Here is a 57,671-nt window from a genome sequence, read left to right on the forward strand (position 1 = left end):
ACTATTCACAAATCTTATATCAGTTTTTAACGTTTACACAAAACTTGAAACGGTCTCAAATGAGGAGCCACAGCAGCGGCTCCTCATTTTGGCTTTTAAAAGTATATTTTTATGACAGCTTCCAGATTTCCTCATTATACTGCGCAATGGTGCGGTCGGAGGAGAAGAATCCGGCTTTGCTGATGTTGATGAGCATTTTCTTAGCCCACTCGGTGCGGTCAGTGTAGGCTTCATAAGCCTTTTCGCGGGTCTTGACGTAATCTTCAAAGTCCGGGAAGGTCATGAACCAGTCTTTGTTTAACAGTTCTTTGTAGAGACGGTCCAGATTTTCTTTCTGGCCGATCTTCATCATTTCTTTTCCGATAATGAAATCTACAGCAGCCTTTAAGTCTTTATCCTTAGCGTACCAGTCTTTGGACTTGTAGTCACCGCGCTCATAGCGGGCAATGACGGTCTCGGATGATTCGCCGAAGGTGAAGATGTTGTCCTTGCCCACCAGCTCGGCAATCTCCACATTGGCGCCGTCCATGGTTCCCAGGGTCAGGGCGCCGTTTAACATGAACTTCATGTTGCCGGTTCCGGATGCTTCCTTGGAAGCCAGGGAGATCTGCTCGGAGATATCGCAGGCCGGAATCAGCTTTTCAGCCAGGGTCACATTGTAGTTTTCCACCATGAAAACTTTCAGGTGTGGACTTACCTTCGGGTCTTTGTTGATAAGTTCCTGCAAACATAAAATTAAGTGGATAATATCTTTCGCAATTACGTAAGCCGGGGCAGCTTTTGCGCCGAACAGCACGGTAACCGGCTTTTTCGGAAGCTTGCCTGCCTTGATCTCCAGATACTTATGGATGACATAGAGGGCATTCATCTGCTGGCGTTTGTATTCATGCAGACGTTTTACCTGAATGTCAAAAATGGAATCCGGGTTCAGTTCCAGTCCTTGGGTGTTCTTCAGATAGGAAACAAGCTGAGCCTTCTTTTCTGCTTTCACATCCAGAAGCTTTGTAAGTACGGACGGGTCAGACACGAACTGTCCCAGTTTTTCCAGTTCCATGGCATCTTTCTTCCACCCATTTCCGATGAGGGAGGTGATGAGGGCGGAAAGCTCTGGGTTGCATTCCATGAGCCAGCGGCGGAATGTGATGCCGTTGGTCTTGTTGTTGAAGCGCTCCGGGTACAGTTTGTAGAAGTTGTTGAGCTCGGTGTTCTTTAAAATCTCGGTGTGCAGGTAAGCCACGCCGTTGACGCTGTAGCCGTAGTGGATGTCCATATGGGCCATATGAACCAGACCGTTCTGGATGATGTAGGTGGTCTCGTCTTTTACAGTGGCGCGGATGCGGTTGTCCAGCTCGCGGATGATCGGCATTAACTGCGGAACCGCTTTTTCCAGGAAGGCAATCGGCCATTTTTCCAGTGCCTCAGCCAGAATGGTGTGGTTGGTGTAGGCGCATACTTTTGAAACAATGGAGATGGCTTCATCCATGATAATGCCGTGCTGGCCTAACAGGCGGATTAGCTCTGGAATGACCATGGACGGATGGGTGTCGTTGATCTGAACGGCAGCATAGTCAGCCAGGTCATGGAGATTGGAACCGCGGGCGATGCACTCGTCAAGAATGAGCTGTGCGGCATTGCTGACCATGAAATACTGCTGGTACACGCGCAGCAGGCGGCCCTTGTCATCGGAATCATCCGGATAGAGGAAGAGCGTCAGGTTTTTCTCGATTTCGGTTTTGTCGAAATCAATACCATCCTTTACGATGCTCTCATCCACAGTTTCCAGATCGAAGAGGCGCAGGCGGGTAGAGTGGTTGTTATAACCGGTCACATCCAGGTCATAGAGACGGGAAGTAACCGTGAAGCCGCCGAACGGAACCTGATAGCTGGTTTCGGTTTTGGTAAGCCAGCTCTCGTTTTCCATCCACGGGTTCGGGGTCTCCTGCTGCAGATGCTTCTTGTCAAAGACCTGTCTGAACAGGCCATAGTGGTAGTTTAAGCCAACACCGTCTCCGTTTAATCCAAGAGTAGCAATGGAATCCACAAAGCAGGCAGCCAGACGTCCCAGACCGCCGTTGCCGAGGGATGGCTCCGGTTCCAGCTCCTCGATTTCGGCAAGGCTCTTGCCGGCAGCGGCCAGCTCTTTTTTAACTTCATCATAAAGACCTAAGTTGATGAGATTGTTGGAGAGCAGCTTGCCGATCAGAAACTCAGCGGAGATGTAGTAGAGCTTGCGCTTGCTGGTGGCAGCAGTTATTTTGGAAGCAGCTTCCTTCTCCTTTGCCAGCTTTTTCACCTGCTCTAACAGGCAGATATAGATTTCCTCGTTGGTGCAGGAAGCCAGTGGCTTTTTATATTTTTCTTTCACAGCTTTCGTCAGATCCATAATAGTAAAACTCCCTTCCTGAAGTATCATAAATCAAAAATTCGTTTATATTATAACAAAGTCAGGCATGGTTGTGCAACTAAAAATCTCCAGGCTTTATAGAGTCGGGCAGCATGGACTGATATGTTCGATGTCCGATTACATGCTGATAATCGTCCTGGATCAGCGCACAGCGTTCCGGGCTTTCATACAGCTTCTTCGCAGCCACAAACAGGATCCGCGCCGCGTAGTGCATGCCCTTGTGGGCCAGCGGGCTTTTTCCCTGGGCTACGATCTGCCAGGTATGAAGGGCACAGCCGGCCGCTTCGGTTGTTACGCCGATGAGTCCGGTCGGAACCTGCCAGCTTACATCGCCTACATCCGTACTGCCGAGGTTGATGCTTTGGTCAGCAGGAAGAATGGCGGTGTCAATGGAAGGGGAAGCCTGATCCGCAGCAAACCTTGCCGCATACTCGTAATCATCATCTGCATATTCCGGCTTCTCTGCCTCTTGCATGGCCTCCATCATAAGCGCCTCCATAGCCGGAACCGACAACAGCTCTGCATAGGCGCTGACGGTCCGGCAGGAAACCCTGGTTCCCGTCATGAGTGCAGCGCCCTTTGCCACATCAGAGACCCGGTCGTAAAGTTCGGCTACATAAGTGCTTTCCGGTGCGCGCAGGGCGTAGAGCAGGGTGGCGGCAGCCGGAACAATGTTCGGCGCATCGCCGCCATCATTCAGATAAGCGTAGTGCATGCGGGCATCACTTTTGACATGCTCCCGCAGGTAGTTGACGCCCACATTCATAAGTTCACAGGCATCTAATGCAGAACGTCCAAGCTCCGGGTGGGCGGCAGCATGGGCGCTTTTTCCGGTAAAGTCAAAGATCACGCGGATATTGGCGAGCGCCTTTTTGATCAGGCCGGTTTTGGACCCCGGATGCCAGGCCAGAGCAAAGTCCAGATTGTCAAAGCAGCCGGAGCGGGTCAGGAAAGCTTTTCCGGCGCCGCCCTCCTCAGCCGGACAGCCAAAGTAGATCACGGTTCCCTCCGAATGGGTCTGCAAGAGCCAGTCGCGAATGAGGCAGGCCGCTTCCATGGCGCCGGTTCCAAGAAGGTTGTGTCCGCAGCCATGTCCTGCCGCACCGGGAAGGTCTGTCTGTTTTTCGGGAGAATCTGCGATCTGGTTCATGCAGGGCAGCGCGTCATATTCCCCTAAAAGTCCGATGACCGGGTGACCGGAGCCAAAGCTTGCAGAAAAGGCGGTGGCAATGCCGCCGAGATTCCGTGTTACGGTAAAACCTTCTTGTTCCAGAAAATCAGCCTGCAGGGCGCTGGAATGAAACTCCTGGTAACGGGGCTCTGCAAATTCCCAGATCTGGTCGCTGATGGATGTAAATTGCTGTTCAAAATCTTGTCTGTTCATTATAAAAAGTCCTCCTGAGAGTACGATTGACTGAAATATGACATTATCATATCATATCTCAGACTTTTCTTCATTACGTTTTGATGGGGAAATTGCGTCCTGTGGAATGTAATATGATTTCAGCCACATGACGTTTACAAAAGAGTGAAATATTGTTAATATAATTTATTAACAGGAAATTTTTGAAAAAGGAGAGCGTGAATGATGGGGATTGAGAATGTATATGGGGCACTTCTTAACGGTCTTCAGTCAGAAAATCAGAAGCTGCTGCTGACAAAGCTAAAGAAAGACGGAACCTTAGAAAAGCATATTTATGAGCCGGGAACGGAAACCGAGTCAGTGGAAGCTCTGGCACAGCAGGCTGCTTTTGAGAAGAAGGTATGCATTACGGGGTTTGACGATAAGCAGAAAACAGAAAAGTGGATCGCGGAGCCGTTCTGTAAGGAAAACCGCATGCTGATCTTCGGCGGTGGTCATGTTTCACTGGCACTGGCAGAGTTTGCGGCCCGCACCGGTTTTGCGGTAACGGTGACTGATGACCGGCCATCCTTTGCAAACAAGCTTCGTTTCCCGACGGCGAAAGAAGTGCTCTGCATGGATTTTGATTCTGCAATCGAAAAGCTGCATGTCAATTCCTCTGATTTTGTGGTGCTCTTAACCAGGGGCCATCGTCACGATGGTGTCTGTCTGCGGGCCCTGGCAAAGCAGGGGGAGACGGCATATCTCGGCATGATCGGTTCCAGAAAGCGCGTCCGAGAACTGAAGGATACACTGGAGGAGGAAGGCATCAGCCGTAAGTGGCTTGACTGGATCCACACCCCGGTGGGACTTGATATCGGAGCAATAACCCCGGAGGAGATTGCGGTCGCAATCCTTGCAGAAGCAATTCAGGTGAAACGCAAACCGGAAGATGAGGCCAGAAGAGTTTCCCAGTCCGACATCGACATGGAAGTCATTCACAATCTGGCAGAGCCGGAAGAAAAATTTGCGGATCAGAAAAAGGCGGTTATTACCATTCTGAGCACAAAAGGTTCCACACCGAGAAAGGCCGGAGCCAAGATGATCGTCTACGAGACCGGGCTGATCCAGGGAACCATCGGAGGGGGGTGCGCAGAGGCAAACCTCATGCAGCATGCTCGGGAAGTGATCCGTGATGGCGGATATCAGATCCGTCATGTGGATATGACCGGAAGAGTGGCAGAGGAAGAGGGCATGGTCTGCGGCGGCGTGATGCAGGTGCTGATTGAACGGGGCTGAGTGTGCATTCTGATAAGTAACGAAACGCATGAAAAAAAGTTAGGGAAACTGTCAATAAAACAGATTAGGGGATTGCATTTCCCGGAAAAACAGATTACAATAGAATCATCTGAAAAGCCGGTTTGCCGGAAGGCAGGCCGGTTTTAAAAGTCCACCGTTATTTTCACAAAAAAATAACGAACAAAACGGATGAATGAAACAAAAAACGGAATGATAACGAAGATTCACAGGAAGATTGGGAGGCAGCACACATGAAACTGATCAAAACCGTCGATGCGGAGGGCGCAGTCCTCTGTCACGACATTACACAGATCATTCGCGGAGTCACCAAAGACGCAGTGTTCCGCAAGGGTCACATTGTTACAAAGGAAGATATTCCGGTGCTTTTAAGCGTTGGAAAGGATACCCTCTATGTCTGGGAGAAGGAAGAGGGCATGATGCATGAGGATGAGGCAGCCGAAGTGCTCTGCGAGATCTGCAGGGGTGAGCACATGGACCGTTCTTTGCCGAAGGAAGGTAAGATCGAGCTGACCGCGGCCTGCGATGGCCTGTTAAAGATTGACGCAAAGGCACTAAAGGAGGTCAATTCCTTCGACCAGATGATGATCGCCACCCGCCACGGCAATTTTGCCGTAAAAAAGGGAGACAAGCTGGCAGGCACCCGCATTATCCCTCTGGTCATTGAGGAAGAGAAGATGAAAGCGGTGAGGGAGCGGACCATGGAGCTGACCGGCGGAAAGCCAATTCTGGAATTAAAGCCGTTTCAGCGTAAGCAGGTCGGTATTGTGACAACCGGAAATGAAGTGTTCCACGGACGTATCAAAGATACCTTCACCCCGGTCATTGTGGACAAGCTGTCTGAGTTTGACACAGAGGTCATTGACCATGTCACCTGGGATGATGATGACAAAAAGGTAACGGCCAGCATTCTGGATATGATCGGAAAGGGAGCAGATGTTGTCATCTGCACCGGAGGCATGAGTGTAGATCCGGATGACAAGACTCCGCTGGCCATCAAAAATACCGGAGCACGCATTGTTTCCTACGGTGCCCCGGTGCTTCCGGGCGCCATGTTTCTGCTGGCTTATTACGACCGCATAGAACATGGAAGGAACCGGAGAACCGTCATCATGGGACTTCCGGGCTGTGTGATGTATGCAAAGCGCACCATTTTTGATCTGGTACTTCCACGTGTCATGGCAGACGATGAGGTGACACCGGACGAGCTGGCAGCCCTCGGCATGGGCGGCCTGTGCTTAAACTGCCCGGTCTGCACCTTCCCGAACTGCGGATTTGGAAAGGGGTACTGATATGGAATTTACCCATTTTGACGAACAGGGCAATGCCCGCATGGTCGATGTGACTGCCAAGGGCGAAACGGTACGTGAGGCGGTAGCAAAGGGCCGTATCCGCGTGAGCGAGGAATGCTTTGGAAAGATCAAAGAAGGTACTATGGCCAAGGGGGATGTGCTTGGTGTGGCCCGGATCGCTGGGATCATGGGAGCCAAGCGTACTTCAGAGCTGATTCCGCTGTGCCACATCTTAAATCTGACCAAGCTGAACGTGGATTTTAACCTGCATCCGGAAAACTGTGAGATCGAGGCAGTCTGCACGGCCAAGACCACCGGAAAGACCGGAGTGGAGATGGAAGCGCTGACCGGCGTGTCTGTGACGCTTCTGACCATCTACGATATGTGTAAGGCGGTAGATAAGGCTATGGAAATCGGCGACATTCATCTGGCAGAGAAAACCGGAGGAAAGAGCGGACATTTTGTGAATCCGCGTGAGCAGGGCGGTGAGCAGGTGTGAAGGATGCCCAGGGAAGAGAAATTAAGTATCTGCGTGTGTCCGTGACGGACCGCTGCAACCTGCGCTGCAAATACTGTATGCCAAACGGCATTGAGTGCGTGGAGCATAAGGATATATTGAGCTTTGAGGAGATCCGGCAGATCGCGGCGTGCGGGGCCAGGCTCGGTATCACCAAGATCCGGCTGACCGGCGGAGAACCGCTTGCCAGAAAAGGCTGTCCGGAGCTGATCCACATGTTAAAAGAGATTCCGGGCATTGAAAAAATCGCCATGACGACCAACGGAACGCTGGTGAGAGCCATTCTCCCGGAACTGGTAGAGGCAGGACTGGATGAGATCAATATCAGCCTGGATACGCTGGATCCCGGAAGGTTTGCGGCCATCACCGGTCAGGATCTTCTGCCGGAGGTCCTGCTGGCCATTGACGCGGCTCTTGCGGCAGGCTTGAAAGTAAAGGTTAACGCAGTTTCCATGCCGGATACCGACTGGAAACGTCTGATCATGCTGGCAAAGGATAAGCCTGTGGATGTCCGGTTTATTGAGCTGATGCCCATTGGAGAAGGGCGGCACTCGGAGGGACGCAGCAACGAGGAGCTTTTGGAAGAGATACGCAGTGAATTTCCTCAGCTTCAGGCCGATGGCAGCGTACACGGGGCCGGTCCGGCGGTGTATTACAGGATTCCGGGATATCAGGGAAGCATCGGACTCATCAGTGCCATGCACGGAAAGTTCTGCAGCTCCTGCAACCGGGTACGACTGACTTCAACAGGATTTTTGAAGACCTGTCTTTGCTATGAGGATGGAACAGACTTGAGAGAAATTCTGCGTGGTGAATGCGTGCGGCAGGAAGCGGTCAGCAAAAATCAGAATCTTCTCGATGCCATGGCCCGCACCATATACGGCAAACCGGCAGAGCACTGCTTTGAGCAGCCGGATCAGATTACAGAAGCGCATGGCATGAGTGCAATTGGAGGGTGAGAAACATGGATTTTAATGAAACAGGCGTAGTGAAGGCTATCTGCATCAGTCCGGCCCGGGGAACGGAAAAACATACCATCCCGGAAGGACATTTTATTCCGGACTTCGGAATTGAGGGTGATGCTCACGCGGGAACGTGGCACCGGCAGGTGAGTCTTCTTTCCTATAATAAGGTTGAGGAGTTTAATAAGCGCGGAGCAAACGTGGGCGACGGTGCCTTTGGTGAAAATCTGGTCGTAGACGGAATCGATTTCCGGGCGTTGCCGGTGGGAACCAGACTGTATGCTGGGACCGTGGAGCTTCGCATGACCCAGATCGGCAAGGAATGCCACAGTCACTGCGCAATTTATCATCGTGTTGGGGAGTGTATCATGCCGCGGGAAGGTGTGTTTGCCGAGGTTATAAAGGAAGGTATCATCCGTCCGGGCGATGTGATGCGTGTGGAAGCACCGGATGAGAACCGTCCGTTTACGGCGGCAGTCATTGTTTTAAGCGATAAAGGCTCCAGAGGGGAGCGGGAGGACGCAAGCGGTCCAGCAGCCGAGGAGCTGTTAAAAGAAGCAGGATATGATGTGCTGGAACGCTTTGTGATCCCGGATGAGCCGGCGGTGTTAAAGCATCACCTGATCCGTCTGGCCGACAGCCGGCAGGTAGATCTGGTTGTCACCAGTGGCGGTACCGGATTTTCCATGCGGGATCAGACACCGGAGGCAACGCTGGCAGTGGCAGACCGGAATGCGCCTGGCATTGCCGAGTACATCCGCATGAAGTCCATGCAGATCACAGACCGGGCCATGTTAAGCCGCGGCGCGTCTGTGATCCGCAAAAAGACCCTGATCGTGAATCTTCCGGGAAGTCCGAAGGCCGTGAAGGAGAGCCTTGGCTTTATTCTGGGAGCGCTGGATCATGGGTTAAAGATTTTGCGTGGCACCGCGTCTGAGTGCGCGAGAAAATAGAAAACAAAAGGGAGAGAAAAGATGAAGAAACCGTTCGCAGTTGTAATGGCAGCTATGATGGTTGCAGGTATGATGGCAGGATGCTCCTCCAAACCGCAGGAGACCACCGCAGCAGCAACCGAGACTGAGACAATCGCAGCGGAAACCACTGCAGCAGAGACAGAGGCAGAGAGCAAAGCAGAGGCAAAGGCAGACCTTGGCGAGCAGAGTATTCTGGTTGCGGCGGCAGCAAGCTTAAAGAACGCATATGAGGATGAACTGATCCCGATGTTCGAGGAGCAGTATCCGGGCGTAACCGTTGAGGGAACCTACGACAGCTCAGGAAAGCTGCAGACCCAGATCGAGGAAGGCCTGGAGGCAGACGTATTTATGTCTGCAGCGACCAAGCAGATGAAGGCTCTGGATGATGAAGGCATGATTGCTTCCGATACCATTGTAAACCTGTTAGAGAACAAGATCGTTCTGATCGTTCCGACCGGCAGCGACAGCAAAATTGATTCCTTCGAGAAGATCGGTGATGCAGCATCGATCGCACTGGGTGATCCGGAGAGTGTTCCGGCCGGCCAGTACGCAAAAGAAGCTTTGACTAATTTAAACGTATGGGACAGCATTCAGGATAAGGTAAGCTTTGGTACCAACGTAACGGAGGTATTAAACCAGGTTGCAGCAGCAAGTGCTGACGCAGGTATCGTTTACGCAACCGATGCAGCAAGCAAGGCTGATCAGGTTACTGTTGTTGCAGAGGCACCGGAGGAAAGCCTGGAAAAGAAAGTCATCTATCCGGTAGCCGTGGTAAAGGCGACTGCTCACGAGGATGCTGCAAAGGCATTCGTTGACTTCTTACAGACTCCGGAAGCAATCGCGGTATTTGAGTCTTACGGCTTTGTAGCAGCCGAGTAAAAAGAAAGGAGCAACAAGATGGACTGGTCCCCAATTCTGATTTCCATGAAGACAGCCAGTGTCTCCATCGTGCTTACCTTCTTTCTCGGGATCCTGGCAGCCTGGTGGGTGGTCAGCATGAAAAACGAGCGGATGAAGATTCTCCTGGACGGCGTGCTGACGCTGCCGCTGGTGCTTCCGCCTACGGTGGCGGGCTTTTTTCTCTTATATCTGTTTGGGGTGAAACGGCCCATCGGCATCTTCTTTTTACAATATTTTGGCGTGAAGATCGCTTTTTCCTGGACGGCCACGGTGCTGGCCGCGGTGGTGATGTCCTTTCCGCTCATGTACCGCTCTGCAAGGGGAGCGTTTGAGCAGGTGGATCCGAACCTCATGGCAGCGGCCCGCACCCTTGGCATGAGTGAATGGAGCATCTTTCATAAGGTGCTGATCGCCAATGCCATGCCGGGTATCGTCAGCGGCGGTGTCCTGGCCTTTGCGAGAGGCCTGGGAGAATTTGGCGCAACGGCCATGATCGCAGGCAATATCGCAGGAAAGACCAGAACCCTGCCGATGGCGGTATATTCCGAGGTGGCAGCAGGAGATATGGACGCGGCATACCGCTATGTTGCTATCATCGTTGTCATTGCCTTTCTTTCCGTAATCCTGATGAACCGGGCAGCACTGCGCGAGAAGAAAAGGAGATTATCATGAGTGAGGAGTTTTTATCGGCAGATATCCGGAAAAAGCTGCGTGAATTCGAGCTTCAGGTTCGGTTTACCTGCTCGGCATGCCGAGGACGTGCCAGTGACGCGTCCGCCGGCTCCGGGACAGGCTGTCTTGGCATTCTCGGTCCTTCCGGCTGCGGCAAGAGCATGACCTTAAAATCCATTGCCGGCATTGTGGAGCCGGACAGCGGCTCCATCATCCTGGATGGACGGGAACTCTTCAACAGCAGCCGGAAGGTAAACCTGAAGCCGCAGAAACGCCGCGTCGGTTATCTGTTCCAGAACTATGCGCTGTTTCCGAATATGACCGTGGAGGAAAACATCCTTACCGGATTAAAGGCGGGAAAACGCTACGGGGAAGCACAGCAGAAAAAGCGGGTTTCTGAGATGATGGAGCGGTTTCGTTTAAACGGACTGGAAAAACGCTATCCCGCACAGCTTTCCGGCGGACAGCAGCAGAGAGTGGCCCTGGCAAGGATCCTGGCTTATGAGCCGGAGGCACTGCTTTTGGATGAGCCGTTTTCCGCTATGGACACACACTTAAGAGAACGTCTGCGTCTGGAATTGGCCAGCGTGCTTTCGGAATACCAGGGAGCTTCCGTCATGGTCACCCATGACCGGGACGAGGCCTACCAGCTTTGCGATACGCTGCTGCTCTTAAGCAGGGGACAGGTGATCGCGGCCGGAAAGACGAAGGAGCTCTTTCAAGATCCGGGCAGCGTTGAGGCCGCAAGGCTGACCGGCTGCAAAAACATTTCCCGCATTGAAAAAATAGACGATCACCGGGTATGCGCATTAGACTGGGATAATCTGGAACTGAGCACGGAGAAAACCGTGACAGAGGATGTAACTTCCATTGGAATCCGTGCCCATGATTTTGAGCCGGTAAAAGATCCGGAAGGGATCAACCACATTCCGGTTGGACATGCGAAAATTTCCGAGATGCCGTTTGAGTGGTATGTTACCCTGCAGAACGGTCTGTGGTGGAAAATAGGAAAGACCATCCACACCCACAGTGCAGACGGTCTGATTCCGGAATACGTGAGAGTAGCCCCGGAAGCAATCCTGCTTCTTAAGGGTTAACCAAATAATCACCGAAATATTTTTCAAAGAGCTGGGCAGTTGCTGCTTTCAGCTCTTTTTCCATACCCTGATACCGGGTGAGCAGCTCCTTCGCCTCCGGTGTCAGATGGGAGAAACCGCCGGAGGCGCCGCCGGATTTGGATTCGATCAGGGAATAGCCAAGATAGTTCTCGGCCTTTTTGATGATTTTCCAGCCCTTGCTGTAGGACATCTCCATTTCCTTACAGGCGGTCTGCATAGAATTACTCTGGTCTACCAGGATAAGAAATTCTGCAACACCGGGACCGAAAAAGGTGTCGTTCTTGGCTAGGCGGAAACGTACAGACGGGCGGAGCGGAAGGTCTGCCGGGGGGATAGAGGAATCAATGGCTGGTTTTTGTCTGCGGCTCATGAAATGTTTCCTTTCTCAGCTGAAAATGCAAAACAGCTGAGTCCTTTCTGAATTAGATTGTCATGAAAAATTCTGCTCTTTGTCTAGTATAGCACGGCATACTGCAGATGGGTAGGAATTTTCGGAACTTCTTCTCGACAAAACGTAGGAAAACTGCTACAGTGGAAATGCAACAACAGGAGGTTTGACAGATATGCTAGAAACCAGTAAGATTGAACTGCATGGGGATATTTCCATCCCGTTTCTGAAAAAGAGCCGTTTTACCGGGAGCTTCAAAGGCATGCGCTATGTGCTCATCAAACATGAAAAAGAACTGGAGCCCGCCACAGAGGAGACCCCGGCGAAGACGGAAAACGTGCTCCGGGCCATCATCTGGCCGGAACCCTTTAACTTTGAGGTGACGCCGGATGAGAAGAAGCACCACAGAGATTTCCCATTTACCACAGACGGGATCTGGGAGGCGGTGGACTGGCTGAACGCGGAGCACGAGGCGGGACATTACTAATTATTTTTTTGGGGAGTTGTATTATGAATATTTCACAGATTACCGGAGTTTACTTTAGTCCTACCGGAGGTACAAAGCGGGTGACGGAGTGGATCACGGAGCGGATCGCGGATAACAGGGAGGCAGAATGGCTGGATCTCACCGATGCCGTGTCCTCCAGGCCGGATTATACATTTACAGAGCATGAGCTGGTGGTAGTCGGCGTGCCGGTATACGGCGGCCGGGTGCCGGAGACGGCAAGAGAGCGCCTGCAAAAGCTTCACGGCAAGCGCACGCCGGTGGTGCTGATCGTCACCTACGGAAACCGTGCCTACGAGGACGCATTGCTGGAGCTTTCGGACATCTTAAAGGAACAGGGATTCATCCCGGCGGCAGCGGCAGCCGTAGTCACAGAGCATAACATTGCCCATATATACGGAGCCGGACGCCCGGATGAGAAGGATAAAAAAGAGATGACTGCGTTTGCGGAGGCAGTCAGAGAAAAGCTGAAGAGCACAGCCGGAAGCTCAAAGCTTTTGGAGCTTTCTATCCGGGGCAACCGTCCGTACCGCCCATATGGCACATTGCCATTAAAAATCAGTGTCTCTTCAGCCTGCGAGGGCTGTGGAACCTGCATCCGCAAGTGTCCGGTCCAGGCTATTTCCCGTACAGATGCGAAGGTGACCGATGAAAGTGCCTGCATCACCTGCATGCGCTGCATTGCAGTCTGCCCGAAGCACGCGAGAAAGCTTGGAACCCTGGTGACTCTCGCTATCCGCCAGAAATTAAAGAAAGTCTGCACGGACAGAAAGGATGCAGAGTTTGTACTATGAAACTGGAAAATGACTTAAACACCGATGACATACGGGGGCTGGTCCTTCGTCTGGCACTGCCATCCATGCTGGCTCAGTTCGTCAGTGTATTTTACAGTATTGTAGACCGTATGTACATAGGAAACATCCCAAAGATCGGAGAAGTGGCTCTGGCCGGTGTCGGTATCTGCGGTCCCATTGTAACCCTGGTTTCGTCCTTCGCTATTTTGGTGGGGGTAGGCGGTGCGCCGCTTATGAGTATTCGCCTGGGACAGAAGAATGAAAAGGGAGCAGAACAGATCCTTGCAAACTGCTTTCTCATGCTGACGGTCATGGCCCTGGTCCTCACGGTCTTTGTACTGGGCATGCGGGAAAAGCTGCTCTGGTGGTTTGGTGCCGGAGAGACGACCTTTCCCTATGCACTGTCCTATATGACCATCTATCTGTGCGGAACCTTTTTTGCGCTGATGACGACGGGCATGAACCAGTTTATCATCTGCCAGGGCTTTGCAAAGGTGGGTATGAAGGCCGTTATGATCGGGGCAGTGGCAAATATCGTGCTGGATCCCATTTTTATTTTCGGCCTGCATCTTGATGTGCGGGGCGCAGCTCTGGCCACGGTACTGTCGCAGATGTGTTCCTGCTTTTATGTGCTGAGCTTCTTATTTGGAAAGAAGGTGCCGATCCGCATTACCTTTTATGAGTATGATCCCAGGCTGATGCTGCAGGTAGCCAGGGTGGGCTTCTCTCCCTTTGTCATCATTGCTCTGGATAATGTGCTGATCATTTCCCAGAATATGGTGATCCAGAGGCTTGGCGGCCCGGGGCAGGGCGATACCATTCTGACCTGTGCGGCTATTGTCCAGAGCTTTATGCTGATCATCACGATGCCGCTCGGAGGCATTACTTCGGGGACCCAGACGATCCTGGGTTACAATTACGGAGCAAAAAGGCCGGACCGCATCTGGAAGGCCGAGAGGTGGATCGTCACATGTGCACTTTTGTTCAATACGGTCATGTTTCTGGCAGCCCAGTGTATCCCGGAGATTTTTGTGCGGATCTTTACCCGCAACGAGGAATATGTAGCCTTAAGTGTCTGGGCTATCCGGATGTCCACGCTGGGCGTGATACCGCTGGCAGTACAGTACACGATAGTGGACGGATTTACCGGAATGGGCATTGCGAAGGTGGCCATTACCCTGTCGCTGTTCCGTAAATCCATTTATTTTTTGTCGGTGGTGCTGATCCCGCTCCTGACCGGCGTGACCAATGTGTTTTTTGCGGAAACCGTCTCTGACTTTGCCGGTCCGGTATTTTCCATCATCCTGTTCCTCCTGGTATTTAAGAAGGTTGTGGGAGATCCGAAGCAGATATCTGCGGCATAACATAAATAACAGCAATCCGATTCCACAGAGTATCGCATGTAGCCTGTTGCGGAATAAGATACTACTAAGGAAAGAGGGTGATCTCTCATGCGAGAGGAGCTGTTTCATATTATTTTCGGGATTCTGATCCCGTTTCTTGGTACTACCATCGGAGCGGGAAGTGTGTTTTTTGTAAAAAATGAGATCAAACCGGTGATCCAGAAGCTGCTGCTGGGCTTTGCCTCCGGCATTATGGTGGCTGCTTCGGTGTGGTCACTTCTGATCCCGGCCATGGAGATGTGTGAGCCTGCCGGAAAGCTGGCGTTTGTGCCTGCCGCAGCCGGCTTTTCCATCGGCATAGTGTTTCTCTGGGTGTTAGATAAGCTGATCCCGCATCTTCATATGGGAAGCGACACGCCCGAGGGCCCAAAGAGCAATTTAAAGAAAACGACGATGCTGGTGTTTGCGGTAACGCTGCACAACCTGCCGGAGGGCATGGCAGTGGGCGTAGTGTTCGTGGGTCTTCTGACCGGAAGCGCGCCCATCACCGCAGCTGGGGCCTTTGCCCTGACCATCGGTATTGCGATCCAGAATTTTCCTGAGGGAGCCATCATATCCCTGCCGCTGCACAGTGAAGGACAGTCCAAACGGAGAGCCTTTGTTATGGGAACGCTGTCCGGTGTGGTGGAGCCGGTCGGAGCCCTGGTCACGATTCTGTGCGCAAAGTTTCTGGTTCCCATTGTGCCGTATATGCTGGCCTTTGCGGCCGGGGCCATGATCTATGTGGTGGTGGAGGAACTGATCCCGGAATCGGCCCAGGGCGGGCATTCCGATATGGGAACCATGGGCTTTGCGGTTGGTTTTCTCATTATGATGATCCTGGATGTTACACTGGGATAATATTTAGGAGGTATAGAATGACACAGGAAGAGATTTTAAAGAATGCAAGGACCTGTCTTGGTCCGTACTGTAAGGGCTGCCCGGTCTGCAATGGCCGGGCCTGCAAAAATACCATGCCGGGTCCGGGCGCCAAGGGCGAGGGCGATACTGCCATCCGCAACTATGAAAAATGGCGCGAGATCCGGGTGCAGATGGATACGCTGTGCGAGAACCGCCCGGTGGATACCAGTCTGGAACTTTTCGGAAAACAGTTTGCCTATCCGTTCTTTGCGGGTCCGGTGGGGGCTGTGAACCTGCATTACGGGGACAAGTATGATGACGCGGCCTACAATGACATTCTGGTACGTGCCTGCGCGGACAATGGAATTGCGGCCTTCACCGGCGACGGTACAAACCCGCAGGTGATGCTGGCTGCTACGGCAGCTATTGAGAAGGCCCGGGGTCTGGGGGTACCGACGGTAAAGCCGTGGAACGCGGAAACGGTAGCAGAGAAAATGAAGCTGGTCAGAAAGTCTGGAGCCTTTGCGGCGGCTATGGATATTGATGCGGCAGGTCTTCCGTTTTTAAAGAACCTGACCCCGCCTGCAGGCAGCAAAAACGTGGAGGAGCTGGCAGAAATCATCCGTGCGGCAGGAGTTCCGTTTATTGTAAAGGGCGTGATGACCGTAAAGGGTGCGCAAAAGGCGAAGAAGGCCGGGGCAGCAGCCATTGTGGTATCCAACCACGGCGGCCGTGTCCTGGATCAGTGCCCGGCTACCGCAGAGGTGCTGCCTGAGATCGCAGAAGCTGTAGGCGGCGGCTCCATGAAGATCCTGGTGGACGGCGGTATCCGAAACGGCAGCGATGTCTTTAAGGCTCTGGCATTGGGCGCAGACGGTGTACTGATCTGCCGTCCGTTCGTGACTGCGGTTTACGGCGGCGCGGAGGAAGGCGTGGCAGAGCTCATTACCCGGATCGGCGGCCAGCTGAAGGATACCATGGCTATGTGCGGTGCACACAGCCTGTCCGAGATCACCCGTGATATGGTACGGAAATTCTAAAACTGTCCGCAGAATACGGACATATGACCGTTCTCTGGATGGAACAGCGATAAATTATAACCGAAAGGAATAGTACACATTCCTTTTATATAGTTGACAAATAGTATCAGGATTGTTATCATAAAGAGAACGTGACAGAAGGGAGAACACTTATGGATAGAATCGTGTTATCATTGTTAGTAGACAACACATCAGGTGTACTGAGCCGTGTTGCCGGCTTATTCAGCCGCCGTGGCTACAACATCGAGAGTCTGACCGTTGGTGTCACTGCAGATGAGCGGTATTCCAGAATGACCGTAGTTGCTTTTGGAGATCAGAACATTTTAGAGCAGATCGAAAAGCAGCTTCGAAAACTGGAGGATGTCCGCGACATCAAGGAATTAAAACCGAGCCACTCCGTTTACCGGGAGCTGATCATGGTAAAGGTACGGGCCAACGCGAATGAGCGTCAGGCAGTCAGTGCCATTTCCGACATTTTCCGTGCAACCATCGTGGATGTTGGCAAGGATTCCCTGACTGTCATGCTGACCGGCGACCAGTCAAAGCTTGACGCGCTGATCAATCTGCTGGAAGACTACGAAATCCTGGAACTTGCAAGAACCGGACTGACCGGCTTATCCCGCGGCTCCGATGACGTACGGTATCTTCCGTAAACAAATGAATCTAAAGATTCTTGAGGAGGAAAAGAAGATGGCAAAGATTTATTATCAGGAAGACTGTAACCTGTCCTTACTGGATGGAAAGACCATCGCTATCATTGGCTACGGCAGCCAGGGACATGCACATGCATTAAACTTAAAGGAGTCCGGATGTGACGTCATCATCGGTCTGTACGAGGGCAGCAAGTCCTGGGCAAAGGCTGAGGCACAGGGCTTTAAAGTATATACCGCAGCAGAGGCTGCAAAAAAAGCAGATATCATCATGATCCTGATCAACGATGAGTTGCAGGCTGATATGTACAAGAAAGATATCGAGCCGAACCTGGAAGAGGGCAACATGCTGATGTTTGCTCACGGCTTCAACATTCATTTCGGCTGCATCAAACCGCCGGCAAACGTAGATGTTACCATGATCGCTCCGAAGGCACCGGGCCACACTGTTCGTTCCGAGTACCAGGAGGGCAAGGGTACTCCGTGTCTGGTCGCTGTAGAGCAGGATTATACCGGTAAGGCTCTGGAGAAAGCTCTGGCATACGGCCTTGCTATCGGCGGCGCAAGAGCAGGTCTTCTGGAGACCACCTTCCGTACCGAGACTGAGACTGACCTCTTCGGTGAGCAGGCTGTTCTTTGCGGCGGCGTATGCGCTCTGATGCAGGCTGGCTTTGAGACCCTGGTTGAGGCTGGCTACGATCCGAGAAATGCTTACTTTGAGTGTATCCACGAGATGAAGCTGATCGTTGACCTGATCTACCAGTCTGGCTTCGCAGGAATGAGATACTCTATCTCCAACACTGCTGAGTACGGCGATTACGTAACTGGTCCGAAGATCGTTACCGCTGAGACCAAGAAGGCTATGAAGAAGATCCTTTCCGATATCCAGGATGGTACCTTCGCAAAAGAGTTCCTGCTTGATATGAGCCCGGCAGGCCGTCAGGTTCACTTCAAGGCTATGAGAAAGCTTGCTTCCGAGCATCCGTCCGAGAAAGTCGGTGAAGAGATCCGTAAGCTGTACAGCTGGAACGACGAGAGCGGCAAGCTCATCAACAACTAATCAATACGCGTTTTCTATGCGTGAAAAGGCAGAACTGCATGCAGTTCTGCCTTTTTGTATTACAGAGCCTTACTGTCCTGCTCCCTGCAGAACCGGATGAAGGTGTCCAGTGCTTTTGAGGTGCGGCTGCTCTGCCAAAGAAAGCCGACGTTCCGTTTGTGGATGGGGGTATCCAGCTTTAACTGGACCAGACGTCCGGAGTCCAGATCTTCTTTTACAAATTCTTTGATAACACAGCCAATGCCAAGTCCAATGCGGGCAAACTCGATGAGCAGGTCCATGGTGGTGACCTCCAGAAGATTGTTGGCTATGATCTCGTTACATGTCATGTAGTCATCGATGTAGTGGCGGGTAATGTTGTTTTTATCCAGAAGCATCAGGTTGCCGCTCTGGAATACGTCGGTTCCAGCTCCCTCGCGAAGCCTTAAATTTTCCAGATAACTCGGTGTTGCCACAAAAATATCCTCGATATCCATGACCGGGATAAAATTCATGTTCCTTGAGGATTTCTGCTCTACCACCAGTCCGATGTCGATGCGCTGCTGCTCCAGCATAGAGAGCGTCTGGGTAGTGGGCTGGCTTTCGATGGTGATCTTGATGTGAGGATACTGCTCAATAAATCCCTTCAGATATTTGACCATGATAAACCGGCACAGGGTGTTGCTGACGCCAATGCGGATGTGCCCCATATTGAATTCCCGGATGCGCTTTAATTCCTGTTCGCCCTTGGCCAGCTCCTCGAAGGCATCCCGTGTATGTTCGAAAAGTACCTGTCCCTCATCGGTAAGCTGCACACCGCGGGAGTTTCGGGTGAAAAGTACGGTGTTTAAGCTGTCCTCAAGCTTGCTGATGGATTTGCTGATGGCCGGCTGGCTGATGTAGAGCTCCTTTGCCGCACGGGAAATATTCCCGGCCTTGGCTACGGCGTAGAAGATACGGTATTGTGATAAATTCTGTTCCATGCAGTGTGTGAACCCCCAAATAGATTGAAAAAATTTTATAACCAAGTGTTATGATACATATGAGTATTATCTATTGTCATTATATCAATACAGATGCTATAATGCAATAAGTGAGAAAAAATGGCTGAATGCGGCAGGGCAGAAGGGCCGGTGCCGCGGACAAAAATCAATACGAACGATTAGGAGGACATTATGTCAGTCGGTAAAATATTCAAATTTCACAATGACCTGGATACGGATCAGATCATCGCATCCCAGTATCTGTTACTTCCTACCATCGATGAGATGAAGGATCATACATTTGAGTCTTTGGACCCGGATTTTCCGAAAAAAGTAAAACCGGGTGATTATGTAGTAGGCGGAGAAAACTTCGGCTGCGGATCTTCCAGAGAACAGGCGCCAAGTGTATTAAAAGCGCTTGGAATTCAGGCAGTCGTTGCCAAATCCTTTGCCCGCATTTTTTACCGCAATGCGATCAACATTGGTCTGCCGGTTATCGTCTGCAAGGAGCTCCCGGATGCGGTGAACACCGGAGATGAGATGGAGCTTTCTCTCACCGAGGGTGTTGCCAGGGCAAACGGAAGCACCTATTCCTGCACAAAGCTGCCGGCTTATATGCAGCAGATCTTAAGTCAGGGCGGACTCATCGCATCACTGAACAAGGAGGAAGCATAATCATGGGAATGACAATCGCTGAAAAAATCATAGCCCTTGCAGCCGGTGTGCCGGAGGTAAAGGCAGGAGATATCCATACCGTAACCTTAGACCGCATGATGAGCAATGACGGAACCACCCACCTGACCGTCGATATGTACAACAACAAATTAAAACATCCACATATTGCAGATGCGAAGAAGATGGTCTTTATCGTGGATCACAATGTTCCGGCGGACAGCCCGAAGACTGCTGCATCCCAGAAGAAGATGCGCGACTTCGCAAGAGAGAACAACATTGATTTCTGGGAGGGCAAGGGTGTATGCCACCAGATCATGATGGAGCATTATGTCTGCCCGGGTGAGCTGATCTTCGGAGCAGACAGCCACACCTGCACCTATGGTGCGCTGGGCGCGTTCGGTACCGGCGTCGGCTGTACCGATCTGCTCTACGGCATGGTAACCGGAACCTCCTGGGTGTTAGTTCCGGAGACCGTAAAATTCAACCTGACCGGCAAGCTGCCGGAGGGTGTATATCCGAGAGATTTAATGCTCACCATCATCGGTCAGATCGGTGCCAACGGCGTGAACTACCAGGTGATGGAGTTCACCGGAGACGGCGCAAAGACCTTAAGTGTCAATGACCGTATGGTGCTCTGCAACCTGGCTGTAGAGGCCGGAGCCAAGACCGCCATCTTTGAGGCCGATGAGATTGCTCTGGAATACTTAAAGGCAAGAGGACGTGAGCCGAAGGCTGTATTCCGGAGTGATGCGGATGCGGTTTACGCAAGAGAGTATACGTTTGACCTGTCGAAAATCCGGCCGGTAGCAGCACGCCCGGATTTTGTGGATGATGTAGTTCCGGCCAAAGAGGTCTGCGGTGTCCGCATCGATGAGGCATTCCTGGGCTCCTGCAACAATGGCCGTATTGACGACCTGCGTGTCGGAGCAGCCATTGTAAAAGGAAAGAAAATTTCCGACCATGTACGTTTCCTGGTGGTTCCGGCCAGCCGGGAGGTTTATTTACAGGCATTGGATGAGGGGCTGATCCAGATCTTTATGGAGAGCGGCGCCATTGTCATGAACCCGAACTGCAGTGTCTGCTGGGGCAGCTGCCAGGGCGTGATCGGTGAGAATGAGGTTCTGATCAGTACTGGCACCCGTAATTTCAAGGGACGTGCCGGACATCCGAGCTCCAAGGTTTACCTTGGTTCTGCGGCTACCGTAGCGGCTTCTGCCGTAAAGGGTGAGATCTGTACCGCTGATATGCTGTAAGAATTAATCACTACATAATATTATATCGAGAAAATAAGAGGATACCACTATGGCACAATATACCGGAAAGGTCTGGGTCCTGGGCGATGACATCGACACCGACATCATCATCCCGACGGAATACCTGGCCTTAAAGACCATTGAAGATATGAAACAGTACGGCTTCTCCCCGCTTCGCCCGGAGCTTGCGGGTCAGATCCAGCCGGGAGACATCATTGTAGCAGGAAAGAACTTCGGCTGCGGATCTTCCAGAGAGCAGGCGCCGGAGGTGATCAAGGCACTGGGTATTCCCTGCATCATTGCCAAGTCCTTTGCCCGCATTTTCTACCGCAACGCGTTAAATAACGGTCTGCTTCTGCTGGAACAGCCGGAGCTTCACGATGTAGTAAAAGAGGGTGACACGATCACCGTGACCGTGAACGAGGATGTGGACTACAACGGTAAAAAATACCCGATCGCTTCCCTGCCGGAGAACCTGATGGAGATCATTGAGGCCGGCGGCCTGGTCAAGGCCATGCGCAGGCGCAACGGACTGGATTAGGAGGATAGTATGGGACAGACAATTATTGAAAAAATTTTATCACACAATACCGGCAAAGCGGTAAAGCCGGGAGATATTGTGACCGTAAACGTGGACCGCGTCATGTTAGATGACATCATGATCCCCTTTATCGTGGACAAGTTCCACGAGATGGGCTTTGCTAAGGTATGGGATCCGGATAAGGTTGTTCTGATCTATGACCATCTGGTTCCGGCCAGCCAGCAGGACGACACCCGCCATTTCCGCGTGGGAGACGCATTTGTAGAGCAGTATGGCATCAAAAATATTCACAGAAGTGACGGCATCTGCCATCAGCTGATGACGGAGGCAGGCTATGTAAAGCCGGGGCATGTAGTGTTCGGAACGGACAGCCACACTACCACCTACGGCTGTGTGGGAGCATTCTCCACCGGCATCGGCTACACCGAGATGGCTTCCATTCTGGGCACCGGAACTCTCTGGGTCAAGGTGCCGGAGACGATCAAGGTTGTGATCGATGGCGAGCTTCCGTCCAATGTCATGTCCAAAGATGTGATCCTGCGCCTCATCGGTGATCTTGGCGCAGACGGCGCAACCTACCGTGCCCTGGAGTTTACCGGCTCTGCCGTAAAGAACATGAGTATTGCCAGCCGCACGACCATGGCAAACATGGCCATTGAGGCCGGAGCCAAGTGCGCGCTGTTTACTCCGGATGAGAAAACAGAGGAATACTGTGAGATTCAACTGGATGATTTCCAGAAGAGCCTGGCAGGTGATCCGGACGCTGTTTACTTAAAGGAGCTTCATTATAAGGCAGAGGACTTTGTGCCGGTTATGGCATGCCCGTCCCAGGTGGACAAGATCCGCAGCGTCAGCGAGCTGGAGGGCACCGTCATAGACCAGGTCTTCATCGGCTCCTGTACCAACGGCCGTCTGGAGGATCTGCAGGCAGCCGCTGAAATTTTAAAAGGAAAGAGCGTGGCTCCGTATGTGAAGCTCATTGTCACACCGGCCAGCCGTAAGGTGTACCAGGAGGCAGCGGCCTGCGGCGCGATCAGGACGCTTGTGGAAGCAGGCGCAATCGTAACGCATCCGGGCTGTGGACTCTGCTGCGGACGGACCGGAGGCATCTTAAGCGACGGTGAGCGCGTGGTTGCTACCAACAACCGCAACTTCCTGGGCCGCATGGGAACCTCAAAGGTGGAAATTTATCTGGCCTCCCCAAAAACTGCTGCAGCCTGCGCGGTTGCCGGCAAAATCGTAATTCCGGAGAAATAACTTATGAAACAGCAAAAACAGGACAAAACAAACGTGATGCGTCTTCTGGATGCGGCAGGTATTGCATACCGCGTTCAGGAGTACGAAGTGGATGAGAACGATCTATCCGGTATCCACGTAGCAAACCAGATCGGAGAAGATCCGGACAGCGTATTCAAAACCCTGGTCTTAAAAGGGGAAAAGCGGGGATTTCTGGTCTGCTGCATTCCGGTAGCGGAAGAACTGGATTTAAAGAAGGTTGCCAGAGCCGTCGGAGACAAGAAGGTGGAGATGCTTCCCATGAAGGAGCTGCTTCCGACCACCGGCTATATCCGGGGTGGCTGTTCTCCTATTGGTATGAAGAAAAAGTTTCCTACTTATATAGAAGAAACAGCAGTTTTATTTGATGAAATCGCCGTCAGTGCCGGCATTCGCGGCGCTCAGGTGATCTTAAATCCGGAAGATTTAAAAGCCTACACGGAGGCAGAATATGCCAGCCTTACCATCGAATAATTTAAAAATGATTTACATAAAAAAGAGCCGACGTTGTTCGACTCTTTTTTTATGACGGTATAATTAACAAAAATGTAATAATTACTTAACACTTCGAAAGAAATATGAAACAAAAAAACACCGGTTTATAAGCAGGATCTTTGTGCAAAGCTATAGAAAAGGGAAAATTCCTGAAAATTCCGGATGGCAGATATGACAAAAGTGTGAAAAACTTATTGACAGTTTTACTTGTCCCCCACTATAATATCGCCTGTCACAAAGAAATGAGTGATTTCAGGACTTAACTCCCACTTTGAGTCAAAAATATACCATTTTTAGGGAATCACTTGATTGAAAGGAGTAGAATATGTATCCATTTTGCTCATTTCTCCAGGCGGTGTGCCAGCTGGTAAAAAACATATTCACCCCGGTGGTGAACATGACCAAGCGCTTATACCGCAGTGCGGCTGTGATCATGGCCGGAACTGCCGTGGTAGCCGTAATGACTTTTTCCTCAGCCGGATTTGCGGCAGGCGGACACAATGCCCTGACTGCATACGCTGAGACCTCAGACGGAGAGACTCCGGAAACGGAAGCACCGGAGGAGGCCGTGGAAGAAGTATCTGGGGAAACGCAACTGTTAACGGAAGCAAAGGTACAACTGCGTCTTACAGATCCTGACAATTTGAAAAATGGCCAGCTCCTTGTGGGCAATACAATAGCAAGAACAGTACAGGAACAGAATGCTGTACGTCAGGAACAGAAGGCGGTCATTGAAGAGACCGCACAGGAAATCGAGCGTGTCGAGGAAGAACGCCGCAGACAGGCAGAGGAAGAGGCTGCCAGAAAAGCGGAAGAGGAGCGCCGTCATGCGGCCGCAGAAGCAGTCCGCGCATTCTCAGTCATCTCATTTTCCGACCAGGACTATGAGGTTTTAAAACGCATCGTGGAAGCAGAGGCAGGCGGATGCGACATGCAGGGAAGAATCCTGGTAGCCAATGTCATTTTAAACCGTGTGCGGGACGCAGAGTTCCCGTCTACCATCACGGATGTGGTTTATCAGCGTTCTCAGTTTTCCCCGGTCAGCGACGGGCGCTTAAACAGCTGCAGCGTATCGGAGAAGACGGTGGAAGCCGTGAACCGGGCCCTTTCCGGAGAGGATTATTCTCAGGGGGCGCTGTTCTTTATGAACCGTATCCGGTCCCGTTCCGGCAATGTAAGCTGGTTCGACCATCATCTGACCTACCTGTTCCAGCACGAAAAGCATGAGTTCTTTAAATAAGTAAACATAAACATGTAAATAGCGTTATACAGCATAAAAACGAAAAGGAAGTCCGGCTGGATTTCCTTTTTGTGCATAAGGGAAAATTTGAAAAAACACTGTATACATAATTCAAAACTTATGGGCTGCATGCGTATTTTGTTATGGAAATTTTAATTCCAAATATTGACTTTTTCTTCACACAATGAGATAATAAACGCGAATTTCGGTAAAAATGATATCGAGTAAAGTGAAAGAGAGGCTGAATGAAGATGGCAAATATCGATTTAAGTCAGTATGGTATTACCGGAACCACTGAGGTGGTTTACAATCCTTCTTATGAGATGTTATTTGAGGAAGAGACCAAAGAGACTCTGGAAGGATATGAGAAGGGACAGGTCAGCGAGCTTGGCGCTGTCAACGTTATGACTGGTATCTATACAGGTCGTTCACCTAAAGACAAATATATCGTTATGGACGAGAACTCCAAGGACACCGTTTGGTGGACCTCCGACGAGTACAAAAACGACAACCATCCGGCTAGCAAAGAGGCATGGGAAGCTGTTAAGGAAATCGCCAAGAAAGAGCTCTCCAACAAGAGACTGTTTGTAGTCGATGCATTCTGCGGCGCAAACAAAGATACCCGCATGGCTATCCGTTTCATCGTAGAGGTAGCATGGCAGGCACACTTTGTTACCAACATGTTCATTAAGCCAACCGCTGAAGAGCTGAAGGACTTCAAGCCGGACTTCGTTGTTTACAACGCATCCAAGGCAAAAGTGGAAAACTACAAAGAGCTGGGCTTAAACTCTGAGACCGCAGTTGTATTCAACATCACCAGCCGTGAGCAGGTTATCGTTAACACCTGGTACGGCGGCGAGATGAAGAAGGGTATGTTCTCCATGATGAACTACTACCTGCCGTTAAAGGGCATCGCTTCCATGCACTGCTCCGCTAATACTGACTTAAACGGTGAGAATACCGCTATCTTCTTCGGTCTGTCCGGTACCGGCAAGACCACTCTTTCTACCGACCCGAAGCGTCTCCTCATCGGTGATGACGAGCACGGCTGGGACGACAACGGCGTATTCAACTTCGAGGGTGGATGCTACGCAAAGGTTATCAACCTCGACAAGGATTCCGAGCCGGATATCTACAACGCGATCAAGAGAAACGCACTGCTTGAGAACGTAACCCTTGACGCAGAAGGCAAGATCGATTTTGCAGACAAGAGCGTAACCGAGAATACCCGTGTATCTTACCCGATCGACCATATCAAGAACATTGTGCGTCCGATCTCCGCAGCACCGGCAGCTAAGAACGTGATCTTCCTGTCCGCAGATGCATTCGGCGTACTTCCGCCAGTGTCCATTCTGACTCCGGAGCAGACCCAGTACTACTTCCTGTCTGGTTTCACTGCTAAGTTAGCAGGTACCGAGCGCGGTATTACTGAGCCGACCCCGACCTTCTCCGCTTGCTTCGGCCAGGCATTCCTGGAGCTGCATCCGACCAAGTACGCAGAAGAGCTCGTTAAGAAGATGGAGAAGAGCGGTGCGAAAGCATACCTTGTTAACACTGGCTGGAACGGTACCGGCAAGCGTATCTCCATCAAGGATACCCGCGGCATCATCGATGCGATCTTAAACGGTTCCATCAACGCTGCACCGACCAAACAGCTTCCGTACTTCAACTTCGAGATCCCGACCGAGCTTCCGGGCGTAGACACCGGCATCCTCGATCCGAGAGATACCTACGCAGATGCTGCTGAGTGGGAGACCAAGGCAAAAGACCTGGCACAGCGTTTCACCAAGAACTTCGCAAAATACGAAGGCAACGCAGCAGGCAAGGCTCTGGTTGCAGCTGGTCCGCAGATCTAATCACGACACAATTGCATATCGCAATTTATCTGGAAAAGCTGTCCCTGTGGCAGCTTTTCCTTTTTTCTGCTATACTGTTAGAACGACAGGAAAAGAAAAGGAGGAACTATGAAAAAATATATCTTTTTTGATCTGGATGGAACGCTCACCGATTCGGCAGAAGGAATCACCAATTCTGTGGAATATGCGCTGAATCACTATGGTATTTCCGTGCAGGATAAGAGCAGCCTGAATGTGTTTGTGGGTCCGCCCCTGGTGGACAGCTTTATGAAATACTATGGCTTCGATCATGAAAAGGCCAGAAAATCCGTGGGCATTTACCGTGAGTACTTTGAAACTAAGGGGATGTTTGAGAATGCCGTTTACGCGGGTATACCGGAGCTTCTCGGAAGCCTGAAAAAAGAAGGCTATAAGCTTTATGTGGCAACCTCAAAGCCGGAGCAGTATTCTGTGAAGATCATAGAGCATTTTGGGCTGGCAGAGTATTTTCAGATGATCGGCGGAGCTGATATGGGAGAGACCAGAATCCATAAGGGAGATGTGATCCGCTACGTCATGGAAAGCTGCGGACTTACCAATCCGGATGAGATCGTCATGATCGGAGACCGCGAAAACGACATGATCGGAGCAGCGCAGAACCACATGGAATCGGTTGGCGTCCTCTACGGCTACGGAAGCCGCGCTGAACTGGAAAACGCCGGGGCCTGCCATATTGCGAACGATGTGCCGGAGCTGGGCGAAGTGCTGCGAAAACTGTAAAATCAGACCATGAAAAAGAATGTGCCAAGGCACATTCTCGCGCCGAGGCGCGGTTGCTTCGGCAACCATCTGCCTTTGCGCCGAGTGCGCATCCTCGCGGAGCGTTTTTGTATGATAGGACGCAATTTCCTATCATACAAGAAAGGAGTATGACCGGATTTCTCAGGCCATACTCCTTTTAACATTCAGAAAATAAAGTTATTTGGACTTTCCGTATTTCTCTTCGCAGTACATGCAGCGGTAAGTCTCAGTCTTCTCATCTGCAAGATAGAAGATGTGCGGCAGCTCCTGCTCAATGGAGGTGATGCAGCGCGGATTCTTGCAGCGGATCACGTTGGTGATCTTTTTCGGAAGCTTCAGGGCTTTCTTCTCGGTGATCTTGTTGTCACGGATGACATTGACGGTGATGTTGTGGTCAATGTAGCCCAGTACATCCAGGTCAATGTTGTCGATCGGGCCCTCAACCTTGATGATGTCCTTGCGGCCCATCTTGTTGCTTCGCGCGTTCTTGATGATGGCTACCTGACAGTCGGTGAGACGGTCAAGACCAAGGTGATAGTAAATGTCAAGGCTTTTGCCAGCCTGAATATGATCCAGAACAACGCCTTCCTGTAATCCACTGATATTTAACATGGTTTTTCCACCTCCAGTAAAGTCATGATCAGAGCCATACGAACATATACACCGTACTGAGCCTGCTTGAAGTAAGCTGCTCTCGGGTCGTCATCCACCTCAGTAGAGATCTCATTTACACGCGGGAGCGGATGCAGCACGTACATATCGTCCTTAGCCAGTGCCATTTTTGCCTTGTCCAGAATGTAGCTGTCTTTTAAGCGGATGTAATCCTCCTCATTGAAGAAACGCTCTTTCTGAACACGGGTCATGTAGAGAATATCAAGCTCCGGGATTGCTTCATCCAGGTTGCTGACTTCCTTAAACTCAATGCCCTTTGCGCGGAGCACATCATCACGGATGTATTCCGGAACCTTTAACTCGTCCGGGGAAATGAGTACGAAACGGACATTCTGGTAGCGGACCATAGCGTTGATCAGGGAATGAACGGTACGTCCGAACTTTAAGTCTCCGCAAAGACCGATGGTTAAGTTGTCCAGACGGCCCTTTAAGGAACGAATGGTCATTAAATCGGTCAGGGTCTGGGTCGGATGCTGATGTCCGCCGTCACCTGCGTTGATGACCGGAATCTGGGAATGCATGGAAGCAACCAGTGCAGAACCCTCTTTCGGATGACGCATGGCAGCAATATCTGCGTAGCAGGAAATCATGCGGATGGTATCTGCAACACTCTCGCCTTTTGCTGCAGAGCTGGAATTGGCCGAAGAAAAACCAAGTACGCTGCCACCTAAGCTTAACATAGCGGATTCAAAGCTAAGACGGGTTCTTGTACTTGGTTCATAGAAAAGAGTAGCCAGTTTTTTGCCATCACAAACGTGAGCATATTTTTTGAGGTTGTGTTCGATATCGGATGCCAGTGTCAATAACTCGTTGGTCTCTTCAACGGAAAAATCCAACGGATTCAACAAATGTCTCATAACGTATCTCCTTTGCTTTTTCTCTGGCGGACGGATCCCCGACCGCAGGTCTTAGGACATTATAGCGGAAAATATGTTAGATTACCAGTCCCTTTTTTAGAAAAAACTAGCCAAAAATTGGCGGGTTCCGACTGCGGTTTTTTGGATAGTTTTTTCCTGTCTGAGTATGTAATGAATCCGTAAGGAAGATTAAGAAAAAGCAGATATCAAAAATGACAGGTTCATGGTATGATGTGCATGAGCAGACAGGAGTGCCGGGAAGCTGCCTTGCCGGTTCCAGCCCGGGAATGTCTGCAAAGGGAGATGCATATTTTATGGAAGAAAAGAAAACACCCGTCATCCGGGTGAAGAACTTATATAAAATCTATCAGGTAGGCACAAACAAGGTTTATGCGCTGAATGGTGTGGATTTTACCATGTACAGGGGTGAGTTCTGTGCCATAGTCGGTCCGTCCGGCTCGGGAAAGTCCACACTCTTAAATATGCTGGCCGGCCTGGAAAAGCCGACAAAGGGTGAGATCATTATAGCAGGAAAGCATATGGAGCGGATGGATGAGAACCAGCTGGTGCAGTTTCGGCGGGAGAATGTGGGGTTTATCTTTCAGTCCTACAACCTGCTGAAAACGTTAAACGCAGTGGAAAATGTAGCGCTTCCGTTGTCGTTTCGCGGTGTACCGAAGAAAATCCGCAATGCGAGGGCGGAAGAATATCTGAAGCTGGTGGGGCTGGAAAAGCAGATGAAGCATATGGCCAACGCCATGTCCGGCGGTCAGCAGCAGCGCGTAGGCATTGCGAGAGCACTGGTCGTGGATCCCAAGATCATCTTTGCGGATGAACCGACCGGAAACCTGGATTCTAAGACGACCATGGAGGTGTTAAGGCTGATGCAGCGTATTGTCCGGGAACAGCAGCAGACTCTGGTTATGGTTACCCATGATAATTACATAGCCGGATTTGCGGACCGGCAGTTCCACATCGTGGACGGAAAGATCTTAAAGATCGAGGAAAAGAAAAAAGAAACACAGGAAGCAGTGCAGGAGATGCAGGATGCTTTGCATAGAGGAGAAGAGTCATGAGAAAAATGAGATGGAAGCGGCTGGCGGCATTTGCGCTGGCAGTCATGCTGTTTGCGGGAGCGGTACCTGCCGCAGCGCCGGTACAGGCCTACGCATCGGAGGTATCGGTATACTCCGACAAGATCCAGCGGGGAAAAACAGGAAAGTCCCTGACGGTAAGCTTTACCATTAAGAATGCCAGCGACAGCGAGATCAAAGACGCAATGATCGCATTCGATACCAGCGGAGGCGAGATCTGGGATGAGGATGAGGAGGACCGTCAGTATGGTTATGCTTTTCCATTTGAGGTTACAGGAAAACTAAATGATAGAAAAAATCCAAAAGAAATAGGAACGATTCCTGGCAAAGAAAAAGAAAAAAAAGTGTCATTAACGGCAACAGTACGTCGCGATTTATCTGAGGGATATTATAAGGTTCCGGTTATTGTTATGGATAAAAAAGGTGATATAGGATATGCGGACCTGCGCGTCTGGATCACCAAATCCACCTCCACCTCCACCAACGACGATGACGATGACACCAACAAGACCTACGATTTTGTTCTGGGAGAGGGGCAGGACGCGCCGCGTGGTGTCTACCCGAATGTCATGAATTTTTCCATCGGTCTGCGTAACAACAGTCCGGCTACCGTGTACAATGTGAAGGCCAGCATGGTCCTCGACGCGGACAGCGCCAAGTTCCCGTTTGAGATCAACGATGCCAACTACGACAGGATGTTTGACAAAATCGCGGTGGATGAGACGGTCCAGCTGGATTACAGCTTTGCCATCCGCAAGGAATCCTATACCGGCTATTATCCGATCACGATGAAGATCTATTACTCCGACAGCTCGACCGGCGAGGAGCTAAAGACCTATGAGACATCCTTCTTTGTACATATTGTGAGCAAGCCGACCAAGGACGATTATGAAGAGTTCAATGAGCACGACCGCACCAAGGCCCGTCTCATTGTCGATGGCTACACCACGGATCCGGAGACGATCGTGGCAGGAGAAAGCTTCAATCTGCTCCTGACGGTCAAGAATGCGTCCAGCAGTGTGTCGGCTTCGGATATTCTGCTGACCATGGAATCAGAAAAGGTGTCTGACAGCCCGGTATTTACCACGGAATCCGGTTCCAGCTCTGTGGCGATCCATTCCCTGGGAGCGGGCGCGTCTGCCCAGGTAAGCTTCCGCATGATCTCCCGGTCCGGAGTAGACCAGCGCTCCTACGGACTCACCATAAAGGCAAATTATGACAGCCCGGAGTTTAAGAATGCGGAGGGCACTATGTCGGTGGACATTCCGGTCAAGCAGATTCCTCGCCTGAACACCGGAACCTTTGAGGTGATGCCGGATTCTATTAGCGTGGGTGAGGAATCCAATGTGATGTTCGGCATCAACAATACCGGCAAGGTAACGCTTTACAACGTTATGGCCCGGTTTGAAGCAGATTCCATCCAGACAACGGACACCTATGTGGGAAATATCAAATCCGGAGAGACCGGAAACGTTGACTGCATGGTAACCGGTTCGGCTCCCACCACGGATGATGGCAAGGTAAAGGTCATCATTTCCTATGAAGATGAGAATGGCGAGGTGTCGGAGGTGGAGAAGGAGCTGACCCTCTATGTCAGTGAACCGGCTCCGGACATGGATGACATGGACATGAACGGGTATGACGAGATGCCGCAGGAACAGCCGGGACCTTTGCAGAAATATGGGAAAGCCATTCTGGCGGCGGTGGTCCTTGTTGTGGCTGCAGTGGGCGGTACGCTGCTAAGAAAACACCGGAAACGGAAAAAGGAAGCAGCGCTTCTGGCTAGTGAAGATGAGGTAAACGAAGCAACGGATGAATCTGCGGATGAGGAAAGCAAAAATCCGTAATTCCGGGCATGAAATGGTTGAGAGGAAACGAAAACGATGAAATTTACAGATCTGCTGGCCATGAGCCTGAAAAATTTAAGCAGAAGAAAGCTGAGGACCGCGCTGACGGTCCTTGGTGTTGTGATCGGTACGGCATCCATCGTGGTCATGGTTTCTCTCGGCATTGGCTTAAGTGAACTGAACCGGGAGCTGATCTCTTCCTTTGGAAGCCTGACAGAGATTAACGTGGAGAATCCTTACAACGGAGACAACTCCAAAGATCCGCTGTATCTGACCGATGATGTGGTAAAGCAGATGAAGCGTCTTCCTTATGTCACGGATGTGTATCCGATGCTGCAGGTGAATGTGCTGCTGCAGCAGGGAAAATATTCTACAAACCTGACCTTAAACGGAGCACCCTATGAGTATCTGAAGAAAATCCCGCTGGGACAGGGGGCGCTTTCCGAACCATCGGACAAGGAAATGAAGCTGATCTACGGCAATGCCATCATCCAGTGGTTCCAGGATTCCAAAGGAAATAACACATACTGGGAAACCGGGCAGCTTCCGGACATAGACTTCATGGGAAAGCCGATGTTTGTGATCTTTGATACAGACACCTACTACCAGTCCCAGGGCGGCGGGGAGGATGCCCCGAAACCGCCGAAGAAGTACCTGCTGAAGACCGATGGCGTGGTAGAGGGCGGTGTCGATGATTATAACGGCTATGCCTACAACGTGTATACAAGACTGGATCTTTTGGAGACCCAGCTGCGCCGTGTTTTCAAAAAAAAGGCCATCCCGGGGCAGCCTACCAACAAGAAGGGAAAGCCTTATCACTACTTTATTTATAATTCCTGCATCGTCAGTGTAGATGATGTGGAGCATGTGGAGGAGGTTCAGAAAAAGCTCACCGACATGGGCTTTCAGGCCTCCAGCAATGCCGACTGGATGAAACAGTCGGAACAGCAGTCCAGCATGATTCAGGCCGTGCTTGGCGGTATCGGCGCCGTATCCCTGTTTGTAGCGGCCATCGGAATTGCCAATACCATGATGATGTCGATCTATGAGCGCACCAAAGAAATCGGTATCATCAAGGTGCTGGGCTGTGACATGAAGGTGATCCGCAACATGTTTTTACTGGAATCCGGCTTTATCGGCTTTATGGGAGGTGTCGTGGGCCTTGCTTTCAGTGAGGCGGTGTCCTTTGCCATCAACCACCTGCTGAACATCGGTCAGAGCATGACCGGAATGAGCGGAAACATTTCCCGGATCCCGTTATGGCTGGCAGCAGCCTCACTGGCCTTTGCCGTGTTTATCGGCATGGCGGCCGGTTTCTTCCCGGCGCTCAGGGCCATGAAGCTGAGCCCGCTGGCGGCCATCCGGAACGAATAAAGGACTGAAAAAAATACTTGCATTTTCCATCTGAATCCGTTATCCTGTATACAGAGCGTGTGACTGGCGGAAAAGGTGGGAAACCACAGGGGAGCACGCAGAATTTCGATTGCCGGCCGCCTGGGCACCATGTTTTTGTGGTACTCAGGCGGCTTTTTTCAGATCATGACTACCCGGACGGACTGCAAAACGTGGAAACAGAGAAAACCATCAAACATTCATTCATAGGAGGAATCAACCATGAAACAGTTATCCCTGCAGGAAGAGTTACAGGCAAACGCATACCCGGGAAGAGGTATCGTCATTGGAAAAACACCGGACGGAACCAGGGCGGTGACTGCCTACTTCATCATGGGACGCAGCGAGAACAGCCGCAACCGTGTTTTTGTGGAAGATGGGGAAGGCATCCGCACCCAGGCATTTGATCCGGGCAAGCTGTCTGACCCGAGTCTCATCATCTATGCTCCGGTGCGTGTACTGGGCAACAAAACCATTGTGACCAACGGTGACCAGACCGATACCATCTACGAGGGCATGGACAAACAGCTCACCTTCGAGCAGTCTCTCAGAAGCCGCGAGTTTGAGCCGGACGCACCGAACTACACCCCACGGATCTCCGGTGTCCTTCATATTGAAAACGGACATTACAATTACGCAATGTCCATCTTAAAGAGCAACAACGGCAACCCGGATGCCTGCAACCGATATACCTTTGCTTACGAAAATCCGGTGGCCGGTGAGGGACATTTCATCCATACCTACATGCACGACGGCAATCCGCTTCCGAGCTTTGAGGGTGAGCCGAAATTAGTCGGCATCCAGGATGACATGGACGCATTTACCGACATGCTGTGGAACAGCTTAAATCCGGATAACAAGGTTTCTCTGTTTGTACGCTATATTGATATCGCAACCGGCGCATACGAGACAAAAATCGTGAATAAAAACAAATAAGGGAAAAGGAGATACGAAGATGAACGAGATGGAATTAAAATACGGCTGTAACCCGAATCAGAAACCGGCAAGAGTATTCATGCATAATGACAAAGACCTTCCGTTCCAGGTCTTAAGCGGAAGACCAGGCTATATCAACCTGCTGGACGCCTTCAATGGCTGGCAGCTGGTAAGAGAACTGAAAAAAGCTACGGGACTTCCGGCAGCAGCCTCCTTTAAGCATGTATCCCCGGCCGGCGCAGCAGTAGGACTGCCGCTTTCCGAGACTCTGGCAAAGATCTACTGGGTAGATGACATGGGAGAGCTTTCACCGTTAGCCAGTGCTTATGCAAGAGCCCGCGGCGCGGACCGCATGTCTTCCTTCGGAGATTTCATTTCCCTGTCCGATGTCTGCGATGCTTCCACCGCAAAGCTTATCAAGCGTGAGGTATCTGACGGTGTCATTGCGCCGGGATACGAGCCGGAGGCACTGGAAATTTTAAAAGAGAAGAAAAAAGGCAATTACTGCGTGATCCAGATCGACCCGGATTACGAGCCGGAGCCGATCGAGCGCAAGCAGGTGTTCGGCGTGGTATTTGAGCAGGGCAGAAACAATCTGGATATCAACAAAGACATGCTGAACAACGTAGTAACTGAGAATAAGGAAATCCCGGATCAGGCAAAGATCGATCTTGTCATTTCTCTCATTACCTTAAAGTACACTCAGTCCAACTCCGTCTGCTACGCAAAGGACGGTCAGGCCATCGGCATCGGCGCAGGACAGCAGTCCCGCGTACACTGCACCAGACTGGCAGGCCAGAAGGCAGACAACTGGTTTTTACGCCAGGCTCCTCAGGTGCTGAACCTGCAGTTTGTGGACGGCATCAAGCGTGCTGACCGCGATAACGCCATTGACGTTTACATCGGTGACGAGTACATGGATGTGCTGGCGGATGGCGTATGGGAGAAGACCTTTAAGGTTAAACCGCCGGTATTCACTAAGGAAGAGAAGCGTGCATGGCTGGATCAGATGACCGACGTGGCACTGGGCTCTGACGCGTTCTTCCCGTTCGGTGACAATATCGAGCGTGCACATAAGAGCGGCGTGAAATATATTGCGCAGCCGGGCGGATCCGTTCGCGACGACAACGTGATCGAGACCTGCAACAAATACAACATGGCGATGGCCTTCACCGGCATCCGCCTGTTCCATCACTAAGATTTGGAGGATGATATCATGTTTATTACCTGTTTGGACCTGGAAGGAGTATTAGTACCGGAAATCTGGATTGCATTCGCTGAGGCCAGCGGCATCCCGGAGTTAAAGCGCACCACCCGCGATGAGCCGGACTATGACAAGCTGATGAAATGGCGTCTTGAAATCTTAAAGGAGCACGGACTTGGCTTGAAGGAGATCCAGGAAACCATCGAGAAGATCGACCCGATGCCGGGAGCAAGAGCGTTCTTAGATGAGCTCCGGGAACTGGGACAGGTAATCATCATCAGCGATACCTTCACCCAGTTCGCAAAGCCGCTCATGAAAAAGCTGGGCTGGCCAACCATTTTCTGCAACGAGCTGGAAGTAGCAGAGGACGGTGAGATCACCGGATTCAGAATGCGCATTGAGCAGTCCAAGCTCAGTACCGTCAAGGCACTGCAGTCCATCGGTTTTGAGACCATTGCCAGCGGCGACAGCTACAATGACCTTGGCATGATCCGTGCCAGCAAGGCCGGCTTCCTCTTTAAGAGCACCGATCAGATCAAGAACGACAATCCGGATCTTCCGGCGTACGAGACCTATGAGGAGCTGTTGGCAGCGATCAAGGCAGCAGTGTAAAACAGAACACAGAGACACTACCATGAGTAAAAGGGCAGATTCCCGGCTGTGCAGGGATCTGCCTTTTGTGCCTGGCGGATTTGAAAAACGATATCTGATTTACAGGAAGGAGAAACTATGCGTACAAAACGATTAGGTGATATGCTTCTGGAACTGGGACTGATCACGCAGGAGCAGTTAAAGCAGGCCCTGGAATTCCAGTCCAGAGAAAAAGGCCGTCTGGGCTCTATTCTGATCGAGCATAACTTTATTACGGAACGGCAGCTGATCGATGCCCTTCGCATGCAGCTTGGTATCGAGTATATTGACCTGACCAAGGTGGACATTGCGCCGGAGATGTCCCGGTATGTTCCGAAAAATCTGGCAAAGCGCATGAGCATTGTGCCGGTGCGTAGCTCGAAGGACCAGCTGTTTCTGGCTATGGCGGATCCGCTCAACTTTATGGCGGTGGAGGAGGCACAGCGCACGTCCAGAAAGCGTATCGTGCCGATGATCGCTTCGGAGCCGGCTGTCCAGCATGCCATCAACGTGCTCTACGGCAATGAAGGCGCAGCACAGGCCATGGCGCAGATCCGCGCGGAGAATGCAGCCACTATGGAGACAGAGACAGCGGCCCGGTCATCCGAAAGTCAGGAAAATGCAACCCCGATGGTACGCCTGGTCAATTCCATCATTGAGCGGGCCTATACGGAGAATGCATCCGATATCCATTTCGAACCGACGCAGGAGGAACTGATCGTCCGCATGCGTATTGACGGCCAGCTGCACCGCATCATGGTCATTCCTGGAGAGCTGAAGGATTCTGTGATATCCCGTCTGAAGATCATGTCTCACATGGACATCGTGGAAAAGCGGATCCCGCAGGATGGACGCGCAGTCCTTTCCGTAAAAGATACGGAGCTGGATATGCGAACCTCCACGCTGCCGACGATCTATGGCGAGAAGGTGGTGATCCGTATCCTGCGCAGAAATGAGGAAACGCTGAACCGGCGCGGCATCGGTATCCCGCCGCTTGAGGATGCCAAGATCGATAAGCTTCTGGGCCTGACCTCCGGTGTGATCATGATCGTGGGACCGACCGGTTCCGGTAAATCCTCGACCATGTATACCCTGATTCGTGAACTGCTTTCTGACCGGACCAACCTGATCACGCTGGAGGATCCGGTAGAGTATCATATGAAAGGCGCTACGCAGGTACAGATCAATGAAAAGGTCGGCCTGACCTTTGCTTCCGGTCTGCGTTCTATCCTGCGCCAGGACCCGGACATCATCTGTGTTGGTGAGATCCGGGACGGCGAGACCGCAGAGATCGCCATGCGCGCCGCTATGACCGGTCACCTGGTCATCACCACGATCCATACCGAGGATGCCATTTCCGCCATCGACCGTCTGCGCGATATGGGCGTACCGCCTTATCTGATCGCGGCAGGCCTGCGCGGTGTCATTTCCCAGCGTCTGCTGCGCCGCATCTGTCCAAGCTGCAGAGAGCAGATCGTGCCGCCTAAGAAAGCCCTGGAGCTTGCGAAAATACCGGATATTCCGGGGCGGATCTACTGGCACGGAGCCGGCTGCGACCACTGCTTCCGCTCCGGCTACCGCGGACGGATCGGTGTATTTGAGGTCATGGTGATCCAGGAAGGTCTGCGCCGCTGTATTATGGAAGGAGCAGACCGGCCGCGCTTTATGGAGGCTGCGAGAAGGGAAAGCGCGTATATCCCGATGTCAGAGCATGCGCAGAAGCTTCTGGAGAATGGAACTACAACCGTGGACGAGATCATCCGAACGCTGTCCATCTTCTAAACAGGAAAAGAAAGGAACGATCCGAATATGTATCGATATACCGCAGAAATACTGATTGCGATAGCAGCAGAAAAGGAAGCCTCAGATGTGCACCTGATCGCGGGCCTGCCGCCAAAATGCCGGATTGACGGCCAGATCCGCAGCCTGACAGACGAACCTTTGTCTTACGAGGACTGTGAGGAGCTTGGAAGACAGCTGGCCGGGGAGCATGTCAGAAGGATAGACCAGATCGGCCAGCTGGATTTTTCCGCAACGCTTGCCGGACGGCGCATCCGGATCAACCTGTTCCGCCAGCAGGGGGCTCTTTCTGCTTCGCTGCGCCTTTTAAGCAATACCATCCCAAGGCTTCAGGAACTGGGACTGCCGGATGCCGTGCGTCAGTTTTCACGCTGGAATAAGGGCATTGTTCTGGTGACCGGTGAAACCGGAAGCGGAAAGTCCACTACCCTGGCAGCCATTCTGGACCAGATCAACCAGACAAGGCCCGTTCATATCATTACGCTGGAGGACCCGATCGAGTATGTGTATACCCCGCAGCGCGCCATCATCAACCAGCGTGAGGTGGGCGTGGATGTAGAAGACTATGAGCATGGGCTCTACGCATCCCTGCGGGAAGACCCGGATGTGATCCTGATCGGTGAGATGCGGACACCGGAAACCATCGAGACCGCGCTGGTGGCGGCAGAAACCGGGCACCTGGTTTTTTCTACTCTTCATACAAACTCCGCAGTCGACAGCATCGACCGGATTGTAGGGGTGTTCCCGGAAAATAAGCAGCCTCAGATCCGTCTGCAGCTGTCCATGACATTGAAAGCAGTTCTGGCACAGCAGCTGGTACCACGTGCCGAAGGGAAGGGGCGCGCGGCAGCCTGCGAGCTTATGATGATCACGACTCCGATCCGGAACCTGATCCGGGACGGCCGCACTCCGCAGATGCAGAGCTATCTGCTGTCCGGAGCAAAGGATGGTTCTGTTACGATGGACCATTCCCTGCTTGAGCTGGCTCAGCGCGGCGTGATCATGCCGGAGACTGCAATGGAATCTGCGTATGATCCGGCCGAGCTGCAAAAGAGCTTTTTGTTACGCTAAAATAAGTTATGAAATTTAAAACAAATAATTTGTCATAAAAGACAGCGTATTTGTCACAATTTGATGTATTTTATTTAGTACAATAACGCTTCGGAAATAAGTGTTTCTTTACAACGAAATAGTAAGGTGATAAAATCAGAATGAAAATTTGAAAGGCTATTAAGAATTTCTTCATAACCTTGTAAGACATGCGCTTGGAGGTTGAGATATGCCGACTTTTTCATATCGGGCACTCGGCAGAGACGGAAAGGAAGTCCGCGGCGTGCTCCAGGCAGAAACAGAAACGGCTGCCGCAACCAGAGTCCGGGACAGCTATCCGGTACTGCTAAGCATCAGCCGCGAGGCAGAAAAGAAAAAACAGACAAGCCTGCTGCAGATGGAAATTGGTAATAAGCGGATCAGGACCAAGGATTTATCCATTCTCTGTTCCCAGTTTGCCATCACTCTCCGCTCAGGAATGTCCATATCCCGTTCCATGCAGATGCTGGCTGGACAGTGTGGTGATAAACGTCTGCGCAGGGTCATGGCGGAAGCGGCCACAGAGGTCGCTGCAGGAAGCACCGTGGCGGCAGCTCTGGAGAAGCACCGGGAACGCTTTCCGCTTACCTTTATTGAGACGATCCGGGCAGGCGAACAGTCCGGTACCCTGGACCAGTCCTTTGAACGGCTGCACAAATACTACGACAAGGCTTATAAGACTACAGAGAAAATCAAAAGCGCGCTCACCTACCCCATGTTTGTCATTGCGATCGCGGTAGTGGTCGTCATCATTGTTATGGCCAAGGTGGTCCCGACGCTGGCCAATGTATTTGCGGATCTGGGAGGAAAGCTTCCTCTTATGACCCGGATGCTCATCGGCGCGTCAGACTTCTTCGCTGCGTGGTGGCTGGTCATGATTGCGTTCTGGGCTGTCTTTATTCTTGCGTTTCGCATGTACACAAAGACACCGGACGGAAAGATCCGGAAGGCTAAAATAGCGTTATCACTGCCGTTAGTGGGCATCATCAACCAGATGAACGCCGCGGCGCAGTTTGCCAATACCATGTCCGTTCTTCTGGCAGCAGGCATCACGCTGGATCAGGCCGTGGAAACCACAGCCAAGGTCATGGATAACGCGTTGTTCCGGGACGAGGTCCAGGCTATGCGCGGAACCATTGAGCAGGGCCGTACCCTGACAGACTGTCTGAAGGGCAGGAAGTATTTTCCACAGACCATGATCGATATGTGTGCGGTAGGAGAAGAAACCGGTGAGCTGGAGGATACGTTAGAGAATGTGGCGGATTACTACATCAACGAAGCCGATTTCCGGATCCAGAGACTTCTGGCCATGCTGGAGCCAACGCTGCTGATCCTGCTGTCCATCTTCGCGGGATTCATTGTGGTGTCGATCTACCTTCCGATTTTCACGATGTACGATTTGATGTAATGAAAAACTGTACGCAACACGATTGAAACGAAGGAGCCCTTCGATCAATAATAAAAAATAAAAACTTTTACAAAAGGAGACTAAAAACATGAAAAGCTTATTCAAAAAGGTTCGTGGAAACAAAAAAGGCTTCACGCTGGCAGAGCTGCTGGTAGTAGTAGCAATCGTAGGTATTCTGGTTGCAATTTCTATTCCGGTGTTTACTGCACAGCTTGGTAAGGCAAGAAAGGCAACTAACGAAGCAAACTTAAGAGCAGCAAAAGCAGCTGCAGTAGCATATTATTTAACTGAAGATAATAATGGTACCGCAACAAGTGAAGGTGGAAAGTACACGTATGATATTCAGACTGGTACTGTGGGAACTTATACGGGTACTCTTGATGCAGCTAAAAAGAAAGAAATCGGAAATGCTGATTCTAATGCGGTATATACACATATTTGGGTAGAAATCACTGATGCCGCAAACGATGCTGTAGGTTCAACCGCAGTTTATGCTGATTCTGAAGCTAAATAAGGGAAATAACTCAATGAAAAAGTGGATGGGATTTCCCATCCACTTTTTGGTATAATCAAATTGATGTTTAAAAGTTATATAGGAATCTCTTAATAGAAGGAGGAGTATTTATGCTAAAATACAGGCAGAAACAGGCTTTTACCTTATCTGAACTCCTCGTAGTGGTTGCCATCGTCGGTATCCTGGTGGCGATCAGCATTCCGGTTTTTGCTTCTCAGCGCGAGAAGGCGAGACGCGCAGTGGACATGGATACAGCCAGGAAAATTAAGTCAGCACTGGTTTTGGCCTATAACAACGAAGAAATTCAGGTTCCCAGAACCACTAGCTCCAACGGATACGGTACCTGGGTCATGCTTTGCAACGGAACAACAGAATACGCACCTCAGGCTTACCGCGACAACGGAAAAACGGTAAAAGGCATGTGGTGCGGTGCGAATAAAGGTGTTACCGTTCACGGCCATACCGTAGATCATGACTGGACCTATAACAAGGATGTGGAAAATATCCTGAAGGCATATGGCCTGGATGCAGTGGCCTTGCGCACGCACAGCAACGGAGATAAAAACGGCTGGGACTGGATCATCATTGAGGTTGGCTACAACGAAAAAGGCGAATTCATCAGCAGAATGTATTCCGGTTATAAAAATCAGAATGGCGCTGCCGGACAGGAAAAGAATCCGTCCAATCTCGAAAAAATGTTATACAAAACAGCTTCATAATCTGGGAGAACATCATGCTACATATTAGTTTTGGCCTCACAGCCTACATCCTCTGTATCACCTTCCTTCTGGGCTGCTGCCTGGGAAGCTTTGCGGACTGCCTGGCCATGCGCCTGTTATCGGGAGAGTCGGCCCTTGCCGGACGTTCCCACTGCGACAGCTGCGGCCATGTTTTGGGTGCGCCGGACCTGGTGCCTCTGTTCTCCTGGCTTTTTTTAAAGGGCAAATGCCGCTACTGCGGCGCAAAGGTTCCGGCAGAGTGCTTTTTCACCGAGCTGCTTGCTGGAATCGGCTGCTGCATGGTGGTTTATCGTTTTGACTTGTCCGTCATGAGTCTGCGGGGCATTCTTCTCGGTCTGATCCTTCTGACCATGGCCCTGACCGATCTTCATGGCTGGATCATTCCTGACCGACTGCAGATAGCGGGCTGTCTGGTGTTTTTGGTGACGGCCTTCCTTTTGCCGAAACCGGTGTTCCATATACTGCGCGGTTTGCTTTTCGGAACGGTGCTCGGCGGCGGAATGCTGCTGTTATCTCTTCTGTTTGACCGGCTGACCGGAAAGGAAAGCCTTGGCGGCGGGGACATCAAATTGTTTTTTATGACCGGGCTGTATTTGAATTCAGCCTGGGAGCTTTTGTTTTATCTGATCTTAAGCTGTCTGCTTGGACTCGGGTTCGCGGCACTGCGCAGATCGCAGCGGCTTCCCTTTGGCCCTTCCATCGCGGCGGCGTGCTTTATCATGACCCTCTATGGAACTGTGATCACCCGTTGGTATACGGGACTGTTTTAAACGGAGTATTGTGCACACGATGAAAAATTGTCTGGGAATTGAAATTGGACATTGCCGCATTAAAATTGCATATATGGAGCGGGGCGAGCTGAAGAAATATGTGTCGGTCCGCCTGGATAATGATACGTTTACAGATATGAAATTATATGCGGAGTTTATACAGGATATATTGCGCGAAAATAACATTCACTGCAAAAATGTGGTGTTTGCGCTGCGTCAGGATGATACCTATGTAAAACGCTGCAGGCTGCCGCTGATGACAACAGACCAGCTGAAGCTGAACCTTCCCTATGAGTTCCACGACTATATCGGAGAGGAACTGGGGGCATATCAGTTCGACTATGCAGTGATCGAGCGGACGGAGGAGCAGCTGGATCTTCTGGCGGCTGCCTGCCGGAAAGAGCTTTGCGGACAGTTTAAGAAGCTGGCCAAATTGTCGCGTTTGAAGCTGGTGGGACTTGTCCCCTCCGTGGTGGGTCTGGAGCGGATTCTGGAGCATATGCAGAACGGGGAGCGGGATAAGGATTTCGCGGTGGTTGACCTTGGAACAAAGGCACTGCGCGTGCATTTTTTCCGAAAAGGGATTTATGACATTACCCGCACCATGGAGCCGGGCTGTGAGGAGATCGAACGGCTGCACCGGGGCGATAAGACAAGGCTGGATGAGCTGGATATGGATGCGGAAGACGCATTCTGGACAACACAGAGTGAGAAGGCAATCGACAGGCACCTGCAGGACCGTTATCAGAGCATTGCGGTACAGATTATGCGTGTCCTGAACTTCTATAGCTTCAACAATGCGGATAATACCATCGATACGCTTTATTACTGTGGAGGAGGCGCACGATACCAGGCCCTGATCAGTGAGCTGGCGGAAACTGTGGAAATTCCGGTAAAAAGCATAGGCGGGCTTCTTACTGAGGCAGAGGAAGAAAACAACCCGGAATGGGTAGACAGTCCGCAGACGGTTGGCGTGCTGCTTGATTAAGGAGGTATATCGTGGCTGATTTAAAAACTATCGCGAATATCCAGATTGGCGGTCCGAAATACCCGAGCAAAAAGCGGATCAATCTGTATCAGCGTGAATTTAAGAAACGCGTGATCGCGGCGCAGGTCGGAGCTTTTGCCGTATTTCTGGTTTTCTTATATGGCTTTGTCCAGGTGGGCATTGTCATGCCGCTTCAGGAGGTAGAGCGCGCGGAGCAGGACTATCAGCGCATGGAGCAGCAGCTGGCTGCCATGAAGCTGGCAAACAGCGTCATGCCGGAGGTGCAGGAGGCATATGCCCACTATGGCAGTGCCTGGCAGAATGAGAAGGAGCAGCAGATCCCGGACCGGCTGAAAATCACGGCGCTCATAAAGGAGCGGGTCTTCCCGCTCTGTAAATGTATTCCGGCCGTCTCGATCGTGGATGACCATGTGGAGTTTCTTTGCGGGCTGGAGCGCGGAAGCATGCTTCCGGAGCTGGTAAGACAGCTTGAGGCGGATGAGTCTGTCCGCTATGTGACGGCATCTCTGGAAGCATCGGATGATGTGAACGCTGCTGGTGTATTTAGCACGAAGCTGGCACTCAGTAAAAGGGTGGTGGCACATGTGACGGTTTACTTTAAAGTTCCTGGAGAGAGTGGGGAAGAAAACGGATGAGATCCTTAATGCAATATGTACTGACAAGAACACAGAAGCTGGCTCTTGTGATCCTTGCGCTGCTGGTGCTGCTGGCCGGCTGGTATGTGGGAATTTACACGCCGATCCAGGACCGCATCCGGGCAGCTGATACAGCCGGGCTGGAGGATGAGATAGCCCTGGAGCAGATAAAAGCCTCCAAGATCAAGGCCATGCAGGCTGAGATTGACGAAAACCGGGCCTCCGGCGCGCCGGTCGTTCCTTCCTATAACAATTTCAAGCAAGAGCTGGAACAGCTCAATGAGGTATACGGCCGTGCCTATGAGTTTTCCTTTACCTTCTCGGAGCCGGAGGTGGATGGAACCGGTGTACGCCGCAACATTGCTGTGTACTGTGAGGCAGAAAATTACGATGCGGCAGCAGAGCTGATGCGTCAGATCCTGCAGGGACCGTACCGCAGCATGATCCATGACGTCAGCATAAACAGCATGGCAAGAGCACTTCCGAATCAGATGGCGGACCTTAAGAAAGGGCGTGTATCCCTTTCCTTCAATATGACCTACTATGAGACCACCGTAGGAGCGGACAGCCTGGAGGGATTGCCGGTCGAGGAGACACAGCAGGCACAGGCAGACGGACTTGCGAATTCGGATCTGTCAGATCTGCAGCGCTCTGATCTGGAAACCGCTGCAGAGGCAGCACTTGGAGAATAAAGCATGAAGAGGGCAGGCAGACAATCTGGTGGGCAGCAAAAGCGCCGTCCACGTGTTTATACAGTGCTTGGCAGTGAAACAGGCGCAAGCCTGGTGGCCGCGATCCTGTTTTTTGTACTGTGCGGAGTCGGAGCATCGGTCATTCTGGCCTCTGCCTCTGCCTCTGCCGGGAAGATGCAGCGGGTTCCCGAAACAGACCAGAAGCGCTTTGCGGTGGAATCGGCAGCCGCGTTTTTGCGGGATGAGATGAAGGACAGCAAAAATAAGATCACGATCACGGATGTAAAGGTAGAGGACAGCAGAGAAAATAAGCCAACAGCCTATCCGACCCTGACCTATCTGTATTCTGACAAAACGGCATTGGATCCTGCCCGGAATATGATCGATGCCTGCGTGGTGGATCTGTACCGTACCCTGCAGCAGGATGAGGAAAACGCGCCGCAGCAGGAGAAAGCAGAAAAGGATTTTCTGATGTCGGTCAGGAAAAAGGGCAGCACACAGTATTACGATCAGCTTGAGACACGGGTGAAGCTGACGATGGATTCGGACTATCATATCACAGCCGTTCTTTCTGATACACAGACAGCTGATGCGAAGAAAGAGGACCGCTGTGAGCGGAAGCTGACCATTCCGGCAAAGATAGAGACTGAGGAAACCGTGGAGGAAAAGGATTACGAAAGAACGGGACCGGATGGAGATGTGGAGGAGGAGTGGACGATCACGACCACGACCCGCGTTACGACCATCTGCTGGGAACGGGGCCTGATCGAGCGGACACATCCGGATGAGGACTAGCATCCGGAAAAATCGGGCGGACACATCCGGATGGAGACTGGCATCCGGAACACAGGAGGTGAAGCCGATGCGGCAGCATTTATTCCGGATATATCGTGAAAAATTACAGTCCCGCAGGGCAGAAACCCTGGCGGAGCTCTTAGTTTCAGTACTGGTGATCGTTCTTGCGCTTACCATGTTTGCCTCGGCCCTCATGGCGGCGAGGAGGATGCTGGCAAATGGAGATCAGATCATAAACCGGTATTATGCCGGACGGAACCGGCTGGAGCTGGAGGAATCTGCGGATACAGATCCCGGCGCTTATAAAACGAAGGCCGACCTCATCTTCCGGCTGGAAGAAGGCGCAAATAATAAAGTGACCGGCTTCGCGCACAGGAATGGGACCATGAATGTGGGAGAGTATCCGGTCAGTCTGTATTCCGGCCAGGATCCGGACGATGCAGATGAGAAAACGCAGAAGACAGAAAGCGAGTATCGTTACAGCAGGCAGTAAGAATAGGAAAATATGGAGCAGAACGCATGAAAAGGCAGTGGTACCAGGCAGTGAAAAACAAAATAGCGCAGCGCTGTGTCCGCTCCCGGGCAGGTATGACCCTGACGGAGATGCTGGCGGCAGTGCTGATTCTTGCCATGTCTGCGGTGGCGGTTGCCGGCGGTGTTGCTGCGGTAAAAAATGCGTACCGCAAAACCACGGAAAAAGCCGAGGCGCAGCAGGTACTTGCCACCACGGTGGAGCTGATTACCGATGTTTTGTCCGAGGCGCAGCAGGTGAGGTCAGGCGGAGACTGCGGCCCTGAATTTTTCAGCGGCGAGACCGGAGACTGGATGCGCCTTTCTGTTATGCCATATCAGGCAGCCGGTGGAGCACAGGCTTCCAATGGAGCACAGGTCTCCAATGAAGACCAGATCTCCAATGAAGACCGGGCCGGCATCTGCAAAGAGTATCTGAGTGACGGCACAAAGGTGCCACTTCTCTCGGATGGCGCCATGGGCGGACTGTTCTGTACAAGCTTTGATGTGGATCAATACCGGTATGCGGACAGCTGCTTTATACTGGAGGATATCAACGTCTATTACAAGCGCGATGTCGCAAATGCGGACTGTGAGCCGGCGGCACATCTGGACAAGCTGGTTGTGCGCGCGGTGAATCTGGAAGGACAGGATGAGTAAAAATGCTTTCCCGGAGGAGAAAGAGATGGAATACAGATCATATACAAAAAAACTCAGGAACGGAGCGTTTACACTGGCGGAATTTCTGGTGGTCATTGCAATCACCTTGATTCTTGCCGGTGTTTCTTTTGTTGCGGCGATCCGCTATCAGAGCAGTCTGCGGCGCATGGAGATGGACCGCACCGCGAAGGAAATTTTCCTGACAGCCCAGAATAATCTGAGCCTGGCAAAATCCGGCGGAGTCATGGAACGCCTTCTGCATCAGTATGGTGAGAACGACACAAACGGTACTTCGGAAACGGAATCAAATGCTTTCACGGACAAGATCGGGATTGCGCTGACTGCAATTACCGGAAGCACCGGAGCAGATGCAGCTGATCTGTACTGTATTTTGTATCAGCCGGGCGAAGGCGCAGGCAATACAACGGAAGGGATCCGGGAGCGTCTGCTTCCCTTTGGATCTATTGATGAGACAGTCCGCACGGACGGCAGCTATCTGATCGTCTATGCGCCTGGGACAGGAGCTGTCCGGGAAGTATGGTACTCTGACTGCTATATCTTTCAGGGAACCGCAGCGGAATTTTCAGAGCTGTCCGGGCTTACAGGAGATCCCAAGAAACGTGAGAGGTTTTATGGGGAAGTAGTCGGATATTATGCAGGAGCCTCTCTGACTGAGCCGGAAAAGAAAGATCCGGAGCAGGTGGAAATGAAGGTTACCGTTCATAATGAAGAAGTTTTATATGTGGAAGTAGAGATTCCGTCAGGTGCGAACGAATTAAAGCTGTGGGTCGAGGGTGCGGCGAGCGGAGCAAAGGGCTGGATCAATTTAAACAGCTTTACGCAGGATGAGCGTGTACTGACGAAGGGAGCCGGCAGTGTCTGTGATGTGATCCTGGATGATATTTCCATTCAGGGCGCGCGCTTTGCGGATTTGAGAGGTGATATGAGATCGGATCATGGAGGAAATAACATTGCCCTGATCCCGGGAGAGGATATTTACATTTATGCGGAAGCAGTGACCGAAAGCGGCAATACGGCAGCCAGTCCGGTGTGTCAGACAAACAGCCTGTTTCAGAAAGTCGCTAACGGCAAAATCGTGGTTTCCAATATCCGGCATCTGGAAAATCTGGACAGGCGGGTTTCGGATTTCCATCCGGCAGCAAATGAGCAGAAGCTGGGACTGAATTCTCCGGCAGAACAGCCGGGCGCATATGTGGTATCGCAAAGCGAAGATATGTCCTGGCGGGATTATCGGAATGCCGTTGCGCGTGAAATTCACAGCAGCCATGCATCGGCAATACAGGAGCCGGACAGCATCCCGGTTTACTACAAAATATACAAGAAGCAGGGAGAGGTTCTGACAGAGGAGTGGACCGGGACGGCTCCGGGCTGTTATGCACCGCTGGAGCCTGAATTTGATCTGGTCTATGAGGGAAATGGCAAAAAGATCAGTGAGCTTGTCGTGAATACACCGGGGGCAGGCGGCTGCTTTGGAACCGTATCGAAGAATCTGACGGTGACCGATTTAGAGCTGGTGCATCCGGTGATCACCGCAGCTGACAATGCCGGAGGGCTGGTCGGATGCGGAAGGAAGGAGACAGATGCACCATCCCTTGAAATTTCCGTGGAAAATGTGCTGGTGCAGTATCCGGTGATCACCTCAAAGGGCGGCGGTACCGTATTGGAACCGGCAGATGCCGGAGCTTTGGTCGGAGCGTTCCGGGGAACAGCGCTGACTGTGAAATCTGTTATGGCGGCAAACACCTATCGTTCCGGAGTGACGGAGCCTTCTTCGGTAGATCAGACCCGGCCGGACCAGGCCGAAGCATTTAAGATTGAGGCTAAAGCAGGAGCGGCAGGCGGCCTGATCGGCTCTGCCACCGGCAATGTGACCTTGTCAGGCTGTGCGGCATCGGTTTATGTGGAGGCGCAGTCCTTTGCCGGAGGACTCGCCGCAAAGGTGAATACACCGGACAATGGGGTTGCGCAGGTTCTGATCCAGAACTGCTATGTGGCCGGGCATACCGGAAACCAGGAATGCCTGACGGAGCTGTATCCGGGGACAGAGGGCTTCAACACGGCAAAGGGACGTTATAATATTGTCTCCACCCGGGGGTTTGCCGGAGGACTTGCGGCAGTCCTGCCGGAAGGCAGCGCTGTGAAGCGAAGCTACGTGACAGCATCTGTCTGGTCCGGAGGAATGTATGCCCCGGACGAAGCAGACGTGACTGCTTTTGTAACAAAATACGGGAACATGAGCATGGATGATGGCGTAGCCGGAAAGAAAGCATCCGATTTTTCGTATTGCTATACCTCATCAGTGGTAAGCGGCGGAGAAAATGCCGGCACGGTAAAGGGAAAACAGATCCTGGAGTACTCAAATCCCGATCAGCTTGAGAACTATTTTGCTGAGAATGCTTCCTTTAGGAAAAAGCAGGCATTCCCATATGACACAACACAGGAAAGCACCTACCCCATGCCGACCGTCCTCCAGCTGATGCAGGAGGATCCGGAAACCAGCAGTGCCATCCGTAATGACACCGGTGAAGGCAGTATCCGCACCAGGCAGGTCTTTAAATTTGCGCGTGTGCATGTGGGAGACTGGTTCAAGGTTCAGGCACAGCCATCCGGAGAACTGAAAGTACATAATGGCAATGAGCTGTGGGTGGATTATGTGACAGACATGCCGGCAGGGACAGAACCGAAGTATCTGATTTTCTCTGTTTACGGGGAATCCAGCGGGCTTTCAACCTATGTTATTTTAAAAATCGGCGAAAACCCGGACGATTTCAAATATTACGGAAACAGCAATCCATCGGAGATCCTGGAATTAAGAGAGAATCCGGATAACAGCGCCATCAAATGGAAATGGGATTATAAGGGTTCCGTTCCCGGAGGAGATCACCGCTTTGCCATCAGTAAAGCAGGGGCATCGCAGCTGCAGGTCCGTTTTTTACTGGACAGCAAGGAATTTCTGCAGATGGGCTATCAAAACCTGCGGAATGGTTTTTGGGCCGGTGAGGATGCAACGGTAACGGTCAGCGAAGCAAATGTGATCCCGGCTCCCTCTGATCCCGGCAGCATTACGGTAAACAGCTATTTCGGGGAGCTTCACGAGCATACCGCAGAGGTTTTTAGTGCCAGACATCTGATCAATCTGAGCTTTTACAATAGGGAACAATTCCAGATTACGACCGTAGAGCAGACAGATAATATTCTCTGGAGGAAGGATGAGGATCCGGATGCTCCGGTTCTTGCGGAAACTGCGCCATATTGCGATGAGCTGGAAGAACGGTATCCGGGTGAGCCGGTTCAGGTTTTTCATGACTATGACAGTCAGGGCTATACCGAAGCCGGCAGCTTCAAGTGTATCGAGAATCCGGATCTTACATTATATAATGGCAACCATCATACCATCGCGGGACTGAACATTGGAATCCAGAAGCATTATAAACAGCAATGGGGCAATGCATCCGCATTTATTTTATCCAACACGCATCTGAAGGTTCAGGATCTGAAAATGAAGAATTTGCAGGTAAAGGGCAATGGAACTGCAGCTGGGATTTTGGCATTTGCAAAGGGAAATTCCGCAAAAGACACCTATGTGCGTTTAGAGAATATACGCATTTACGGAGACGATATGTGTATCACCGCCACGAACGGTGACAATGGTGATGTTGGTGGTGCAGTAGCATCTGCGGATGTGGAAGAGCTGGAACTGGATCATGTGTATGTGTACGGAAAGAATGCCCTGATTAACAAAATATATGAATATAACGGAAAAACGGTCGGAGGCCTGATCGGCCATGCCAGAATCGGAAAAAGCATGAAGATCCGGCAGTCTGTTTTTTCAGGATTTCTGGATGGCAGATATGTCAGTGATGCAACGGGAGGTCTGATCGCTCACCTTGAGATTACCCATGGTCCGGACCGGAAGGCAGAAGCAGAGATCACAGAATGCTATGTTGCAGGCAGAAACCAGTCTTATGCCAGTGCTGCAGAAGCAGACCCGCTGACAGGCGGAGCAAGTATTACAGGCCAGCGGCCGGTGGGAGGTCTGGTAGGCTGGCTGCAGGGACCTGTGGCAATCTCCAACTCCTTCAGCACAGCGAGTATTTATGATATCGGAAAAGGCTGGAAAGGCGGAGTGGGAGGCCTGGTCGGTAAGGCTGATAAAGATTCAGATGTGCAGCTGACCGATTGCTATTTTGCGGGAAAACTGCTTGGGGTATCCGAAAACAGTGACGGAAATCAGTCAGCGGGAACTCTGCCCGGAGCTTCCGATAACGACGGTCCTGTTATAACCTATCCATGTGACCCTGCTTTACAGGGCCGGACTTATCCATACAAGCTCTGGACCACCGAAAACGGCGTAAAGACCTATCGCGGTGACTGGATTCAGTAACCGGTAAGCGCAAAATGAATGAAACAAAAAGAAACAAAAAGAAAAGCGTATGAAAATATGAAACATAAAAACGGGGAAGAGTGAACCGACTGCATGGAAATGAAACAGACTGCAGGAAAAGAGAACGTCTGAAGTATGAAAAAAACGCGGTAAAAAGGTGCACAATACCTGCAAAAAGAAAAAAACAGCCGGATGCGCCAGGTTGGCATATACCTTGCTTATTATATGGTCAGAACATAAATGCAAAAAAATATCAGTGCATTTAAGGAAAAAGGAGGGTATTTGATATGGCAACAAAACCAGTGATTGGTGTGCTTCTTGGAGATGCTGCCGGTGTTGGTCCGGAGCTTGTGGCAAAGTGCGCAGTAGAAGGATTTTATGAGCAGTACTGTAAGCCGATCGTGATCGGAGATCTCCGGGTGCTGGAGCGTGCGCTTGAGGTGATCGGGGCAAAGGATAAGGTGAAGCTTCAGGTGATTTCCGATGCAGAAGAGGCAGACTGGGAGAAGGGTCTTCCGGTGCTGGATCAGAAAAATGTAGATCCGGAGGAGGTTCCGTTTGGAGTTAAGACTGTAGTAAGCGGTAAGGCATGTCTGGATATGCTGAAGCTTGGCGTGGAATTATGGCAGGCAGGCAAGATTGGCGGCTATGTCTTTGGGCCGTTAAATAAAGCCGGCATGCATGATGCAGGACTGACCCTGGAGAGTGAGCATCATTATCTTGCAAAGCTTCTGGGACACACAGATCCATTTGGCGAAATCAATGTGACCAACGGTCTTTACACGACCAGAACCACGAGCCACATTCCGATTTCCCAGGTTAGCGCAGATCTGCGTGAAAATGACGGACTTCGCATTAAGCGGGCAATCCGTCTTTCCTATAAGACCCTGACTGGAGCAGGAATTGAAAATCCCAGGATCGGCGTTGCTGCGCTGAATCCGCATTGCGGTGAGAATGGGGACTGCGGACGCGAGGAAATTGATGTCATCCGTCCGGCTATCGAGTGGGCACAGAAGGAAGGCATCAATGCTACCGGTCCATATTCGTCTGATATCGTGTTCCACAAGGCACTGGTTAAGAAAGAGCTTGACGGCGTGGTTACCATGTACCACGATCAGGGCCAGATCGCGCTGAAGCTGATTGGTTTCGAGGGAGGTATTACCGTTGCAGGCGGCTTCCCAATCCCGATTGTTACCTGCGGACATGGAACTGCTTATGACATTGCAGGAAAAGGTGTGGTGACAACGGCATCGTTTGAGAATGCTGTAAAACAGTGTGCTACCATGGCAGCTGTTGCAGCAAAATAACAAAGCCATCCGGTAAAATTTTGTATTGCATATAGGAAGGGGACTCCGAAAGGGGTCCTTTTTCTTTGTTTCAATGAAACGATGCGCATTAAAATGAAACGACATGAAACACAATAAAGGAAATGGAAACATAATTGAGAAAAAAGAAACAGATCAGGACAAAGTGATGAGTGAAAAAGAAGAAACAGGGTGCCAAATTGGACAAAATCACGATGGAAATTGGCGCTTTGAACAATATTTTACAAAAAATAGCCCAAATAACAGCGACATGGCACAAGCCTTGCTTTCTATATGCTTATCAGGACATCCGCAGCAGGATGTGAGTAAGAGGAGGTAGAACAAGGTGAGAAGGTTTGGTTCAAAACAGCTGATTCCGATCGCAATGGCACTGATGGGAGTGGTGTTTGCAGTGGTTGGATTTACGCAGCTGGGGTTCTGGGACAAGGAACCGAAAGCGGGATTTTTCCCCAGCATCATTGCTGTGGTCATGGTGATTTCCAGTGTGGCCGCATTCTTCCAGACACTGAAAGAAGAGGATAAACCACAGTACAACAAAAATGAGCTTCTGGTTATCGCAGGCGGCGCAGGTGTGATTGCGGGAAGCTTCATCATTGGCATGATCCCGATGATCTTTCTGTATGTGCTCTTCTGGCTTCTGGTGATTGAGAAAGGAACCCCGATCCTGCACATCATCATCATTGAAGCGATCGTGGCAGTCATTGTGCTGGGGGTTTTTGCTGGATGGCTGCAGGTTCAGTTCCCATGGGGACTGTTTGAAAACTTTATGTAGGGAGGAAACGGAATATGCAAAACTTTTCCATGCTGATCCAGGGCTTTGGCACAGCACTGACTCCGATGAACATTGGAGTATGTATGCTTGGCGCAGTCCTTGGACTGATTGTTGGCGCAATGCCAGGCATTGGTTCTCTGGCCGGTGTCGCACTGCTTTTGCCGCTGACATACAAGTTTAATCCGGCAACGGCAATCATCATGCTGGGCGCCCTGTACTATTCCAATATGTACGGCGGAAGCTTCAGCGCAATTCTTTTAAACATCCCGGGTGATTCTCCTGCGGTATGCACCACTCTGGACGGTTACCCGATGGCAACAAAGAGAAAGAGACCAGGACAGGCACTTTTAACCGCAAACATGGCATCCTGCATCGGTGGTACCATCGGCATGTTTATCCTGACTTTTATGGGACCAGGCCTTGCAAACCTGGGACTGAAATTTGGTCCGTCCGAGATGACAGCGATCCTGCTGATCGCCATGACATCCATCAGCTGGCTGGTCGGAGAAAATCCCATCAAGGGTGTAGTCATTACCTGTTTTGGAATTCTGCTTGCAAGCATGGGCATGGATACCCTGTCCGGCGCTCCGCGCTATGAGTTTGGAAGCATGCATCTGCTCGGCGGAATTCCGTTTACTCCGTTTGTCATTGGTGCGGTTGGCTTTGCGCAGGTCATCAAGCTGATCAACGACCGTGATTCTGACAATGAGAAGCGTGCCGGTTCTGCAAAGAATGAGATGAAGCTTTCCATCCGCGGTTCCATGCTGACCGGACATGATTTTAAGAGACTGCTCCCGCCGGCGGTTCGTTCTGGACTGATGGGAACCTTCATCGGCGTTCTTCCGGGAGCGGGTGCAACCACAGGATCCTTCATGGGCTATGCTGTCCAGAAAAAGTTTAAGAGTGAGGAGCCTCTTGGTACCGGCGCGATTGAGGGTATTGCGGCAGCAGAGGCAGCAAACAATGCAGCGGCTGCAGGCGCCTTTGCACCGCTTCTGGCACTGGGAATTCCGGGATCCGGAACCGGCGCTGTTTTATTAGGCGGTCTGATGATGTGGGGCTTATCTCCGGGCCCGCTCCTGTTTGAGAACGAGCCGGAGTTCTGCTGGGGCCTGATTGCGTCTCTGTATCTGGCAAACGTTTTTACCTTACTGGTTGCGATCTGTATTATTCCGTTCCTGATCCAGATTCTGTCCGTACCGGTAAAATACATGATCCCGATCATCACGGTAGTCTGCATCGTAGGCGCCTACAGCACCAGCAATTCCATGTATGGTGTTATTGTAATGTTTTTGTCCGGCATTGTGGGATATCTTTTAAACAAGAACAATTTCCCGTCAGCTCCGATGCTGTTATCCTTTGTACTGGCACCGCTTCTGGAGAACAACATGCGTAAGGCATTTATGCTTTCCGGCGGAAGCTTAAGCATTTTCTTTACAAGACCGATCACCTGTGTGCTGATGATCATTTTCTTTGCGATTATTCTTGCTTCAGCCCTGCGCCCGGTTCTGACCAGAAAGAAAGGCGCGGCAGCCTGAAAAAACAAAAACTGTGAAAATAAAAAATGGAGGGTTTATATTATGAAAAAGAGACTTTTAGCAGGTATCATGGCAGGCGTTATGGCAGCATCCGTACTGGTGACCGGCTGCGGCGGCAGCAAGGATGTGAAGGATGGAACCTTTACTCCGACTAAAACGATCCAGTGGATGTGTACATCCAGCGCCGGCGGCGGATCGGATATTTTTACCCGTAAGATCAGTGATATTATGACTGCCCAGAATCTTGTCAATGGCCAGACTATCGTAGTGACAAACAAGACAGACGGTTCCGGTGAGATAGGACGTAATGAAGTGGCAGGTCTGAAAAAGAATGCGGATTATCAGCTTCTGACCTTCAACAGCGGCGATCTGATGCCGATGGTGACCAATACCAAGAACCGTTCCTCTAATTTCCGTATTCTTGCGGTTATGGCAGTGGACAAGCAGCTCTTATTCAAGGGAAAAGACGCAAAATACGATACCTTTGCAGATGTCATTGATGCAGTAAAGGCAGGCAATAAGGTAGTGATCGGAGGCTCAAAGGGTGATGACATCGCTACCTATCAGGCATTGATCGCAGAACTGGGAGTATCCGAAGATCAGCTGACTTATATTACCTATGATTCTACAGGTGACGCGATCACAGCGGCATTAGGCGGACATGTGGAGTTTGTGATCGCAAAACCTGCAGCAGCCTCTGAATATGTCGAGGCTGGTTCCCTGATTCCGATCCTGGCACTGGCGAATGAGCGCTATACCGGCAATCTGGCAGATGCTCCGACCTTAAGTGAGGTGGGAGATTACAACAATGTAGAGGTTCCGGTATGGCGTGGTGTTGCAGCTCCGGCAGCCATGAGTGATGAGGCTGCAGCTTACTGGAGCGAGGTACTCGGAAGCGTATCCGAGACGGATGCATGGAAGAATGAGTACATTGACGCAAATAAGCTGATCGCAGACTACATGGATACCACAGCAGCAACGGAATACGTGACGAAGTATGAGGCTGACTATATGGCTGAAAATGGATTAAAGTAACATGGACTTTTGAGAATACTGATCAAAAATGGGGAATGCGCCATTTCGCGCATTCCCCATTTTTGTGTGAAAGATCATGGAAGAAGAATGTGATATTTTTTCATTTTCCGCCACAAGGTGCTTTTGTCTATTCCGAGAAATTCAGCAGTTTTTGTGCGGCTGTTGTGGAAGGTATAGAGCGCCTTCAGAATTTCTTCCCGCTCATCGTAAAGTGAATAGACCGGTGCGTCCCCGGGCGTTGACCGGTCCGTTTTTTTCGGCCCGTTTGGAGTGAGGGCGGCAGCTGCATCCGGAAGGACCTTCAGGATATCTGCAGGTGTGGCAAGCGGATTCTGGGTCAGTATGGAGAGTCTCTGACAGAAATTTCGCATTTCACGGATATTTCCGGGCCAGGGATACTGCGTGATCAGGCTGGCTCCTTCTTCGGAAAGCCCTGTCAGGATGCAGCCGGTGCGCTCGTGCTCATAGGAAATCAGCTGACTCAGAAGAAAGAGCGCATCCTGCTCCCGGTTTCGCAGCGGCGGGAGGTTCAGCTCCAGAACATCCAGCCGGTAAAGCAGATCCTGGCGGAACCTGCCGTTAGCCACTTCCTCTTTCAGGTTTTTGTTGGTGGCAGAGATAACGCGCACATCAACCGGAATGACGGTATCACTTCCGAGACGCACAACCTCGCGCTCCTGCAGAACACGCAGCAGACGGCTCTGGAGGTTTGGAGAGACATCTCCGATTTCATCTAAGAAGATAGTGCCTTTGTGTGCCAGCTCGAAGAAGCCCATTTTTCCGCCTTTGGAAGCGCCGGTAAAAGCGCCTTCTACATAGCCGAACAGTTCGCTTTCCAGAAGGTTTTCCGGGAGTGCCGAGCAGTTGATCGCCACAAAGGGATGGTTTTTGCGGGGACTGGAGTTGTGGATGCTTTGCGCAAAGAGCTCTTTTCCGGTTCCGGTTTCTCCGCAGATCAGGATATTTGAGTCGGAATAGCTGTAGGTCATGGCATCGGAGATCACAGAATCCATGATCCTGCTTTTGTGCAGGATATTGGAAAACTGATATTTTGCCTGAAAACTCGAATGACGCAGCTTTTTTCGTACCTGCAGCTCATCTGCCTGGATGCGGCTTGTATCCTGAAATGTCAGAACACAGCCGGTATTTCCGCTGTTATCCGGCGCCGGAACGCAGTTTACCATCAGGTGGTAAGAGGCATAGATGTGCAGCTCGGAAAGAAGCTTTTTTCCGTTTCTGGTAACCTCCTCCACCGGAAGGTTGGGGAAAAAATCCAGGATGCTGCGTCCGGTAAGGAGCGCGTGGCCGGAGTCCAGGATAGAATAGCAGTATTTATTTGCGAATGTGATGATGCCGTTCTGATCTGTGGAAAGGATGCCCTGAAAGGAATAGTTCATGATATTGGCCATCTGGGCACTGCGCATTTTCTCTCTTAAGTCAATTTCGGCTGCGGATTTTGCCTCGTCGATCGCATTGTTGATGGCTTCTTGGCCGGATTCGATCATGACAGCCGGAAGACCGCTTTTTTTGGCCAGCTCAACGCCTGTATAGTTGCCAACCAGGGCGTCACATCCATCGGAAATCGCCTGCCGGATGGCGTCAGCAAGCAGGGGTTCGGAATTGACCGGGTAGGTAGAGAGCTTCATGTCAGGAAATGCATCCCGGATGCTTTCAATACCGTAGATCATGTTAAAGGCTCCGATCACCGCAATGTGAGACAGCCCAGGAGACATGCGGCGCGCTTTCAGGACGGCAGCAATGACATCATAGCCGCCGACCTTCAGCTCTGCGCAGATGTAGCCGCGCTGCTTCATGGTCAGGGCAGAGAAGCCGCGGGCGATCACGACATCGGCGTTCAGATCCTGAAGCGGATTATTATAGAAATCCTGTACAATTTCGTATTCAAGCTCATCACAGTCAGGACGTTCCTGGAAAACCTGCTTAATGAGAGGGACGATCTGGGGATAGGGAGCATAAAAAATCATGTGGATCATAGAAAACCTCCATTTGTACATGAAAATTATTGTCTGATGATGATTATAGAGGAATTTGCACGGAAAAGAAAGTAAAAATTGCAAAAGATTGCA

54 protein-coding genes and 1 riboswitch are annotated in these 57,671 nt (G+C 51.2%); of the genes, 47 read left to right on the plus strand and 7 right to left on the minus strand.

Features of this window, described 5'->3' with window-relative positions:
* Nucleotides 1-109: 109 nt before the first annotated feature.
* A complete protein-coding gene (locus DW819_RS09900) occupies nucleotides 110-2,383 on the minus strand; it encodes a glycogen/starch/alpha-glucan phosphorylase (protein WP_118733140.1) in 2,274 nt (757 codons plus the stop codon).
* A 79-nt stretch (nucleotides 2,384-2,462) separates the two neighbouring features.
* Entirely contained in the window at nucleotides 2,463-3,788 is a 1,326-nt protein-coding gene (locus DW819_RS09905) for an amidohydrolase (RefSeq protein WP_118733141.1), read from the minus strand.
* Between the two features lie 201 nt (nucleotides 3,789-3,989).
* On the opposite strand from DW819_RS09905, the gene DW819_RS09910 reads away from it, so the two are divergent.
* From DW819_RS09910 to DW819_RS09945, 8 genes are all read left to right on the plus strand, one after another.
* Nucleotides 3,990-5,045 (plus strand): XdhC/CoxI family protein, encoded by a 1,056-nt coding sequence (locus tag DW819_RS09910; protein ID WP_118733142.1) that lies wholly within the window; start codon nucleotides 3,990-3,992, stop codon nucleotides 5,043-5,045.
* Between the two features lie 251 nt (nucleotides 5,046-5,296).
* Complete coding sequence (locus DW819_RS09915) at nucleotides 5,297-6,355, plus strand: molybdopterin-binding protein (RefSeq protein ID WP_118733143.1); 1,059 nt, start codon at nucleotides 5,297-5,299, stop codon at nucleotides 6,353-6,355.
* Between the two features lies 1 nt (nucleotide 6,356).
* Complete coding sequence (gene moaC / locus DW819_RS09920) at nucleotides 6,357-6,854, plus strand: cyclic pyranopterin monophosphate synthase MoaC (protein WP_118733144.1); 498 nt, start codon at nucleotides 6,357-6,359, stop codon at nucleotides 6,852-6,854.
* Nucleotides 6,851-7,831 (plus strand): GTP 3',8-cyclase MoaA, encoded by a 981-nt coding sequence (gene moaA / locus DW819_RS09925; RefSeq protein WP_118733145.1) that lies wholly within the window; start codon nucleotides 6,851-6,853, stop codon nucleotides 7,829-7,831. The genes moaC and moaA overlap by 4 nt, the downstream gene beginning before the upstream one ends.
* A 5-nt stretch (nucleotides 7,832-7,836) precedes the next feature.
* The gene (locus DW819_RS09930; protein WP_118733146.1) at nucleotides 7,837-8,787 is read left to right on the plus strand and encodes an MOSC domain-containing protein; all 951 of its coding nucleotides are present in this window, start codon (nucleotides 7,837-7,839) and stop codon (nucleotides 8,785-8,787) included.
* Nucleotides 8,788-8,808: 21 nt separating this feature from the next.
* The gene (gene modA, locus DW819_RS09935) at nucleotides 8,809-9,687 is read left to right on the plus strand and encodes a molybdate ABC transporter substrate-binding protein (protein WP_118733147.1); all 879 of its coding nucleotides are present in this window, start codon (nucleotides 8,809-8,811) and stop codon (nucleotides 9,685-9,687) included.
* Nucleotides 9,688-9,705: 18 nt separating this feature from the next.
* On the plus strand, nucleotides 9,706-10,380 hold the full coding sequence (modB, locus tag DW819_RS09940; protein WP_118733148.1) for a molybdate ABC transporter permease subunit: 675 nt from the start codon (nucleotides 9,706-9,708) through the stop codon (nucleotides 10,378-10,380).
* Nucleotides 10,377-11,477, plus strand: coding sequence for a sulfate/molybdate ABC transporter ATP-binding protein (locus DW819_RS09945; RefSeq protein WP_118733149.1), 1,101 nt, complete (start codon nucleotides 10,377-10,379; stop codon nucleotides 11,475-11,477). Before modB ends, DW819_RS09945 begins: the two co-directional genes overlap by 4 nt.
* Here the strand turns inward: DW819_RS09945 and DW819_RS09950 are convergent.
* On the minus strand, nucleotides 11,467-11,868 hold the full coding sequence (locus DW819_RS09950; RefSeq protein ID WP_118733150.1) for a LysR family transcriptional regulator: 402 nt from the start codon (nucleotides 11,866-11,868) through the stop codon (nucleotides 11,467-11,469). The two genes, DW819_RS09945 and DW819_RS09950, sit on opposite strands and share 11 nt — an antisense overlap.
* A gap of 193 nt (nucleotides 11,869-12,061) precedes the next feature.
* Between DW819_RS09950 and DW819_RS09955 the strand changes: the two genes are divergently transcribed.
* From DW819_RS09955 to ilvC, 7 genes are all read left to right on the plus strand, one after another.
* Complete coding sequence (locus DW819_RS09955; RefSeq protein WP_118733151.1) at nucleotides 12,062-12,373, plus strand: GNAT family acetyltransferase; 312 nt, start codon at nucleotides 12,062-12,064, stop codon at nucleotides 12,371-12,373.
* A gap of 23 nt (nucleotides 12,374-12,396) precedes the next feature.
* Complete coding sequence (locus DW819_RS09960; protein WP_118733152.1) at nucleotides 12,397-13,185, plus strand: EFR1 family ferrodoxin; 789 nt, start codon at nucleotides 12,397-12,399, stop codon at nucleotides 13,183-13,185.
* Nucleotides 13,182-14,549 carry an MATE family efflux transporter gene (locus DW819_RS09965; protein ID WP_118733153.1) on the plus strand — a complete coding sequence of 456 codons (1,368 nt, stop codon included), beginning with the start codon at nucleotides 13,182-13,184 and terminating at the stop codon, nucleotides 14,547-14,549. Before DW819_RS09960 ends, DW819_RS09965 begins: the two co-directional genes overlap by 4 nt.
* A gap of 87 nt (nucleotides 14,550-14,636) precedes the next feature.
* Nucleotides 14,637-15,428: a ZIP family metal transporter gene (locus tag DW819_RS09970; protein ID WP_118733154.1), complete on the plus strand. Its 792-nt coding sequence runs from the start codon at nucleotides 14,637-14,639 to the stop codon at nucleotides 15,426-15,428.
* A gap of 17 nt (nucleotides 15,429-15,445) precedes the next feature.
* Nucleotides 15,446-16,468: an alpha-hydroxy-acid oxidizing protein gene (locus tag DW819_RS09975; protein WP_118733155.1), complete on the plus strand. Its 1,023-nt coding sequence runs from the start codon at nucleotides 15,446-15,448 to the stop codon at nucleotides 16,466-16,468.
* A gap of 152 nt (nucleotides 16,469-16,620) precedes the next feature.
* On the plus strand, nucleotides 16,621-17,121 hold the full coding sequence (ilvN, locus tag DW819_RS09980; protein ID WP_118733156.1) for an acetolactate synthase small subunit: 501 nt from the start codon (nucleotides 16,621-16,623) through the stop codon (nucleotides 17,119-17,121).
* A gap of 37 nt (nucleotides 17,122-17,158) precedes the next feature.
* Nucleotides 17,159-18,178: a ketol-acid reductoisomerase gene (gene ilvC, locus DW819_RS09985; protein ID WP_118733157.1), complete on the plus strand. Its 1,020-nt coding sequence runs from the start codon at nucleotides 17,159-17,161 to the stop codon at nucleotides 18,176-18,178.
* Nucleotides 18,179-18,237: 59 nt separating this feature from the next.
* Here ilvC and DW819_RS09990 read toward each other — a convergent pair whose 3' ends face one another.
* A complete protein-coding gene (locus DW819_RS09990) occupies nucleotides 18,238-19,140 on the minus strand; it encodes a LysR family transcriptional regulator (RefSeq protein WP_118733158.1) in 903 nt (300 codons plus the stop codon).
* A gap of 192 nt (nucleotides 19,141-19,332) precedes the next feature.
* Between DW819_RS09990 and leuD the strand changes: the two genes are divergently transcribed.
* The 8 genes from leuD (at nucleotide 19,333) to DW819_RS10030 (ending at nucleotide 27,234) form a co-directional block, all read left to right on the plus strand.
* Entirely contained in the window at nucleotides 19,333-19,815 is a 483-nt protein-coding gene (leuD, locus tag DW819_RS09995; protein ID WP_118733159.1) for a 3-isopropylmalate dehydratase small subunit, read from the plus strand.
* Between the two features lie 2 nt (nucleotides 19,816-19,817).
* Nucleotides 19,818-21,068 (plus strand): aconitase/3-isopropylmalate dehydratase large subunit family protein, encoded by a 1,251-nt coding sequence (locus DW819_RS10000; RefSeq protein WP_118733160.1) that lies wholly within the window; start codon nucleotides 19,818-19,820, stop codon nucleotides 21,066-21,068.
* A 49-nt stretch (nucleotides 21,069-21,117) separates the two neighbouring features.
* Entirely contained in the window at nucleotides 21,118-21,609 is a 492-nt protein-coding gene (locus DW819_RS10005) for a 3-isopropylmalate dehydratase (protein WP_118733161.1), read from the plus strand.
* A gap of 9 nt (nucleotides 21,610-21,618) precedes the next feature.
* The gene (locus tag DW819_RS10010; RefSeq protein WP_118733162.1) at nucleotides 21,619-22,866 is read left to right on the plus strand and encodes a 3-isopropylmalate dehydratase large subunit; all 1,248 of its coding nucleotides are present in this window, start codon (nucleotides 21,619-21,621) and stop codon (nucleotides 22,864-22,866) included.
* A 3-nt stretch (nucleotides 22,867-22,869) separates the two neighbouring features.
* Entirely contained in the window at nucleotides 22,870-23,358 is a 489-nt protein-coding gene (ybaK, locus tag DW819_RS10015) for a Cys-tRNA(Pro) deacylase (RefSeq protein WP_118733163.1), read from the plus strand.
* 418 nt (nucleotides 23,359-23,776) lie between these two features.
* Complete coding sequence (locus tag DW819_RS10020) at nucleotides 23,777-24,619, plus strand: cell wall hydrolase (RefSeq protein WP_243025784.1); 843 nt, start codon at nucleotides 23,777-23,779, stop codon at nucleotides 24,617-24,619.
* Between the two features lie 251 nt (nucleotides 24,620-24,870).
* Complete coding sequence (gene pckA, locus DW819_RS10025; RefSeq protein WP_118733195.1) at nucleotides 24,871-26,475, plus strand: phosphoenolpyruvate carboxykinase (ATP); 1,605 nt, start codon at nucleotides 24,871-24,873, stop codon at nucleotides 26,473-26,475.
* 108 nt (nucleotides 26,476-26,583) lie between these two features.
* Nucleotides 26,584-27,234, plus strand: a complete 651-nt coding sequence (locus DW819_RS10030; protein WP_118733165.1) for an HAD family hydrolase — start codon at nucleotides 26,584-26,586, stop codon at nucleotides 27,232-27,234.
* A 198-nt stretch (nucleotides 27,235-27,432) separates the two neighbouring features.
* On the opposite strand, the gene DW819_RS10035 is transcribed toward DW819_RS10030, so the two are convergent.
* Nucleotides 27,433-27,867: an aspartate carbamoyltransferase regulatory subunit gene (locus DW819_RS10035; protein ID WP_118733166.1), complete on the minus strand. Its 435-nt coding sequence runs from the start codon at nucleotides 27,865-27,867 to the stop codon at nucleotides 27,433-27,435.
* Nucleotides 27,861-28,784 (minus strand): aspartate carbamoyltransferase, encoded by a 924-nt coding sequence (pyrB, locus tag DW819_RS10040; protein WP_118733167.1) that lies wholly within the window; start codon nucleotides 28,782-28,784, stop codon nucleotides 27,861-27,863. Before pyrB ends, DW819_RS10035 begins: the two co-directional genes overlap by 7 nt.
* A 287-nt stretch (nucleotides 28,785-29,071) precedes the next feature.
* On the opposite strand from pyrB, the gene DW819_RS10045 reads away from it, so the two are divergent.
* The 24 genes from DW819_RS10045 (at nucleotide 29,072) to DW819_RS10160 (ending at nucleotide 55,584) form a co-directional block, all read left to right on the plus strand.
* Complete coding sequence (locus DW819_RS10045) at nucleotides 29,072-29,860, plus strand: ABC transporter ATP-binding protein (protein ID WP_347560196.1); 789 nt, start codon at nucleotides 29,072-29,074, stop codon at nucleotides 29,858-29,860.
* On the plus strand, nucleotides 29,857-31,725 hold the full coding sequence (locus DW819_RS10050; RefSeq protein WP_118733168.1) for a CARDB domain-containing protein: 1,869 nt from the start codon (nucleotides 29,857-29,859) through the stop codon (nucleotides 31,723-31,725). Before DW819_RS10045 ends, DW819_RS10050 begins: the two co-directional genes overlap by 4 nt.
* Before the next feature lie 36 nt (nucleotides 31,726-31,761).
* The gene (locus tag DW819_RS10055; RefSeq protein ID WP_118733169.1) at nucleotides 31,762-33,099 is read left to right on the plus strand and encodes an FtsX-like permease family protein; all 1,338 of its coding nucleotides are present in this window, start codon (nucleotides 31,762-31,764) and stop codon (nucleotides 33,097-33,099) included.
* Between the two features lie 49 nt (nucleotides 33,100-33,148).
* A riboswitch (ZMP/ZTP riboswitch) is annotated at nucleotides 33,149-33,232 on the plus strand.
* A gap of 107 nt (nucleotides 33,233-33,339) precedes the next feature.
* Nucleotides 33,340-34,053: an IMP cyclohydrolase gene (locus tag DW819_RS10060; protein ID WP_118733170.1), complete on the plus strand. Its 714-nt coding sequence runs from the start codon at nucleotides 33,340-33,342 to the stop codon at nucleotides 34,051-34,053.
* A gap of 19 nt (nucleotides 34,054-34,072) precedes the next feature.
* The gene (locus DW819_RS10065; protein ID WP_118534049.1) at nucleotides 34,073-35,251 is read left to right on the plus strand and encodes a phosphoribosylaminoimidazolecarboxamide formyltransferase; all 1,179 of its coding nucleotides are present in this window, start codon (nucleotides 34,073-34,075) and stop codon (nucleotides 35,249-35,251) included.
* Between the two features lie 18 nt (nucleotides 35,252-35,269).
* Complete coding sequence (gene thrH / locus DW819_RS10070) at nucleotides 35,270-35,869, plus strand: bifunctional phosphoserine phosphatase/homoserine phosphotransferase ThrH (protein WP_118733171.1); 600 nt, start codon at nucleotides 35,270-35,272, stop codon at nucleotides 35,867-35,869.
* A 117-nt stretch (nucleotides 35,870-35,986) separates the two neighbouring features.
* Nucleotides 35,987-37,669, plus strand: coding sequence for a GspE/PulE family protein (locus tag DW819_RS10075; RefSeq protein ID WP_118733172.1), 1,683 nt, complete (start codon nucleotides 35,987-35,989; stop codon nucleotides 37,667-37,669).
* A gap of 27 nt (nucleotides 37,670-37,696) precedes the next feature.
* Nucleotides 37,697-38,758, plus strand: coding sequence for a PilT/PilU family type 4a pilus ATPase (locus DW819_RS10080; RefSeq protein ID WP_118733173.1), 1,062 nt, complete (start codon nucleotides 37,697-37,699; stop codon nucleotides 38,756-38,758).
* Between the two features lie 208 nt (nucleotides 38,759-38,966).
* Nucleotides 38,967-40,184 carry a type II secretion system F family protein gene (locus DW819_RS10085; RefSeq protein WP_118733174.1) on the plus strand — a complete coding sequence of 406 codons (1,218 nt, stop codon included), beginning with the start codon at nucleotides 38,967-38,969 and terminating at the stop codon, nucleotides 40,182-40,184.
* A gap of 88 nt (nucleotides 40,185-40,272) precedes the next feature.
* On the plus strand, nucleotides 40,273-40,698 hold the full coding sequence (locus DW819_RS10090) for a prepilin-type N-terminal cleavage/methylation domain-containing protein (protein ID WP_118733175.1): 426 nt from the start codon (nucleotides 40,273-40,275) through the stop codon (nucleotides 40,696-40,698).
* Between the two features lie 110 nt (nucleotides 40,699-40,808).
* Entirely contained in the window at nucleotides 40,809-41,417 is a 609-nt protein-coding gene (locus tag DW819_RS10095; protein ID WP_118733176.1) for a prepilin-type N-terminal cleavage/methylation domain-containing protein, read from the plus strand.
* A gap of 14 nt (nucleotides 41,418-41,431) precedes the next feature.
* Nucleotides 41,432-42,208: an A24 family peptidase gene (locus DW819_RS10100; protein ID WP_118733177.1), complete on the plus strand. Its 777-nt coding sequence runs from the start codon at nucleotides 41,432-41,434 to the stop codon at nucleotides 42,206-42,208.
* A gap of 19 nt (nucleotides 42,209-42,227) precedes the next feature.
* Complete coding sequence (pilM, locus tag DW819_RS10105) at nucleotides 42,228-43,196, plus strand: pilus assembly protein PilM (protein WP_118733178.1); 969 nt, start codon at nucleotides 42,228-42,230, stop codon at nucleotides 43,194-43,196.
* Between the two features lie 11 nt (nucleotides 43,197-43,207).
* Nucleotides 43,208-43,852: a hypothetical protein gene (locus DW819_RS10110; protein WP_118733179.1), complete on the plus strand. Its 645-nt coding sequence runs from the start codon at nucleotides 43,208-43,210 to the stop codon at nucleotides 43,850-43,852.
* Complete coding sequence (locus DW819_RS10115) at nucleotides 43,849-44,544, plus strand: hypothetical protein (RefSeq protein WP_118733180.1); 696 nt, start codon at nucleotides 43,849-43,851, stop codon at nucleotides 44,542-44,544. The genes DW819_RS10110 and DW819_RS10115 overlap by 4 nt, the downstream gene beginning before the upstream one ends.
* Nucleotides 44,545-44,547: 3 nt before the next feature.
* The gene (locus tag DW819_RS10120; RefSeq protein WP_118733181.1) at nucleotides 44,548-45,339 is read left to right on the plus strand and encodes a hypothetical protein; all 792 of its coding nucleotides are present in this window, start codon (nucleotides 44,548-44,550) and stop codon (nucleotides 45,337-45,339) included.
* A 67-nt stretch (nucleotides 45,340-45,406) separates the two neighbouring features.
* Nucleotides 45,407-45,832 (plus strand): hypothetical protein, encoded by a 426-nt coding sequence (locus DW819_RS10125; RefSeq protein WP_118733182.1) that lies wholly within the window; start codon nucleotides 45,407-45,409, stop codon nucleotides 45,830-45,832.
* 26 nt (nucleotides 45,833-45,858) lie between these two features.
* Nucleotides 45,859-46,509, plus strand: coding sequence for a prepilin-type N-terminal cleavage/methylation domain-containing protein (locus DW819_RS10130; RefSeq protein WP_118733183.1), 651 nt, complete (start codon nucleotides 45,859-45,861; stop codon nucleotides 46,507-46,509).
* A gap of 25 nt (nucleotides 46,510-46,534) precedes the next feature.
* Entirely contained in the window at nucleotides 46,535-50,914 is a 4,380-nt protein-coding gene (locus DW819_RS10135; protein ID WP_147353171.1) for a type II secretion system protein, read from the plus strand.
* Nucleotides 50,915-51,201: 287 nt separating this feature from the next.
* Nucleotides 51,202-52,221 (plus strand): 4-hydroxythreonine-4-phosphate dehydrogenase PdxA, encoded by a 1,020-nt coding sequence (locus tag DW819_RS10140; protein WP_118733185.1) that lies wholly within the window; start codon nucleotides 51,202-51,204, stop codon nucleotides 52,219-52,221.
* A gap of 103 nt (nucleotides 52,222-52,324) precedes the next feature.
* Complete coding sequence (locus tag DW819_RS10145) at nucleotides 52,325-52,558, plus strand: hypothetical protein (protein ID WP_118733186.1); 234 nt, start codon at nucleotides 52,325-52,327, stop codon at nucleotides 52,556-52,558.
* 6 nt (nucleotides 52,559-52,564) lie between these two features.
* Nucleotides 52,565-53,011, plus strand: a complete 447-nt coding sequence (locus tag DW819_RS10150; RefSeq protein WP_118733187.1) for a tripartite tricarboxylate transporter TctB family protein — start codon at nucleotides 52,565-52,567, stop codon at nucleotides 53,009-53,011.
* A 14-nt stretch (nucleotides 53,012-53,025) separates the two neighbouring features.
* A complete protein-coding gene (locus DW819_RS10155; protein WP_118733188.1) occupies nucleotides 53,026-54,549 on the plus strand; it encodes a tripartite tricarboxylate transporter permease in 1,524 nt (507 codons plus the stop codon).
* A gap of 42 nt (nucleotides 54,550-54,591) precedes the next feature.
* A complete protein-coding gene (locus DW819_RS10160; protein ID WP_118733189.1) occupies nucleotides 54,592-55,584 on the plus strand; it encodes a tripartite tricarboxylate transporter substrate-binding protein in 993 nt (330 codons plus the stop codon).
* A 74-nt stretch (nucleotides 55,585-55,658) separates the two neighbouring features.
* Here the strand turns inward: DW819_RS10160 and DW819_RS10165 are convergent, their stop codons facing one another.
* Complete coding sequence (locus tag DW819_RS10165) at nucleotides 55,659-57,578, minus strand: sigma 54-interacting transcriptional regulator (RefSeq protein ID WP_118733190.1); 1,920 nt, start codon at nucleotides 57,576-57,578, stop codon at nucleotides 55,659-55,661.
* Between the last annotated feature and the right edge of the window lie 93 nt (nucleotides 57,579-57,671).

The organism is Clostridium sp. AM33-3 (assembly GCF_003480315.1).
Classification (GTDB): domain Bacteria; phylum Bacillota; class Clostridia; order Lachnospirales; family Lachnospiraceae; genus Brotaphodocola.

What these genes read in the sequence shown, in the direction of transcription:
- DW819_RS09900 (WP_118733140.1), bottom strand. Translation starts at nt 2,383, where the DNA reads ATGGATCTGACGAAAGCTGTGAAAGAAAAATATAAAAAGCCACTGGCT.
- DW819_RS09905 (WP_118733141.1), bottom strand. Translation starts at nt 3,788, where the DNA reads ATGAACAGACAAGATTTTGAACAGCAATTTACATCCATCAGCGACCAG.
- DW819_RS09910 (WP_118733142.1), top strand. Translation starts at nt 3,990, where the DNA reads ATGATGGGGATTGAGAATGTATATGGGGCACTTCTTAACGGTCTTCAG.
- DW819_RS09915 (WP_118733143.1), top strand. Translation starts at nt 5,297, where the DNA reads ATGAAACTGATCAAAACCGTCGATGCGGAGGGCGCAGTCCTCTGTCAC.
- moaC (WP_118733144.1), top strand. Translation starts at nt 6,357, where the DNA reads ATGGAATTTACCCATTTTGACGAACAGGGCAATGCCCGCATGGTCGAT.
- DW819_RS09930 (WP_118733146.1), top strand. Translation starts at nt 7,837, where the DNA reads ATGGATTTTAATGAAACAGGCGTAGTGAAGGCTATCTGCATCAGTCCG.
- modA (WP_118733147.1), top strand. Translation starts at nt 8,809, where the DNA reads ATGAAGAAACCGTTCGCAGTTGTAATGGCAGCTATGATGGTTGCAGGT.
- modB (WP_118733148.1), top strand. Translation starts at nt 9,706, where the DNA reads ATGGACTGGTCCCCAATTCTGATTTCCATGAAGACAGCCAGTGTCTCC.
- DW819_RS09945 (WP_118733149.1), top strand. Translation starts at nt 10,377, where the DNA reads ATGAGTGAGGAGTTTTTATCGGCAGATATCCGGAAAAAGCTGCGTGAA.
- DW819_RS09950 (WP_118733150.1), bottom strand. Translation starts at nt 11,868, where the DNA reads ATGAGCCGCAGACAAAAACCAGCCATTGATTCCTCTATCCCCCCGGCA.
- DW819_RS09955 (WP_118733151.1), top strand. Translation starts at nt 12,062, where the DNA reads ATGCTAGAAACCAGTAAGATTGAACTGCATGGGGATATTTCCATCCCG.
- DW819_RS09960 (WP_118733152.1), top strand. Translation starts at nt 12,397, where the DNA reads ATGAATATTTCACAGATTACCGGAGTTTACTTTAGTCCTACCGGAGGT.
- DW819_RS09965 (WP_118733153.1), top strand. Translation starts at nt 13,182, where the DNA reads ATGAAACTGGAAAATGACTTAAACACCGATGACATACGGGGGCTGGTC.
- DW819_RS09970 (WP_118733154.1), top strand. Translation starts at nt 14,637, where the DNA reads ATGCGAGAGGAGCTGTTTCATATTATTTTCGGGATTCTGATCCCGTTT.
- DW819_RS09975 (WP_118733155.1), top strand. Translation starts at nt 15,446, where the DNA reads ATGACACAGGAAGAGATTTTAAAGAATGCAAGGACCTGTCTTGGTCCG.
- ilvN (WP_118733156.1), top strand. Translation starts at nt 16,621, where the DNA reads ATGGATAGAATCGTGTTATCATTGTTAGTAGACAACACATCAGGTGTA.
- ilvC (WP_118733157.1), top strand. Translation starts at nt 17,159, where the DNA reads ATGGCAAAGATTTATTATCAGGAAGACTGTAACCTGTCCTTACTGGAT.
- DW819_RS09990 (WP_118733158.1), bottom strand. Translation starts at nt 19,140, where the DNA reads ATGGAACAGAATTTATCACAATACCGTATCTTCTACGCCGTAGCCAAG.
- leuD (WP_118733159.1), top strand. Translation starts at nt 19,333, where the DNA reads ATGTCAGTCGGTAAAATATTCAAATTTCACAATGACCTGGATACGGAT.
- DW819_RS10000 (WP_118733160.1), top strand. Translation starts at nt 19,818, where the DNA reads ATGGGAATGACAATCGCTGAAAAAATCATAGCCCTTGCAGCCGGTGTG.
- DW819_RS10005 (WP_118733161.1), top strand. Translation starts at nt 21,118, where the DNA reads ATGGCACAATATACCGGAAAGGTCTGGGTCCTGGGCGATGACATCGAC.
- DW819_RS10010 (WP_118733162.1), top strand. Translation starts at nt 21,619, where the DNA reads ATGGGACAGACAATTATTGAAAAAATTTTATCACACAATACCGGCAAA.
- ybaK (WP_118733163.1), top strand. Translation starts at nt 22,870, where the DNA reads ATGAAACAGCAAAAACAGGACAAAACAAACGTGATGCGTCTTCTGGAT.
- DW819_RS10020 (WP_243025784.1), top strand. Translation starts at nt 23,777, where the DNA reads ATGACCAAGCGCTTATACCGCAGTGCGGCTGTGATCATGGCCGGAACT.
- pckA (WP_118733195.1), top strand. Translation starts at nt 24,871, where the DNA reads ATGGCAAATATCGATTTAAGTCAGTATGGTATTACCGGAACCACTGAG.
- DW819_RS10030 (WP_118733165.1), top strand. Translation starts at nt 26,584, where the DNA reads ATGAAAAAATATATCTTTTTTGATCTGGATGGAACGCTCACCGATTCG.
- DW819_RS10035 (WP_118733166.1), bottom strand. Translation starts at nt 27,867, where the DNA reads ATGTTAAATATCAGTGGATTACAGGAAGGCGTTGTTCTGGATCATATT.
- pyrB (WP_118733167.1), bottom strand. Translation starts at nt 28,784, where the DNA reads ATGAGACATTTGTTGAATCCGTTGGATTTTTCCGTTGAAGAGACCAAC.
- DW819_RS10045 (WP_347560196.1), top strand. Translation starts at nt 29,072, where the DNA reads ATGTCTGCAAAGGGAGATGCATATTTTATGGAAGAAAAGAAAACACCC.
- DW819_RS10050 (WP_118733168.1), top strand. Translation starts at nt 29,857, where the DNA reads ATGAGAAAAATGAGATGGAAGCGGCTGGCGGCATTTGCGCTGGCAGTC.
- DW819_RS10055 (WP_118733169.1), top strand. Translation starts at nt 31,762, where the DNA reads ATGAAATTTACAGATCTGCTGGCCATGAGCCTGAAAAATTTAAGCAGA.
- DW819_RS10060 (WP_118733170.1), top strand. Translation starts at nt 33,340, where the DNA reads ATGAAACAGTTATCCCTGCAGGAAGAGTTACAGGCAAACGCATACCCG.
- DW819_RS10065 (WP_118534049.1), top strand. Translation starts at nt 34,073, where the DNA reads ATGAACGAGATGGAATTAAAATACGGCTGTAACCCGAATCAGAAACCG.
- thrH (WP_118733171.1), top strand. Translation starts at nt 35,270, where the DNA reads ATGTTTATTACCTGTTTGGACCTGGAAGGAGTATTAGTACCGGAAATC.
- DW819_RS10075 (WP_118733172.1), top strand. Translation starts at nt 35,987, where the DNA reads ATGCGTACAAAACGATTAGGTGATATGCTTCTGGAACTGGGACTGATC.
- DW819_RS10080 (WP_118733173.1), top strand. Translation starts at nt 37,697, where the DNA reads ATGTATCGATATACCGCAGAAATACTGATTGCGATAGCAGCAGAAAAG.
- DW819_RS10085 (WP_118733174.1), top strand. Translation starts at nt 38,967, where the DNA reads ATGCCGACTTTTTCATATCGGGCACTCGGCAGAGACGGAAAGGAAGTC.
- DW819_RS10090 (WP_118733175.1), top strand. Translation starts at nt 40,273, where the DNA reads ATGAAAAGCTTATTCAAAAAGGTTCGTGGAAACAAAAAAGGCTTCACG.
- DW819_RS10095 (WP_118733176.1), top strand. Translation starts at nt 40,809, where the DNA reads ATGCTAAAATACAGGCAGAAACAGGCTTTTACCTTATCTGAACTCCTC.
- DW819_RS10100 (WP_118733177.1), top strand. Translation starts at nt 41,432, where the DNA reads ATGCTACATATTAGTTTTGGCCTCACAGCCTACATCCTCTGTATCACC.
- pilM (WP_118733178.1), top strand. Translation starts at nt 42,228, where the DNA reads ATGAAAAATTGTCTGGGAATTGAAATTGGACATTGCCGCATTAAAATT.
- DW819_RS10115 (WP_118733180.1), top strand. Translation starts at nt 43,849, where the DNA reads ATGAGATCCTTAATGCAATATGTACTGACAAGAACACAGAAGCTGGCT.
- DW819_RS10120 (WP_118733181.1), top strand. Translation starts at nt 44,548, where the DNA reads ATGAAGAGGGCAGGCAGACAATCTGGTGGGCAGCAAAAGCGCCGTCCA.
- DW819_RS10125 (WP_118733182.1), top strand. Translation starts at nt 45,407, where the DNA reads ATGCGGCAGCATTTATTCCGGATATATCGTGAAAAATTACAGTCCCGC.
- DW819_RS10130 (WP_118733183.1), top strand. Translation starts at nt 45,859, where the DNA reads ATGAAAAGGCAGTGGTACCAGGCAGTGAAAAACAAAATAGCGCAGCGC.
- DW819_RS10135 (WP_147353171.1), top strand. Translation starts at nt 46,535, where the DNA reads ATGGAATACAGATCATATACAAAAAAACTCAGGAACGGAGCGTTTACA.
- DW819_RS10140 (WP_118733185.1), top strand. Translation starts at nt 51,202, where the DNA reads ATGGCAACAAAACCAGTGATTGGTGTGCTTCTTGGAGATGCTGCCGGT.
- DW819_RS10145 (WP_118733186.1), top strand. Translation starts at nt 52,325, where the DNA reads ATGAAACACAATAAAGGAAATGGAAACATAATTGAGAAAAAAGAAACA.
- DW819_RS10155 (WP_118733188.1), top strand. Translation starts at nt 53,026, where the DNA reads ATGCAAAACTTTTCCATGCTGATCCAGGGCTTTGGCACAGCACTGACT.
- DW819_RS10160 (WP_118733189.1), top strand. Translation starts at nt 54,592, where the DNA reads ATGAAAAAGAGACTTTTAGCAGGTATCATGGCAGGCGTTATGGCAGCA.
- DW819_RS10165 (WP_118733190.1), bottom strand. Translation starts at nt 57,578, where the DNA reads ATGATCCACATGATTTTTTATGCTCCCTATCCCCAGATCGTCCCTCTC.